The sequence below is a fragment of the Streptomyces sp. V1I1 genome (genome assembly GCF_030817355.1).
Lineage (GTDB): Bacteria > Actinomycetota > Actinomycetes > Streptomycetales > Streptomycetaceae > Streptomyces.
Genome location: NZ_JAUSZH010000001.1, coordinates 2,274,421 through 2,332,091, shown reverse-complemented (window position 1 = coordinate 2,332,091; position 57,671 = coordinate 2,274,421). Strand labels below are relative to the sequence as shown.

Below are 57,671 nucleotides of genomic sequence, written 5' to 3'. Positions count from 1 at the left end.
CCGGCCACATGTGGAAGAACATCTTCGACGCGGTCGGCAAGGAGTACCCCGAGGTCACCACCGACTATCTGCACGTCGACGCCGCGACGATCTTCTTCGTCACCCAGCCGGAGCGCTTCGACGTCATTGTCACCGACAACCTTTTCGGTGACATTCTCACCGACCTCGCCGCTGCCGTGACCGGCGGCATCGGCCTGGCCGCGTCCGGCAACATCAACCCGACGGGCACCTTCCCGTCGATGTTCGAACCCGTCCACGGCTCGGCGCCCGACATCGCGGGCACCGGCAAGGCGGACCCGACGGCGACCATCCTCTCCGTCGCCCTCCTGCTGCGGCACCTCGGCTTCGAGGCCGAGGCGGCACGTATCGAGGAGGCCGTCTCCGTCGACCTCGCGGGGCGTGACGGCGCCACCTTCCGTACGACGGACGAGATCGGCGACGCGCTCGCGGTACGAGTAGCGAGCTGACCCGTCGGATCGAGTACCACCACAGCCGCCGGGTCGCATCTGCACCCGGCGGCTTCTCTTGTGCGGCCTCCGGGTGTCACCATCAACCCTGGACCGTATTCACCCCGTTTCTGGCACAGTCCAGTCCGAGCGATAATCGGACGTGGGCCGTGGCATGCGGGAAAGCTCGGACGTCCTAGCAGCAGTAGCGGCGTGAGCGCGGTCCGTCACAAACAACCGGTGAAGGACACTGCACTCATGACGACGCCCACGATCGAGCTCAAGCCCTCCTCGCACCCGCTGTCCGACGCGGAGCGCGAGGCGATCCTGGCCAACCCCGGCTTCGGCCGCCACTTCACCGATCACATGGTGACGATCAAGTGGACGAAGGGGGTCGGCTGGCACGACGCTCAGCTCGTCCCGTACGCGCCGCTGTCGATCGACCCGGCCAATATGACGCTGCACTACGCGCAGGAGATCTTCGAGGGCCTCAAGGCGTACCGTCGCCCCGACGGCTCGATCGCGACCTTCCGCCCCGAGGCCAACGCCGAGCGCTTCCAGAGGTCGGCGCGCCGCCTGGCGATGCCGGAGCTGCCGGTCGAGACCTTCATCGCGGCGTGCGACGCGCTGGTCCAGCAGGACAACGCGTGGGTCCCGGCGCACGGCGGCGAGTCCTCGCTCTATCTGCGCCCCTTCATGATCGCGACCGAGGTCGGCCTGGGCGTGCGGCCCGCCAACGAGTACCTCTTCATCGTCATCGCCTCGCCCGCGGGCGCCTACTTCCCCGGCGGCGTCAAGCCGGTCTCCATCTGGCTGTCCGAGGACCGCGTGCGCGCCGTCCCCGGCGGCATGGGCTACGCCAAGACCGGCGGCAACTACGCCGCGTCCCTGCTCGCCCAGGCCGAGGCCGCCGAGAAGGGCTGCGACCAGGTCGCCTACCTCGACGCCGTGGAGCACAAGTGGGTCGAGGAACTGGGCGGCATGAACCTGTACTTCGTGTACGGGGACAAGATCGTCACCCCGGAGCTGACCGGCTCGCTGCTCGCGGGCATCACCCGTGACTCGCTGCTGACGCTTGCCCAGGACCTGGGTTACAAGTCCGAGGAGGGCCGGATCTCCATCGAGGACTGGAAGCGCGACACCGAGAACGGCACGCTCACCGAGGTCTTCGCCTGCGGTACGGCTGCGGTCATCACCCCGGTCGGCCTGGTCAAGTCCGCGGACGGCGAATGGAAGCAGTCCGGCGGTCAGCCGGGCGAGGTCACGCTGGAGCTGCGCAAGGCGCTGCTGGACATCCAGACGGGCAAGGCGGAGGACGTCCACGGCTGGACCCACCAGCTGGGCTGACGCGTGCCGTTCAAGGGCCCGCACCTCGCCTGCCGGGGGGCGGGCCCGTTGCCGCGCAGGGGTCAGGAGACAGCCACCTCAGGCTCCGGCTCCGGCGCACGCGCGCCGCGTGCGCCCAGCGCCGCGTACGCCGCCCCGCCCACCACCCCCGACAGGACGAAGCTGCAGTCCACCCCGCCCGTCAGCGCCAGCAACGGGCCCTCGTACAGCGGGGTGGAGACCGCGCACAGGCCGAGCGTCGCGCCGATCGCCCAGCTGACCGTGGCGCGCGCGTTCCAGCCCGCGCGGAACCAGTAAATGCCGCCGTGGGCACGGCGGTTGTAGACCTGCAGGGCCTCCGCGTCGTACGCGCCGCCGCACCGGGCGTGGGCGATCATCGTGATCACCGCCCAGGGCGTGCCGATCGCCGTGAGCAGCAGGACGAACGACGTCATCGCGGACTGCGCGTCCCAGGCGAAGTGGCCGAGGAAGACGAACACCGTCGCGACGGCCGCGACGACGAGGGTGGCCCGTGTACGGGTGGCACGCGGCAGGATCGCGTCCAGGTCGAGGCCCATCGAGTAGAGCATCAGGCCCGCGTTGCCGACCGAGCCCGCGGTGGCGGCGAGCAGCAGCGGGACCAGGTACCAGGCGGGCGACGCGGCCACCAGCGGGCCCGCGTAGTCGAGCGCGGCACGGGCCGCGACAGCCGTGTACGTGCCGAAGAGCTGCGGGAGCAGCAGTCCTGCGACCAGGCCCAGACTGGTCGCCCGCAGGACCCGCCGCGGGCTGTGCCGCAGCGGCGAGATGTAGCGCGTGTAGTCGCCGAGCAGCGTGATGAACGCGATCGGGCCGCTCAGCCCCGCGGCCACCGCGGACAGCACCCAGGTCGGCCAGAAGGCCCCCAGCAGATACGAGGTGCCGGGCTGCGCGGCCGTGGTGAGGTCGGGGGCGTACGCGACCAGGCCGAGCAGCAGCAGCGCAGTCATGCCGATCGCGAGGACCTTGCTCAGCTTGAGCAGCAGCCGGTAACCGTAGACAGCGCCGACGACCGTGCACGCGGCGAGCAGCGCGTAGACCAGAGTGTGCGCGAGCCCGCCCGTCGGCAACCCGGCGAGTCGCGCCAGCGTCCCGAGCATCACGTCCCCGCCGATCCACAGGGTCAGCGTGGTGTAGCCGAGCGAGAGCAGCAGGCCGACCACGGAGCCGACGAGCCGGCCGCGTACACCGAAGGCCGCGCCGCTGGACGTCGACAGATTGGTCGCGGTGCGCAGCGACACCAGGGCGAGCGGCGCAGTGACCGCGACACCGACGATCGTGCCCGCGACGATCGAGGTGACGGCCGGCCACAGGCCGAGTCCGAAGGAGACCGGCAGCCAGCCGAAGACGATGACGCCCAGGCAGAGGTTCGATCCCAGCAGGATCGAGATGAGATCGCGCGGAGTGCTGGTGCGCTCCGCCTCCGGGATCGTGTCGACTCCGCGCTGTTCTATCGGCATGAGGCCGCCCCTGACGCTCGACTGTTCTCGACTGTTTGAGTGGCGCTCAATGTGACTCAAGCAATGCTCATCCGTCAATGCTTCCCGTGAAAAGAGACTCATGGTTAGAGTGGCGTTCAAACAGGAGGTGTGGTGACGTGCGACTGACCCCGACCGAGCGTGACCGGCTGCTGCTCTTCGGCGCCGCCGAACTGGCGCGGGCGCGCCGGGCCCGCGGCTTGCGGCTCAATGTCCCCGAGGCCACCGCGCTCATCGCGGACACCGTCTGTGAGGCGGCCCGCGACGGCAGACGGCTCGCGGAGGCGATCGAGGCGGCGCGGAGTGTGCTGGGTCCGGACGACGTCCTGCCCGGTGTCGCGGACGTGGTCACGGAGGTGCATGTAGAGGCCGTCTTCGACGACGGGTCACGGCTCGCGATCGTCTCGGAGCCCATCGGCGGCGGCCCCGGCGCGCGGCTCGGCGACCGCGCGCCCGGCGCCGTCATCCCCGCGCCGCCGCACCCCGAGCCCGACCCCACGCTGCGGCTGACCGTGCGCAACACCGCCACCGTGCCGGTCAGCGTCACGTCCCACTTCCATTTCTTCGAGGCAAACCCCCGGCTCGACTTCGACCGGGCGGCCGCGTACGGCATGCGGCTGTGCGTCCCGGCCGGCTCCTCGACGCGCTTCGACCCGGGCGGCGAGGCCGAGGTCGGCCTCGTCCCCATCGGCGGCGACCGGATCGCGATCGGCTTCGCCGGTCTGGTCGACGGCCCGCTCGACGCGCCGGGCGCGAAGGAGGAGGCCCTGCGACGCGCGGCGGCCTGCGGCTACCTGGGAGTGGAGGGCCACTGATGGACCCGTACGAGTACGCGAGCGTGCACGGACCGCGCGCCGGGGACCGGGTCGTCCTCGGCGACTCAGGCCTGGTCGTGCGCGTCGAGTCGGACTCGCAGAAGCCGGGGGACGAATTCCTCGCCGGTTTCGGCAAGACCGCGCGCGACGGGCTGCACCTCAAGGCCGCGGCCGTCCGCGAGACCTGCGACGTCGTGATCAGCAATGTGCTGGTGATCGACCCCGTTCAGGGCATCCGCAAGGTCTCCGTCGGCATCCGCGAGGGCCGCATCTCTGCGATCGGGCGCGCCGGCAACCCGGACACTCTCGACGGCGTCGACGTCGTCGTCGGCACCGGCACGTCGATCGTCTCCGGCGAGGGCCTGATCGCCACCGCCGGAGCCGTCGACACCCATGTCCATCTGCTCTCGCCGCGGATCATGGAGGCCTCGCTGGCCTCCGGCGTCACCACCGTCATCGGCCAGGAGTTCGGCCCCGTGTGGGGCGTCGGCGTCAACTCGCCGTGGGCGCTGCGCCACGCATTCAACGCCTTCGACGCCTGGCCGGTCAACATCGGCTTCCTGGCGCGTGGTTCGTCCTCCGACGACGCTCCGCTGGTCGAGGCGCTCGCCGAAGGCGGCGCGTCCGGCTTCAAGGTCCACGAGGACATGGGCGCGCATACGCGTGCGCTGGACACGGCCCTGCGGGTCGCCGAGGAGTACGACGTCCAGGTCGCCCTGCACAGCGACGGGCTGAACGAGTGCCTGTCGGTCGAGGACACCCTTCGCGTGCTCGACGGCCGTACGATCCACGCCTTCCACATCGAGGGCTGCGGCGGCGGACACGTACCGAACGTGCTCAAGATGGCGGGCGTCCCGAATGTCATCGGCTCCTCCACCAACCCGACCCTCCCCTTCGGCAGGGACGCGGTCGCCGAGCACTACGGGATGATCGTCTCCGTACACGACCTCAAGACCGACCTGCCGGGCGACGCCGCGATGGCCCGCGACCGGATCAGGGCCGGGACGATGGGCGCGGAGGACGTGCTCCACGACCTCGGCGCGATCGGGATCACCTCGTCGGACGCGCAGGGGATGGGGCGCGCGGGCGAGACCGTGCGCCGCACCTTCGCGATGGCCGGGAAGATGAAGGCCGAGCTGGGCCCGATGGAGGGCGACGGCGCGTATGACGACAACACGCGCGTGCTGCGGTACATGGCGAAGCTGACGATCAACCCCGCGATCGCGCACGGGCTCGCGCACGAGATCGGTTCGATCGAGGTGGGCAAGCTGGCCGACATCGTGCTGTGGAAGCCGCAGTACTTCGGGGCGAAGCCGCAGCTCGTACTGAAGTCGGGCTTCCCGGCGTACGGAGTGACGGGCGACCCGAACGCCGCGACCGACACCTGCGAACCGCTGGTCCTGGGGCCGCAGTTCGGGGCGTACGGAGCAACGGCGGCGGACATCTCGGTCGCTTTTGTGGCCAAGGCCGCGACCGAACTGGGCTCCGACCTGATGCCGACGCGCCGCCGCCGGGTCGCCGTGCGCGGCACGCGCGGCATCGGCCCGGCGGATCTGCGGCTCAACTCGCGGATCGGTGATGTGGGGGTGGACGGCCGCACCGGTCTGGTCACCCTCGACGGCGATGCGCTGCGCTCCGAACCCGCGGACTCGATCTCCCTCAACCGCCTCTATTTCCTGTAATCGACTATTTTCCTGTAATCGACACAGCCTCTAGGAATCACTCATGACCTTCCGTATGCCGCCCGAGTGGGCCCCGCACGAGCGCACCTGGATGGCCTGGCCCGGCCCCAACATCACCTTCTCCGGCGACGACCTCGCCGAGTCCCGCCGGGCGTGGGCCTCCGTCGCCCATGCGGTACGCCGCTTCGAGCCGGTGACCATGGTCGTGGGCACGGGCCAGGCGGAGGAGGCCCGCGCGCTCCTCGGCCCCGACATCGACCTGGTCGAGCGCGAGCTGGACGACGCGTGGATGCGCGACATCGGCCCGACGTTCGTCACCGACGGCAGCCGACTGGCCGCCGTGGACTGGGTGTTCAACGGCTGGGGCGCCCAGGAGTGGGCCACCTGGGAGCACGACGCGAAGATCGCCCGCCAGGTCGCGGACCTCGCCGGCGTGCCGGTCCACAGCTCGCCCCTGGTCAACGAGGGCGGCGGCATCCACGTCGACGGCGAGGGGACGGTGCTGCTCACCGAGACGGTGCAGCTCGGCCCCGAGCGCAACCCCGGCTGGACGAAAGCCGAGGTCGAGGCGGAGGTCCACGCCAAGCTCGGCACGACGAAGGCGATCTGGCTTCGGCGCGGCCTGACGGCCGACTACCCGCCCCACGGCTTCGGCACCCTGGGTCATGTCGACATCGTGGCGGCCTTCGCCGGTCCGGGCGTCATAGTCGCCCACACCCAGCCCGACCCGGCCCACCCCGACCATGAGCTCTGCAAAGAGAACGTGGCGCTGCTGGGGACCCAGAAGGACGCCCGAGGCCGCCGTATCGAGGTCGTCGAGGTCCCGGCACCGACGGTGGTGCGCGACGAGGACGGGGAGTGGGCCGACTACTCGTACATCAACCACTACGTCTGCAACGGCGGCGTGGTGCTGTGCGCCTTCGACGACCCGCGCGACGAGATCGCGGCCGGCATCTTCCGCCGTCTCTACCCCGGCCGCACGGTCACGCTGGTCGACGCCCGGACGATCTTCGCCGGGGGAGGGGGCATCCACTGCATCACGCAGCAGCAGCCGAGGGTATGAAGACGGTTCGGTGCGGCCGCGGGCGGTACGGCATTCTGCTGCCGGACCGTATGGCCGAGTACGGCTGCGCGATCAGGTAGAACGTACGAGTGAACGTACTGCTCCGTGATCCGGAGGCTGCCGTATGACTCCCGCCCCGCGCCGCCGCAACACCGCGCCGCCCCGCGAGGAGCTGCTCGCCGCCGCCATGGCCACCATCGCCGAGCGAGGGCTCGACGGGCTGACCATGGCCGGGCTCGGGCGGGAGGTCGGGATGAGCAGTGGGCATCTCCTCTACTACTTCCGCACCAAGGACGAGCTCCTGCTCCAGACCCTCGAATGGAGCGAAGGCCGCCTCGGTGCCGAGCGCAGCGCCCTGCTTTCCCAGCAGGCGCCCGTCGCCGAGCGGCTCGGCGCGTACGTCGACCTGTACGTCCCCGACGGACCCCGCGACCCGCACTGGACCCTCTGGCTGGAGGTCTGGAACCGCTCGCAGAACGCAGACGCCGACGCCCGCGCCCGCCAGGCCGCGATCGAAGGCGCCTGGCACCGCGACCTGGTCGCGCTGCTCGCCGAGGGCATCTCCCGCGGCGAGTTCCGCTCCGTCGACCCCGACCGCTTCGCCGCCCGGCTGCGCGCGCTCCTCGACGGGTTCAGCGTCCATGTGGCGGTCGGGATACCCGGCACCGGACGGCCCCAAGTCCTCGGCCACGTACGGGAGTTCCTCGACGACACGCTGCTTCCGTGAACGCAACGAACGCAAGTACTCCCGATCGTTGCGCCCCGCTCCCTTGATCGCCTTCTGCCCCTCCGGCACGGTGGCCCCTCATGGGACGAGAGCACTGGAAAAAGATCTGGGTCGGCTCGGCCGGCAACATGGTCGAGTGGTTCGACTGGTTCGTGTACGCAACCTTCGCGGTGTACTTCGCGGACTCGTTCTTCCCCAAGGGAAATGAGACCGCGAACCTCATGAACACCATGGGGATCTTCGCGGTCGGCTTCTTCATGCGGCCGGTCGGCGGCTGGCTGCTCGGCCGGATCGGCGACCGCAAGGGCCGCAAGGCCGCGCTGACCATGACCGTCACCCTCATGTCGGCGTCCGCGATCCTCATCGCGATCGCGCCGACCTACGAGGTGGCGGGCTACGGCGGCGTCGCCGTCCTGCTGGTCGCCCGGCTGCTCCAGGGCCTGTCGGTCGGCGGCGAGTACGCCGCCAGCGCCACGTATCTCACCGAGGCGTCCGCACCCTCGAAGCGTGGCTTCGCCTCCAGCTTCCAGTACGTGTCGATGACCGCAGGCCAGCTCGTCGGCCTCGGCCTGCAGATCATCCTGCAGCGCAACATGTCCGAGGCGGCGCTGCACAGCTGGGGCTGGCGCATCCCCTTCGTCATCGGCGCGCTGGGCGCGGCCATCGTCTTCTATCTGCGCCGGAACATGCTCGAGACCGAGGTGTACGAGGACTCGGGTGCCGCGCGGGACGAGGACCGCGGCACGCTGAAGGCGCTGTGGGCGCACAAGCGCGAGGCGTTCCTGGTGATCGCCCTGACCATGGGCGGGACCGTCGCGTACTACACGTACACGACCTACCTCACCAAGTTCCTCTCCAAGAGCGCGGGCATGGAGAAGTCGACGGCCTCGCTGGTCAGCTTCTGCGCGCTGTTCGTCTTCATGTGCCTGCAGCCGCTGGCGGGCGCGCTCTCCGACCGGATCGGCCGCCGCCCGCTGCTGATCAGCTTCGCGGTCGGCTCGACCTTCCTGACCGTGCCGATCATGACGATGCTCAAACACGCGGGGTCCTTCTGGCCGGCCTTCGGTCTGGCGCTCCTCGCGCTGGTCGTCGTCACCGGCTACACGTCGATCAACGCGTGCGTGAAGGCGGAGCTGTTCCCGACGGGTATCCGGGCGCTGGGTGTGGCGTTTCCTTACGCGATCGCGAACGCGTTGTTCGGAGGCACGGCGGAGTATGTCGCGCTCTGGTTCAAGGACGCGGGCGTGGAGTCGGGCTACTACTGGTACGTGGCGGGGTGCGCGGCGGTGTCGCTGGTGGTGTACGTGACGATGCGCGAGACGCGCGACATCGACCTGAACCGGGTGAGTGCCCCCACCCCGCCCCTTCCCGTAACCGGGGCTCCGCCCCGGACCCCGGTCCTCAATCGCCGGACGGGCTGAAAACACTCGCCCGACGGGCTTGATTTCCGCCGGGGAAGGCTGGCGATTCGGCCCGCCGGAGGGGCTGAATTTCAGCCCCGCCGGCGTTTGAGGCGCGGGGGTCCGGGGCGGAGCCCCCAGGTACGGCCGGGCGCGGAGCCCCCAGGTCACCGGGCGCCCGCATCGTGAGACCCCCGCCCGCCCGCCGCAGGCATATGGCAGACTGCGACCGTGCTTACGTTCGCCACGATTATGGGCAGCAGGCGCGCCGGTCCGCAGTGATCGCCTCGTACCACCACATACGACGCGACCACCGTGCCTCAGACCCGCGCGCAGACCTCTCGCACCCGCGAGAGGTTTTTTCGTTTTACGGCCTCACCCCGGCCACGAACGAGTCGCGCGAAGATGGGGGCAAGTGGAGCCAGCATTTCCGGAGCCACGAATCCGACAGGAGTCAATTCAGCCATGACCACGGAGACCGACGACAGCTTTCATGTCTTCGACACGACGCTGCGCGACGGAGCCCAGCGCGAGGGCATCAACCTCACCGTCGCGGACAAGCTGACCATCGCCCGGCACCTGGACGACTTCGGCGTGGGGTTCATCGAGGGCGGCTGGCCCGGCGCCAATCCGCGGGACACGGAGTTCTTCTCCCGTGCCCAGCAGGAGATCACCTTCAAGCACGCCCAGCTCGTCGCCTTCGGCGCCACCCGCCGCCCTGGTGCCAAGGCCGCCGAAGACCCCCAGGTCAGAGCCCTCCTCGAATCGGGCGCCCCGGTGATCACGCTGGTCGCCAAATCGCACGACCGGCATGTGGAGCTGGCCCTGCGGACCACGCTCGACGAGAACCTGGAGATGGTCCGCGACACCGTCTCCTACCTGCGCGAACAGGGCCGCCGGGTGTTCGTGGACTGCGAGCACTTCTTCGACGGCTACCGCGCCAATCCGGAGTACGCCAAGTCCGTCGTGCGCACGGCGGCCGGCGCCGGCGCCGACGTCGTCGTGCTGTGCGACACCAACGGCGGGATGCTGCCCGCCCAGATCCAGGCCGTCGTCGCCACCGTCCTCGCCGACACCGGCGCGCGCCTGGGCATCCACGCCCAGGACGACACGGGCTGCGCCGTCGCCAACACCCTGGCCGCGGTCGACGCGGGCGCCACCCACGTCCAGTGCACCGCCAATGGCTACGGCGAGCGCGTCGGCAACGCCAACCTCTTCCCGGTCGTGGCCGCCCTGGAGCTCAAGTACGCCAAGAAGGTGCTCCCCGAGGGCGCGCTGGCCGACATGACCCGGATCTCGCACGCGATCGCCGAGGTCGTCAACCTGACGCCCTCCACCCACCAGCCCTACGTGGGTGTATCCGCCTTCGCCCACAAGGCCGGACTGCACGCCTCCGCCATCAAGGTCGACCCCGATCTGTACCAGCACATCGACCCCGAGCAGGTCGGCAACACCATGCGGATGCTCGTCTCCGACATGGCGGGCCGCGCCTCCATCGAGCTCAAGGGCAAGGAGCTCGGCATCGACCTCGGCGGCGACCGCGAGCTCGTCGGGCGGGTCGTCGAGCGGGTCAAGGAGCGCGAGCTCAAGGGCTACACGTACGAGGCCGCCGACGCCTCCTTCGAGCTGCTGCTGCGTGCCGAGGCCGAGGGTCGGCCCCGCCGTTACTTCCGTACGGAGTCCTGGCGGGCGATCGTCGAGGACCGCCCCGACGGCACCCACGCCAACGAAGCCACCGTGAAGCTGTGGGCCAAGGGCGAGCGCATCGTCGCCACCGCCGAGGGCAACGGCCCGGTCAACGCGCTCGACCGGGCGATGCGGGTCGGCCTGGAGAAGATCTACCCGCAGCTCGCCAAGCTGGAGCTGATCGACTACAAGGTCCGCATCCTCGAAGGCCGCCACGGCACCGAGTCCACCACTCGCGTGCTGATCACGACGGGCGACGGAAGCGGCGAATGGGCCACCGTCGGCGTCGCCGAAAATGTCATCGCCGCCTCCTGGCAGGCCCTGGAGGACGCTTACACCTACGGTCTGCTGCGCGCCGGCGTCGAACCGGCCGAGTAGCCGCCCACGCGGGTCAGGCCTGGAGCCGCCACTTCTGATTGGCGGCTCCGGTGCAGGACCAGATCTGTGCACGCGTGCCGTTCGCCGATGAGTTGTCCGAGACGTCCAGGCACTTGTCGGCCGGGACGTTCACCAGATCACCGGTGGACGACTCGTAGCGCCACTGCTGCGCGCCCGAGCCGTTGCACCCGTACAGCTGCACCTTCGCGCGTCGTGCCATGGGTTGGGCCCTCTCTGGCAGGGGGACGAGGCGTGAGTCACCTTCTCGGCCGTGAACGGCCGAGCTTGTGTGCTCGGTTGCGTTCACACCTTGTCGCGCTCCCGACTGTCCCCTACGGCAGGACGGTCACGGGTCGCATCTCCTCGCACACGGCTACGTCGGGGCGGGGACGGGCATGGTGACGAATGCCCACGCCGAGCGTGGACCACCCGCACCACGGGCTGCGCCGACAGCCCGAACGTGGCCTTGATATCGGCGTAGAGGAGTTTCTGCAGCCCGTTGCGGTCCTTCACCCCGGAGTCGAAGGCGACGGAGGAGACATATGTGGCGGCTCGGTTGCAGGCGCGCAGGGTCGCCTCCAGCGCCGCCGCCTGCTCGGGCGACGGCAGCAGCTTCACCTGCACCACCAGCTTCATGAGAGCCGACTCTAGAACCGGCCGTCACGCAAACACACGAGTCCCGTACATTCACACGCGATTCAGAGACTTCTAGAACAGGCGTTCGCCATGCCCGGCTCCACCGGGCGGCGGTGGCGGACGCTCCGCGCCCGCACAGATCGGGGATGCGGCGACGCTCCGCGTCGCAGGGGCGGGAGTCGATTCCTCCCCGGCGCAAACACCGGGGCCTCCTCGACGGAAACAGGTGAACTGCCGCTGGGTACGGCCGTCAATGGTTTGCGCATTCAGGATCTGAACGCACAACAGCCAAGATCCGCCCGGAAGTTGAGTTCGGACCCATCTCGGCGTGAAGTATTGACGACACTCTTCGCCAGGGGTTAACTCACCGCCCAGACCCCGGGACCGGTTCCGGGACCGGTTCCAGCACCCGCCCAAGAACTCGACCCGAAGGGCTCCGATGCGTGTCACGATCGCCGATGTCGCACGTGAGGCGGGTGTCAGCAAGACAACCGTGTCCCGCGTCCTGAACACCAAGGGCGAAGTGGACGTCACGACGGCCGCCCGCGTTCGTGAAGTGATCGCAAGTCTCGGCTATGTGCCCAGCAGCGGTGCCGTCGGCCTGGCCCGCGGTAGCAGCCGTACGGTCGGCATGCTCACGCCCCCGCTCAACTGGCCGTGGATGGGCGAAGTCCTCCAGGGAGTCGTCGACACCGTCGAGGCCGCCGGATACGGGCTGTTGCTCTTCACCTGCAACCGCGGCGCCGAGTCCGTGGAGCACTTCACCAGCCAGGTCTCGGCCCGCGCCTTCGACGGACTGCTCCTGGTCGAACCCGAGAACACCCTCGACACGATCACCGCCATGCACCGCAAGGGCCTCCCGGTCGTGTTGATCGACGACCGCGGTCACCACTCGGAGTTCCCGTCCGTCGCGACCACCAACCGCGAAGGCGGAGCCTCGGCCGCCCGCCATCTGATCGCCGCGGGCCGCACCCGCCCGCTCATCGTCACCGGCCGCCGCCACTTCGGCTGCGTACGCGACCGGTTGGCAGGCTTCCTCGACGTCCTGCCGACCGGCCTGATCGCCGAGGGGGACTTCACCGAGGCCTCCGGTCGGCTCGCGGTCGAGCGGGCACTCGCCACCGGCACGCCTTTCGACTCGGTCTTCGCGCACAACGACCTCAGCGCGGCGGGCGCGCTGCGGGCGCTGCGCGCGGCGGGCCGGACCGTGCCGGACGACATCGCCGTGGTCGGTTTCGACGACATACCCATGGCCCAGCACACCGAGCCGCCGCTGACCACCGTCCGCCAGCCGATGCGGGAGATGGGCGAGACGGCGGCGCGGATGCTCCTCGCACACCTGGGCGGCACTCCGGCCCCCGACGAGCCCGTCGTCCTGCCCACCGAACTGATCGTCCGGCAATCCGCACCCGCGTAGTGACCTCCGCAGTACCCGTCCGTACCGAAGGAGCCGCAATGCCACGCACCCGCCTGAGAACGAGAACAGGTACGGCGGTGCTCGCCGCCACCGCCGTACTCACCGGCCTGCTGGCCGCAGCCGCCCCCGGCGCGGCCGCCGACGACCCCGCGCCCGTCCTCGTGGACCGCTTCGAGGGTGAGATCCCCTTCGCGGGCCCCCCGGCCGAGGGCATCTTCACCTGGGGCAGCGACGCCGACGACCAGCCGAAACTGGAGCTCAAGGAGCGCGCCGACGCCCCCGAAGGCAGCAAGGTCCTCGAAGGCGCCTACGACATCAGCGGCTGGGGCGGGCTCACCCACGACTTCGACTTCGACAAGCCCGCCCACGACTGGACCGCGCACAAGGGCATCCGCTTCTGGTGGTACGGCCAGAACACCGCACCCCTCCCGCCCGGTTCCGGCAAGCGCATCAACTTCGAGCTCAAGGACGGCGGCGCCAACGGCGAAGCCTCCGAGCTGTGGACCACGTCCTTCACCGACGACTGGGAGGGCTGGCACCTCGTCGAGATCCCCTTCGCCGACTTCCAGTACCGCGCGGACTACCAGCCGGTCGGCGGCATCGACCAGGTCCTCGGCCTGAACGAGATGTGGGGCTACGCCCTCACCCTGCCGCCCGGCGCGCCCGGCAAGTTCGCGATGGACGGCGTCGAACTGTACGGAAAGGCCGACCCGGCACTGAAGGCGAAGGTCATCACCGACGCCGCCGTGTACCCGGTCGACGAGGGCGGCACGGCCCAGGTGAAGATCTCCGTTGCCACCACCGGCTCCGGCCCGGTCGACGAGCCCGTGACCGTCGCGTACACGACCGAGGGCGGCACCGCAGAGTCGGGCACGGACTACGAGCCCGTCTCCGGCACGGTCACCTTCCCGGCCGGTACGGCCTCCGGCACCTCCAAGACCGTCGCCGTCGCCACCAAGAAGGACCGCACGGCCGAGTCCGCAGAGACGATCCCGCTGGGGCTCACCGTCACCGGCGCGAAGCCCCCGGCCGAGCCCCCGCAGGTCGTCGTGGACGCCCACGGCCTGCCGTACCTCGACGCCAGGCTCCCGGTGAAGAAGCGCGTCGCCGACCTTCTCTCCCGGATGTCCCTCGCGGAGAAGGCCGGCCAGATGACCCAGGCCGAGCGCAACGCGCTCAAGTCCCAGGGTGACATCGCGAGTTACGACCTCGGCTCGCTGCTCTCCGGCGGCGGCTCGGTCCCCACGCCCAACGCCCCCGAGGCCTGGGCGAAGATGGTCGACGCGTACCAGCTGCGCGCCCTGGCAACCCGTTTCCAGATCCCGCTGATCTACGGCGTGGACGCCGTGCACGGCCACAACAACGTCATCGGGTCGACGATCATGCCGCACAACATCGGCATAGGGGCCACCCGTGACCCGTCCGTCGCTCAGAAGACCGGCGCCGTGACAGCAAAGGAAGTACGCGCCACCGGCATTCCGTGGGACTTCGCACCCTGCCTCTGCGTCACCCGCGACGAGCGCTGGGGCCGCTCCTACGAGGCCTTCGGCGAGGACCCGGCCCTGGTCACGGCCATGGAGACGGTGATCCGCGGCATGCAGGGCTCCCCGTCCGGCAAGGATCTCGACCGCAACGACAAGGTGCTGACCAGCGCCAAGCACTTCGTCGGCGACGGCGGCACGGAATTCGGCTCGTCCGCCACCGGCTCGTACACGATCGACCAGGGCATCACCAAGGTCACCCGGCAGGAGCTGGAGGCAGTACACCTCGCGCCCTTCGCCGAAGCCGTCAAGCGCGGCGCCGGCACGGTCATGCCCTCGTACTCCTCGCTGGACATCCTCGGCGACGCCGAGGGCCCGGTGAAGATGCACGCCAACGCGGCCATGATCAACGGTGTGCTGAAGGACCGCATGGGCTTCAAGGGCTTCGTGATCAGCGACTGGCAGGCCATCGACCAGATCCCCGGCGACTACCCGAGCGACGTCCGTACGTCGGTCAACGCCGGCCTCGACATGATCATGGTCCCGACGGCCTACCCGGACTTCCACAAGACGCTGCAGGACGAGGTGAAGGCGGGCCGCATCAGCGAGGCCCGGATCGACGACGCGGTCTCCCGGATCCTGACCCAGAAGTTCGCCCTGGGCCTCTTCGAGAAGCCGTACGCCGACACCTCCAACCTGTCGAGGATCGGCTCGGCCGAACACCGCGCGGTCGCCCGCGAGGCCGCCGCCAAGTCCCAGGTCCTGCTGAAGAACGACAGCGCGGTACTGCCGCTCGAGCCGTCCCAGAAGGTGTACGTAGCCGGGTCCAACGCCGACGACCTCGGCAACCAGGCAGGCGGCTGGACCATCAGCTGGCAGGGCTCCTCCGGAAAGATCACGACCGGCACGACCATCCTGGAGGGCATGAAGAAGGCCGCCCCCGACGCGGCCCTCACTTACTCCAAGGACGCGTCCGCGCCCACCGACGGCCATGACGTCGGCGTGGTCGTGGTCGGCGAGACCCCGTACGCCGAGGGCTTCGGCGACGTCGGCAACGGCAACGACCTCGAGCTGACCGCCGCCGACAAGGCAGCCGTCGACAAGGTCTGCGCCGCGATGAAGTGCGCGGTGCTGATCGTCTCCGGCCGCCCGCAGCTCATCGGCGACCGCCTCGGCGGCATCGACGCGCTCGTCGCCTCCTGGCTGCCGGGCACGGAGGGCGACGGTGTGGCCGACGTCCTCTACGGCAAGCGCGCCTTCACCGGCCAGCTCCCGGTCACCTGGCCGAAGTCCCAGGCACAGCTGCCGGTCAACGTCGGGGACAAGGCGTACGACCCGCAGTACCCGTACGGCTGGGGCCTGACCACGCTGACCAAGCCGCCGTCGGGCGGTGAGCTCAGCCTCAAGGCGATCGCCCTCGCGGCGAAGATCCTCGAATCGGCGGGCCGGGCGGACTCCCCGGAGGCCAGGGCGCTGGTCTCGCAGGCGCGGCTGATGGTCCAGGCGAAGATCGGCCAGCACGTGACGGAGGCGTCGGCGAAGCCGTTCGCGGAAGCGGATCAGCTGCTGCTGAGGGGGGAGCTTACGGGGGCGGTGGCGAGGCTGACGTCGGCGTATCGACTGGCCTGATCCCCGCCCCTTCCCGTAGCTGGGGGCAAGCCCCCAGACCCCGGTACGCCCTTCGGGCGTTGTCCTCAATCGCCGGACGGGCTTGATTTCCGCCGGTCGGCCTGAAATTCAGGCCGACCGGCAGGAACTTCTAGCCGACCCGGGCGAAATTCAAGCCCGTCCGGCAGGAACTTCTAGCTGGCCCGGGCGAAAATCTAGCCCCTCCGGCGTTTGAGGCGCGGGGTCCGGGGCGGAGCCCCGGGGGGACGCCGGACGGGCTGAACCTTCAGCCTCGCCGGCGATTGAGGCGCGGGGGTCTGGGGCTGAGCCCCGGTTCTTGAACCTCGCCGCTTGTCCGAATTCGCACCCATTCAGGTAGCGTCAAGGTATGAAGACCAGGCTGCTCACCGCACTGTCCGGTCTGCTGCTCGCCTTCTCGGCCACCGCCCTCGTCGCGGCCCCGGGAGCCCAAGCAGCCACCGGCCCCGAAACCGTGGCCGAAGCCCTGAAGCAGAGCCCCGTCTACGTCGATCCGCGCGCCGCCGACCAGCTCTCCAGCGCCGAAGCGGACTCCCTCGCGAAGAAGATCAAGGACGCGGACAAGCCGCTCTTCGTGGCCGTTCTGCCCGCCGGGACGGCGGAGTTCCCGCCGAACACGGTCCTGCAGAACCTCCGCGCCGAGACCGGCGTCACCGGCCTGTACGCGATCCGCCTCGGCGACGGCTTCAACGCGGGCGCCGACCGTAGCGTCATGACCAACCAGGCCGTGCAGAACCTGGTCACCGCGGTCAAGACGCCCCCGGGCGCCGACGCCGCCACCCAGCTGAACAACTTCGTCGACCAGGCACTGCCCCAGCTGCGCGGCAGCGCCCCCTCCTCCTGGGGCTCGGCCCCCGACGAAGGCGTGAACACCGCCGGCCTGATCGCGGTCGGCGCGGTCGCTGCCGCCGGCGGCGCGAGCGTGTACAGCGTGATCCGCCGCAACCGCCGCAAGCGGGAGGAGGCGGAGCGAGCCGCCCTCGACAAGCTGCGGGTGGTCGTCGACGAGGACATCACCGCGTTCGGCGAGGAGCTGGACCGGCTGGACTTCCACCCCTCGGAGAAGGGGGCGGACGACGCCATGCGCGCGGAATACGAGCGCGCACTCGACTCGTACGACAGGGCGAAATCGCTGATGGGGTCGGCCGAGCACCCCAGTGACGTACGCGCGGTCACGCAGGCCCTGGAGGACGGCCGGTACTCACTGGCGGCCCTGGACGCACGCCGTACGGGCCAACCCGTGCCGGAGCGCCGCCCGCCCTGCTTCTTCGACCCGCGCCACGGTCTTTCGGTCGCCGACATGACCTGGACCCCGCCGGGCGCCACGTCCCGCGAGGTCCCGGTCTGCGCCGCCGACAAGGCCCGGCTGGAGGACGGCGAGGACCCGATGGGCCGCATGGTCGAGACGGAATCCGGCCGCCGCCCGTACTGGGAGGCGGGTCCGGCGTACGGCCCCTGGGCGGGCGGCTACTTCGGCGGCGGACTGCTGCCGGGCCTGCTGGTGGGCACGCTGCTGGGCAACATGCTCGCCAGTCCGGCGTACGGGGCGGAGTACGGCGGCGGTGAGTTCAGCGGCGGCGACTACTCCGGCGCCGACTTCAACTCCTCCGACTTCGACGGAGGAGGGGGCTGGGGCGGCGGCGGAGACTTCGGCGGCGGTGGCGGCTTCGACGGAGGCGGCGGCTTCTGATGCAGACCAAGATGTGGAACGTCGAGATCGTCATCACTGAGAACGACCACTTGACGAAGGCTGAGGCCAGGTTGCGTGGCCAGAACTCGGAACTGATCGTCGGAGAGGGCACGGCACACCGCAATCGTGCCGACCAGAACGTCCCCCAGATCGGGGACGAGCTGGCCGTGGCCCGTGCCCTCAGCGAACTAACCCATCGACTGCTGCATGAAGCGGCATTGGAGATAGAGACCCACACCGGCGAGCGGGTCGACCACCTCCGCTCGTGAGCCTGTCGGCTTCAGGTCAGCGCTGGGCGACGAAGGCGGCCCAGGCATGCGGCGCGACGGTGAGGCCTGCTAGCCCTGCGTGCTTCTCTCGTTTGGTCGGCATGATCTGCAGCCCCAGGAAAGGGAGTTCAGCGCACTGCCGCAGGTGCCGGATCTGGTTTCGCAGTACGTTGTGGCCCCCGATGGGGCGGTGCAGGATGGCCTCCTCCAGCAGGAAATTGGCCATCGGCCGGGGTTTGCGCTCGAAGATCCTCTTCCGGTCGAGGCGGGCAGAGACCCCGGGCGTGCCACGTACGGCTACGACGTCATCGGGGACGGTCGTCTCGGGCAGGACTGCGAAGCACCTCATGACCGAGCGCCCGCCCCGGCCGCGATGGACGGCAGGGCGGGCGCGCTCAGGTGCCGCGCGTCCATCCGGATGTACGCTCCCAGGCTCGCACCGCCACATGCCCGGTGATGCAGAACGACAGGGCGGGGTTGCGGGCGTCGGCGTACTCGATGAGCCACTGTTCGCCCACCGCCGCCACGCGGTGCAGGGGCGATGGCGGCGGGAGCCGTAACGCGTCGGCCCCCTTCCAGGTGTCCCCGGGGCGGCGCAGAAACCGCCAGCCCTCCCTGCCGCCCACAGCTCGGTACAGTCGGCCGACACCTTCGGGGAGATCCTCGCTGGTCTGCGTCGCCAGAGCGTCCGCAGAGGAGCCGGCGTCGGCAACCAGATAGCGGGGCCCGGACTCGGCAGCGAGTTCTCTGCGGACGGTGGCCTGCTGGGGGCCGATGAGCAGCGCGACCAGTCCCGTGCACTCGTCGGCCCCACAACTGGCGGATTCCGCGAAAGCCGGGACGGGGGCGGCACTTCTGGCGACTGCTGCCTCGCCGACCCATCGCTCCGCGAGGTGCTTCCAGCGATGGGCAGGCAGTGTGCCCTCGTCACCAGGGATCTCCTCCCACCAGCCTGCACACAGCCGGGCCAGTGCGCCCAGGACCCCCGGGTCGGAGAAGCGGGCAGCAGGGCTCAGGCTGTCGCCGTCGGCCGGACTGCTCAGAAGGCCGGAGCCCACAACAGCCACGGGGCCGGTCTCCGTCGACGCGAGGACGAGGTCGGCTGCGGCGTGCGCCGGTGTCCGGTTGAAGGTCACCTTGCCGACTTTGGGGGGACCTCCTCTTGCCGCGCCCAGAACGTCGAGCACCTCCTTGGTCAGGCTCTCGATTTCCTCGCATGACCACAGCAGATCCACGTTCACGCCCCGGTCTCGCAGGCCGACAAGCAGATCCCGGGCGGCGATGGCCCCCTCACGGTCGAGTCGGCCCGCGACGATGAGGACGTTGCCGGACGACCTGGCGAGGACGTCGTCAACCAGCCGCAGACTCTCCGCGGTAGTCAGTGCGATGTCCTGACACGACACGGGTGCTTCCGCGTACGGCTTGGTACGGCCGGGCGCCGGGGTGTCGCCGGCTTCCCGACGCCCGTTGCGGGCGGCCGAGTTGCGCATCAGCTCGCTCAGCTCGCGCTGGAAGTCAGCATCGTTGGCGAGGTCGTCGTGCCGTTCCGCAACCTCCTCCAGGATCATTTTGGTGAGGTGCTGCCATCGGTGCGGCAGTCCGATGACCTCGGACTTGTCCAGGTCGACCCGGACCGGGAGGTAGTACAGGTCCGTGTTCACCCGGGCTACGGAGTCGATCCAGCGAATCCATTCCTGGCGCTGGTCGGAGCGGGGGAGCAGCCGCTCGGTTTCTCCGCCGTTGATCGCCGAGCGGATCATCCTGGGCCTGAGCGCCTCCGACCAGGCGAGTCGGTTCGTTGCCCGTCGCAGGGCCTGGCTGGTGATCAGTGACAGATCGCTGGACCGGGCGAGCTGGCCGGTCAGCCTCTCGCGGACAATGTTCGCGCGGCTCGTTCGGACCCGCAGATTGCTGGGCCTGCGCCCCGAGGAGATCGTCAGCCGGCCTTCCTCGGTGACGAGATAGTGCATCTCCTGCTCATGCTGCACCATGGCGACCCACCCCTCCTGGATGAGGGTGACGAGCCCTTCGGTCAGCAGGCGGTCATGGACCTTGAACACCCCGCGCAGATCACGGAAGGTGCGACCGGCAGGTCCCTGGGCGTCGTTGACCGCCCGCAGAAGCAGCTCCTCCAGCTTGCTGTAGGGGCGGCCATGGGCGAGTTCGTAGGTGACGTTGTACATGTTCAGTGGCAGCAGCACGCGAATCATGGGAGGGCATCGCTTCCTGGTCGGCAGGTGGTGCTCACGCAAGGCGGAACGGGGCGTCGAATCCGGTCAGGTCTGCCGGGATGCGAACGGCCCGGCCTTCGCCGAACCATGCCTCCAACTGGTCCACGGCGAAGGCGAGATGCTGGAGCTTCGTCTCCTCCTCCGGCTTCCGCGACACATGGCTCACCTGGTCGCGGAAGAAGTTCCACGAGCCGACCAGGACCAACAGGAGTTCGGCGCGGGAGATCAGGACGTTCATCCGGGGAGCCTCGACGAGGAAGCCCAAGCCCTTCCCCGCCACCTCGGTGTTGTTGCGGACCAGGCTCACCGCGATGATCTGTGACTGATTCCCCTGGAACGAGTCCACGGTGAAGAACCCGTCTCTGCGCGCGTCAGGCCCCTCCAGCCGGGAACGGCGCGGATCCGGCGCCAGCGTGAGCCCGGCCTCGCCCAGCGCCGTGCGCAGGTGAGGAGTGTTGAGCCTCCCGCGCAGGTAACCCACCTGCTGGGCATATGGAGACAGCACCGCGAGATTCAGCCGCCGATCGGGGGCCGCCCGCAGCGAGCGCAGGAACCTCTCCAAGGCGTGGGCCTCGGCCGGGTTGCGGTACTTGGGCACCGCGTTCTCTCCCGCCCGGGGATCGACTGCGGCTGCGGGGAGATCCAGCCACACCACCGCCTTGTCCTTGAGCTCTCCCGGTGCCGCGAGGCGATGCAGAATGTCCGCATGCGGCACCTTGGTGCTCTCGTCACGGGTGTAGTGCTTCAGCCTGCCCTTGTAGTAGACGCCCGAGACCAGTTCTCCGATGTCGGGATGCATGCGGTGCTGGCCGGTGAGCAGTCCCTCGTCGTGCTCGTGGAATGCGCAGAGACTGTGCAGCTGCTCGAAGAGCTTCAGCCACTTCTTGCAGTACTCGCCGAACTCCCTGCGCTGCTCCTCGGTCCTTACCCGCCAGGCATGGAGCAGCTCGGTGTCGAGCAGATTTCCGACACCCTCCAGTCCTTCGAGGGATGCGACGGTCGCGTCGAGTTCCGACACAGCCTTCTGGTAGTCCTCGATGCGGTACGGCGGAAGCTGCTTCGGGTCGCCGATCAACAGCCAGCGGTGGCCCAGGCAGAGAGGGAGGGCGAGTTCGAAGCCGTGGGCCTTGCCAGCCTCCTCGACGATCGCCCAGTCGTACGTGACCTCGTCGGCGAGGGCGGCCAGATCACCGTCACCCGTGGTGCTGTAGGTGATGCTGGCACTACGCTTGACCAGCTCCCTGAACTCCTTGGCGAGGGAGGCGTCTTTGGTGTTGAGATCCTTGAGCATGGCCCGGCAGATCTCCAGCCAGTCCGCCTGGACGCCCGAAGGTTCCAAGCGCCCGGCCGCTGCCTCCAGTTGCCTGATCGTGTTCTCGAGCAGTGACTTGGTCACCTGCTGCTCCGACCCGGGCTCGTCCTGCATCAAGTTGTCGGACTGATCGGAGTTGGCTCGCCGCAGCCGGATGGCCAGGGGTCTGCGCGCTTCGGGGATGTCCTTGAACGCCTCCTGCTCAACCTTGGCGCGCAGCACATCCACAGCGGGATGCGCCTGGGCCGTGATGAGGATCTGGGCGACCGGGTCCTCCTCCAGGATCTCGCGCAGCAGCCAGGCGACCATATGGGTCTTGCCGGTGCCGGGCGGACCCTGCAGTGCGTAGATGGGGCGGACGCCGAGAATCTTCTGGATCTGGCTGCGCTTGCTCGAGTCGACGATCTTGGAGGAGAGGGGGACCGGCAGCTCCACCGGTCCACTGTCCATGAGAACCTGCCCCGGCGCTGACAGGCTCTCCAAGAGATACGTGTGCTTGGCCAGCTTGCTGATGGCCTCCTTGCGACGCTTGATCAGCAGGACTTGACCGCCCAGGCCCTTGGTGCGCAGGACCCGGACGTCACCGATCTCGGGAGGGTCGATGATCTCTGTCTTGGGGCGCAGCGTGGCAGTGTGCCCTGGGATGTCGACTTCGGCGACCTCCCATTCCGGGACCGATAGCCTCAGTGCAATGCTCTCCGATTCCGGCGGGCACAATTGGATGAGGTTGCTCCCCGGCTTTCCGCTGTTCTTCTCCCGGAAGAGGAAGGCCGCCATTCCGCCGTCCTGCCTGAGCATGGCCAGCGGCTCATGGACACGGGGTATCTCCAGCACCTGGACGGAGGAGACCACTCCGTCGGACTCGGTGACGTCGATGACCTTGCAGCGGAACAGCTCCGCGTCACGGATCAGCATGTCGATCTGGTTGGTCATGCGCACGAACTCGGAGAAGCGCTCCTGGTCCTCGCGGCGCTCCCGCGCCTGATCGATTTTGGGGAGGAGGAACTCCCAGCTCGGTGCGGAGCTCAGCACATGGCCCTGCGCCTTGTAGTCCTTCGTACTGAAGAACCCGATCCGGCCCGCCGATACGTTCACCTGCCGCGATGCCTCCGCGGTGAAATAGTCCAGCGACCCCGTGCAGAACGCGTTCTGCCAGTTGGGGGTGGAACCGGCCAGGCTACGCGCGGAGCTGATGCTCAGGTGCAGGGATGTGCCGGACAGGACGTACTGGTCGCGATTGGGGACCGGCGCCAGGGTGGCCCCCTCGGCGAAGTCCTTGTACAGGAAGCTGTGCAACCGACTGACGTGGTCGGGGCGGTTCGGGTTGAAGGGATCCGCCGGCCCCAGTTTCATAGACTCGCGCAGGCCACGTTCCATGCAGGTGCGTACGAGACTGCGGTTGTGCGGGTCGATCACCACCATGTGCCGGGCTGTGGTGTCGCCGCCTGTCTGCGACTGGTGAAGGACGCGCACGATCTCCCGGACGGTGGTGGAGATCTCGGTGCCGTGCTTGGGACGGATGGCGGGTTCGTCGGAGATGAGCTGGCCGATGAAGTCGTGCTCGAGGGGCGTCAGCTTCCGCTTGGCCTTAGCCAGATGGTCGAGGACGAGGCGGTAGCGCGCCATGGGGTCCGTGGATGTACCCAGGTGCTCGATGGCGAGCATGCAGCGTGCCACAGCATGCCGAAGGCGAACCAGTCCGCGTCCGGGCCGAATGCGGTACTGCCACCCAGCGCTTCCGGAGCGGTCTCCCAGCCGACGCGGGAGGGCGGGGCTGATGCGGGGTGCCCGAGCCGGACACTCCATTCGAATCCGCCAAGGCGACAGGACTCCGGGCCGTCGCCGGGGTCGAGGAAGACCGACTCGGGGGAGACGCATCTGTGAACCACCTGCTGCTCATGGAGCAGGGCCAGCCCCTCGGCTATGCGGCCGAGCATCTGCCAGAGCTCTCTGCGCCCGGCGGGCCGACCGGACAGCCAGTCATGACTGCTGCGTTCGCCGAGCCGCGACGCCAGCGTGTGCAGCCCCTCCGTCTTGAACACCATCACGAAGCACCGGTGATCGTGATCGATGCCGACGTCCTGTAACTGGAGGAGGGAGTCTTCGGAACCGGGTGTGCTGCGTACTTGGTAAAGGGTTCGCAGCTCGGCGTCCCACAGGGCGCGCTGGACGTCGTCCGGTTTGGCCTCGTAGAAGGGCCACGCCTTGAGCAGATACGGTTTTACGAACTCTGAGGTGTCATTGGCCGCCCACAGCTGGCCCTCTCCGGCGGTGGAAATGACGGACCCGGCGATCTCGTACCGACCTTTGAGCAGGGAAACACCCGCTGTGAGAGTCATGCACCCTCCACCCTTTATGCACCATGAACCAAGGGATCTCGCACATTAACACCCATGTCGGTCAAGGGAGTTGGCTGTGGGAGAAGTGCTGGGCGCATCGGGAGCACGCCCCGGCGGGTGGGGAGCATGGGGGTGGCACATTCAGCCTGGTGGGGTTGGAGCGTCTGATGTGAGCTCGGGCTCGGAACCAAACGCACGCCGGCAGGGCCGGGCGGATCCCGGCCCCGCCGTGGCGGTCCATGCGGTGCGGATCAGGCCTGCGGGGCGGCCTTGATCGCGGAGATGTCGAAGTTCAGCCTGACCTTGTCGCTGACCATGACGCCGCCGGTCTCCAGCGCCGCGTTCCAGGTCAGGCCCCAGTCGGAGCGCAGGATCTCCGCGCTGCCCTCGAAGCCGACGCGCTCGTTGCCGTACACATCGGTGGCGGAGCCGTTGAACTCCAGGTCGATGGCGAGCGGACGCGTGACGTCCTTGATCGTCAGGTCGCCGGTGATGCGGTACGAGTCGCCACCGAGCTGCTCCGCGTGCGTCGAGCGGAACGTCATCAGCGGGTACTCCTCGGCCTCGAAGAAGTCGCCGGTGCGCAGGTGGGCGTCACGGTCCGCGATGCCCGTGTCGATGCTGGCGATCTTGACGTCGATCTCGGCGGTGGAGTGGTGGGGGTCGGTGCCGTTCAGCTTCAGGCTGCCCGAAAAGTCGCCGAATGAGCCGCGGACGTTGGTCACCATCGCGTGCCGGACGGTGAAACCGATGCTGCTGTGGGCGGGGTCGATGGTGTAGTCGCCGGTCAGCGCAGCGAGCGCGGGATCGACGTCGAGCGTGGCGGTGGGGGTGGTGGCGGTGTCGGTCTTGCGGTTGAAGAGACCCATGACGCACTCCTTGGGGGACGTAGTGGCGTGTTGTTTAAGCTTCAACTGAGTCGACCATAGACCTATTCCGTTTAAAGTTCAACATCTTCTCGAGAGGTTCACCCAGAGGTACGCGGCAGCCCTCTGGCGGACGCGCGTAGAACTCGGGCACCATCTCCTTGCTCCACCTGCACAGCCGTCCCGCCGGAATGCACCGGTCCCCACCGGAACGCACAGTCCTCAACGGTCATCAGCAGGAGGGATCCCCCGCCATGAAAGTCCGCTCCTTACTCAGCGCGCTCGCGCTCGTCCTGGGTGCGCTCTTCGCCCCTGGATTCGGCGTCATCAGCGGCGCGACCGAAGCGCACGCCGTCACCAAGATCAGCCACGCCACTGCGGCTTCGATGTTCCGCTCGTCCGGGATCACCTGGTCCTCGTCCGGCGGCTGCTCCGACCGCAACAACCCGTCGTGTACGTCCTTCGAGCAGCTCAACCTCGCCAGCGCGAAGGGAGCGCAGACCCTCAAGAGCGCGAGCGGCTGTGCGCTCAACATCACCGGAGGTACGGAGACCGGGCACGCGGGCGGCACGTACTCGCACTGGAACGGCTACAAGCTCGACTACAGCAAGTACACCTGCGTCGGGAACTACATCAAGAACACCTTCACCTACATTGGCGCGCGTCCGGGCGACGGTGCCCCGCAGTGGAGGTCCGGCTCCGGAAACATCTACGCGGACGAGGGCAACCACTGGGATGTGACGTACTACAACTGCGGCGGCTGCTGAGCCGGTGCGGACGTGCGGGTGCCCGGCCGGTTCCCCCATGCCGGCCGGGCACCCGTCCGCGTCACGAGCCGCCGAGGCCCAAGACCCGAGGCTCAAGACCCGAGGCTCAGGACCCGAGGCTCAGGACCCGACGGTCAGGACCCGACGGTCAGTGTGAAGCGCCGCGGGTTGCCGTCGTGCGCCGCGCCGGAGACGTCCGGCTGGCCGTCCGGGCGGACGTCGTCGTACGGGAAGGCGTATCCGATCGGGGTGTTCGCGTGCACGGCCCGGGAGAAGTGGTTCGTCGCCGAGTCGCGGTAGTAGTCGGCCGAGGTGGCCCCGTTCGGCTGATCGGGGTGGGTCAGCAGGGTCGTCCGGTTGAAGCCGGCGGCGAGCCTGGCCAGCAGGCCCTTCTTGTCGTCGGAGTCACCGGGGTTGTTGGCGAAGGGTCCGTGGTTGCAGGTGAAGATGTCCTTCGAGGTGGGCTTGGCGAAGGTGTGGCCGCCGGAGAAGGTCAGCACGTCGCCGTTCACCCGCCCCGTGCGTACGCCGCGGCCGCCCTGGAGGTCGATCCGCAGATCTGTGGAGCGGTACTTGTCCCACACCCGGTTGATGTAGTTGTCGAAGACGTTCCGGAAGGGCATCTCGTTGGGCCGGTCGAAGAAGGGCGCCATCAGGTTCTGCGGCGAGATGACTCGTAGCACCTGGCCGCCCGAGTCGCGGATGACCAGCTTGTCCCAGGGCTGGCTGTCGCGGCCCGCCTGGGCCACGAGATCGTCGGCGATCTTCTGGAGCGCGCCGTTCGGCAGTGTGGCGACCGTGTGGGTGGCGTCGCCGGTCAGCGTGAGGCCGATGGGCAGGGCGGTCACCAGGTCGACATAGCTGATGTTGGCGTAGAGCTGTGTCGGGTTGAAGGTGAACTCCGCGAAGGACCAGGTGCGGCCGTAGTTGGCGTCGGAGGGGGTCGCGAAGGCCGGTTCGACGAGGGCGGGACCCGGGTTCACGAAGAAGTCCAGCTTGCTGTCGCGTACGAAATAGACGCGGGCGCCGAACATCTGCGGCAGCGTCAGCATGATCGGGCCCGCGCCCGCCGCGCGCAGCGGGATGGCGCAGTCGACGGGGAGCGGGGTCTGGGGCGCGGAGGGGGACTCGGGGTAGTAGACGCCGCCACCCGGGCGGAGCAGCACCCAGCGTCCGGTGCCCTGCTCGTGGCCGGTGACATAGGCATTGACCTGGCCGGGCAACGACTTGTTCTCCAGGGCCAGTTCGCAGGTGGGGGGCGCGGCCTTGGCTCGCGGGCTGAGAGCGCTTCCCCAGGCGGGATAGGTGAGCGCGGTCGCGGCTGCGGCGGTGCCGGACAGGAACATTCTGCGGGAAATCACGGATGAACTCCTGTACTTGTGGGGGTGTCCACCACTCTTGCGACGGCAGGAGCAGTCGTCAAGAGGTGTGACTGAGAGCGCTCTCAGAATCTTCGCCGCTTCATAAGTTGTCGTTCATGGAGGGGACTTGGACTAACGCGCGGCGGTTGTTGGACTGCTGGCCTCAGGAGCGCACGACTTCGTTGACGGTGGCGAAAGCGACGGGCTAGTCAGTCCCCATGCCACGAAGACTCCGTGCGGCGTGCGCGCTTGCTGCCGCCTCATCCGCCGTGTTCGCCCTGACCGGGCCCGCGCTCCCGGCCGCCGCAGCCGAGGGCGAGGCCCCCGTCGTCATCGGCTCCGGTCAGCTATCCGTCGCCGTCGCCAAGGACTTCCCCAGAGTGGTGTCGTACACCGACCGAGCCAGTGGGGCCACACTCCTCGGGAGTACGAGCGCGGTCGCGGAGGTCACCCTCAACGGCAAGGCGTACGCGGTGCAGTTGAAGGACGTGCCCGCCGTCAAGGCGTCGAGCGCCGCGTACACCCTGACCTTCGGCGATCTGCCCGGCGTCGAGATCGACGCGACGCTCACCGTCTCCGGCCGGACCACTTCCTTCAAGGTCACCGCTGTCCGCGACACCGAGGCTTTCCGTGTCTCCACGATCGACATCCCCGGACACGACCTGGTGTCGGTCGGCAGCACGGACGCCGGAGCCGCGACAGCCTTCACCCGGCTCGACCCGGACTCGACGAAGACCGCCGACGTCTTCGCCCCGGTCACGCCCGCCACCGCGGCGGACGCGGCACCGGTCGGAGCCTCGTACGCCCTGGTCAATACGGGACAGCTGGCCGCGGCCGTCGAGTCCAACTCCAGCTACGACAAGCCGGCCGGCGCGACCGGCGGCGACGACGCCCGCTTCTGGCACCAGGCCCGCAAGGCCGCGGACGGCAGCACCCGCGTCGGCGTCTGGTCCGGGCAGTGGACCTACTGGGGGAGCGGCGCCCTTAAGCCGGAGAGCGGCAAGGACCTCCCCTGGGCGAAGGTGGTCGTCACGCCCGACGCCAACGGCGACCGGAAGGTCGACTGGCAGGACGGCGCGGTCGCCTTCCGCGCCATCGGAGTCAAGGCCCCGGGCAGTGAGCAGACGCCTGACCGGGTGATCACCCATATCCCGTTCAACTTCGCCAGCCAGACCACCCACCCCTTCCTGCGCACCCTCGACGACGTCAAGCGGATCTCGCTCGCCACGGACGGGCTCGGACAGCTCGCGGTGCTCAAGGGATACGGCTCCGAGGGCCACGACTCGGCGCACCCCGACTACGGCGGCAACTACAACAAGCGTGCCGGGGGGCTCAGCGACCTCAACACACTGCTGAAGGACGGCAGGAAGTGGGGCGCGACCTTCGGCGTGCACGTCAACGCCACCGAGTCGTACCCCGAGGCGAAGAACTTCCACGAGAGCCTCGTCGACAAGACCAAGCCCGGCTGGAACTGGCTCAACCAGAGCTACTACATCGACCAGCGCCGCGACATCAACAGCGGCGGTCTGGCCCGCAGATTCCAGCAGCTGAGGGACGAGACCGACCGCAATCTCTCCTTCCTGTACATCGATGTGTACTACACGCACGGCTGGATCGCCGACAAGACGATGCAGGCCGTGCAGGCACAGGGCTGGAACGTCGGCACCGAGTGGGCCGACAAGTTCGAGCGGGCCTCGCTCTGGTCGCACTGGGCCAACGACCTGGACTACGGAGGAGCCACCAACAAGGGCCTCAACTCCCGGATCATCCGGTTCATCCGCAACGGCGAGAAGGACGTCTGGAACAACCACCCGGTCCTCGGCCAGACCGCACTCGAAGACTTCGAGGGCTGGACCGGCGAGACTGACTGGAACGCCTTCTACGACAACGTCTGGCAGCGCGATCTGCCCGCCAAGTACCTCCAGCAGGAGCAGATCACCCGCTGGGACGGCAACGACGTGACCTTCACCGGCGGTGTGCGCGGCACGGTCGAGGGCGGCCGCCGCACCTTCTACGACCACGGCCGCAGGGTCCTGGACGGCGACCGCTATCTGCTCCCGTGGGACGGCGGCAGGAAGCTGTACCACTACAACAAGGCGGGCGGCCAGAGCAGTTGGGCCGTGACCGGCGCGTCGTACACCGTCTACAAGCTCACCGACAACGGACGCGTGAAGGCCGGGACCGTACGGCCGGTGGACGGCCGGATCACCCTGACCGCGGCCGCCGGACAGCCGTACGTCCTCTACCCGGACCGCGCGCCCGCCGCGCAGGACCCGAAGTGGGGCGCGGGCGGCCCGGTCGCCGACCCCGGCTTCAACGACGCCGGACTGGCCGCCTGGTCCAAGCGCGGCACGGTCGTCCGCGCCACCGACGACCACGGCCGCAACAGCGCCGCGCTCAGCGGTACGGGCACCGCGTCGCTCTCGCAGCGGATCTCGGGACTTGAGGCGGGCAAGCGGTACACCGCGTCCGCATGGGTCGAGGTCGAACCGGGGAAGTCGCGCCGTACGACGCTGTCCATCGGCGGGAAGTCGGTCGCCGTCGAGCGTTCGACGGCCAAGGACCAGGTGGCCGCGTCCGACTGGCACGGCAGCTACTTCCAGCGGGCGAAGGTGAACTTCACCGCGCCGGCGGGCGGTGTCGCGACGCTCAAGGCCGAGGCGGCGCGGGGCAGTTCGGCGACAGTAGGGATCGATGACGTACGGCTCGTCGCCAATGCGCCCGCGACCCGGTCCGGCGCGCTGGTGTACGAGGACTTCGAGGCCGTCGACCAGGGCTGGGGGCCCTTCCTCAAGGGCGACGCGGGCGGCGTCACCGACCCCCGCACGCATGTGAGCCAGCTGCACGCGCCGTACACCCAGGCCGGCTGGAACGGAAAGCGGATCGACGATGTGCTGGGCGGAATCGAGTCCCTCAAATCGCACGAGGAGAACGCCGGTCTCGTCTACCGCACCGCGCCCTGGACTGTCCCGATGCTGGACGGGCGCAGCTACCGGGTCGAATACGACTACCAGTCGAGCCACGCGGGCGCGTACGAGTGGGTCACCGGCTACGACGGCGGCGCCGGAGCCGTCGAGACCCGCCGTACACCGATGGGAGAGCAGCGGACGACCGGCCACTTCACCGAGACCGTGACGGCGGGCTGCGGCGGTACCTGGGCCGGGCTGCGCAAGCGCGGCGACGCCCCGGACGGCGCGGACTTCGTGCTCGACGGCTTCACCGTCACCGATCTGGGCCCGGCCACCGAGCAGGCGGCGTGCGGGACGCTGGCCGTCACGGCGGGCGAGACCCTGGAGCCGGGTCAGAAGAGCGAGGTCACGGCCGCCTTCACCAACAACGAGGCGACCGCGGTGAGCGGTGTCTCGGTCGGGCTCACGCTCCCGGAGGGCTGGACGGTGGAGCCGGCGGGCCCGGTGACCTTCGACTCGGTCGCGGCGGGTGCGCAGGCGACCGGTACATGGCAGGTGACGCCGCCGGTGGACGCCGCGTACCGGACGTACACGATCGGCGGGGCGGCTTCGTACGCGGTGGGCGGGGCCTCCCGGAAGCTCACGGCAGCGACCTTGGTACGCACCCTGCCGCCACCGCCCACCACTGACGCGTGGGCGAGCGACCTGGACTGGACGGCGTCCGAGAACGGCTGGGGACCGGTCGAGCGGGACCTGTCCAACGGCGAGACGGGCACGGGCGACGGCAGCCCGCTGAAGATCGGCCAAGTGGCCTACGAGAAGGGACTCGGCAGCCACGCCCCGGCGAAGATCCGCTACTACCTGGGCGGGAAGTGCACCTCCTTCACCGCCGGGGTGGGTGTGGACGACGTCCAGACGTCGCGCGGCAGCGTGCAGTTCAGCGTGCTGGCGGACGGCGCGGAGAAGGCGAAGTCGCCGGTGCTGAAGGCGACGGATGCCGTCTGGTCGCTCACGGCCGATGTCACGGGCGCCAAGTACGTCGACCTGGTCGTCGGTGACGGCGGCGACGGGAACGGCAACGACCACGCCGACTGGGGGAGTGCTCGCTTCCACTGCGGCAGTTGATGAACGGCGCTTGCCCCTCTGAACGGCGCTTGCCCCTCGTGCTGAAGGCACCGAGGGGCAAGCGCTTTCCCATTCGGTCTGTCATGCCCATTGAAGGCACGGCGAACGGCTGCTAGACCAACGGGCAACCGGTCTGCACCACTTCCGTTCCGGAGGCTTCCGTGCCCGTGCCGCTCACGCCCGCATGGTCCCGTCGCACCTTCCTCGCCGCTGCCGCGGGAGCAAGCGCTCTCACGCTGGGTTTGCCTTCCCAGGGACACGCCACCGAACAGGACGAGTACGAGACGCTGCGCCTGCGCTGGCTGGAGATCATCCTCGGGACCGGCTACGACCCGGCCGTGGAGCCCTACGCATCCCGCCTCGCCGAGACCGGCGAACTGGCCGCCCGATTCCGCGCGGCCATGGCTCCCACCGACACCTCCCTGTGGCCCGGCTACACCTTCAACCCGCCCTCCGGCATCACCCAGAGCTACAGCCGCCTGTGGACCATGACCCAGGCGTACGCGCAGCAGGGCACCGGCCTCACCGGCGACGCCGGGCTCCTCGCCGACATCATCCGCGGCCTCGACCACCTGGCCGCGAAGATCTACAACCCCTCCACCACCCGATACGGCAACTGGTGGGAGTGGCAGATAGGCAGCCCCCGTCTCCTCATGGACATCGTCGCCGTCCTTGAGGACAAGCTCACCCAGGACCGGCGCGACGCCGCCTTCGCCGCCGTCGACCACTTCATCCCCGACACGATGCTCGGCGACTACAGCGGCACGTCCACCGGCGCCAACCGCGTCGACCTCTGCCGTTCCGTCGCCCTGCGCGGCGTCCTCGGCAGGGCCCCGGAGAAGATCGCACTCGCCCGGGACGCCCTCTCGCCCGTCTTCCCGTACGTCACCAAGGGCGACGGCCTGTACGCCGACGGATCGTTCATCCAGCACACCTGGGTCGCCTACTCCGGCACATACGGACAGGTCATGCTCGACGGCCTCGGTCGCCTCTTCGCCCTGCTCGCGGGCGGAGCCTGGGCCGTCACCGACCCCAACCGCCAGATCATCCTGGACAGCGTCGAGCACGCGTACGCGCCCCTGATCTACAACGGGCTGATGATGGACAGCGTCAACGGCCGCGCCATCAGCCGGGGTTACCTCAAGAACGATGAGCGCAGGATCATGCGCAGCGACCACTTCCACGGGCAGGGCCTGATCGCCGCGATCGCGCTGCTCGCGGGCGGAGCCTCCGCCGCCGAGCGGGAGCGCTGGCACGCCAGGATCAAGGGCTGGATCGAGCGGGACACAGTGACTCCGGTCCTCACCGGCCGGCAGTTCGGCGTCGCCGACCTCTCCCGGCTGCACGCGGTCGCCGCCTCGCCCGTCCCGGCCGCGCCCGAACCGGTCGGCCACCAGCTCTTCGCCTCGATGGACCGGGCCGTGCACCGCCGGCCCGGCTGGGCCGCGAACATCTCCATGGCCTCGGAGCGGATCTCGTACTACGAGTGCGGCAACGGCGAGAATCCGCGCGGCTGGCACACCGGAGCCGGAATGCTCTACTGGTGGCCGGGCGAGGCCGCGGGCGGCCGGTCCGATCAGTACACAGACTGGTTCTGGCCGACCGTCGACTTCTACCGGCTGCCCGGAACGACCGTGTCGACCAAGCGACTTGCCGACCGGGCGGGCGGCGAATGGGGCGTGCCCAAGCCCGCGGCGAAGTGGGTGGGCGGGGCGAGTGACGGCGAGTTCGCGGCCGTGGGCCAGCATCTGCTCGGCCTCGGCTCCACCCTTGAGGCCCATAAGTCGTGGTTCTGCGTGGCCGACGAGGTCATTTGCCTCGGCGCGGGCATCACGAGCAACGACGGGGTGCCCGTCGAGACGATCGTCGACAACCGCAACCTCGGCGAGGGCGGCACCAACGCCTTGACCGTCGGTTCCCGCTGGGCACACCTCGAAGGCCACGGTGGCTGGATCTTCCCCGGCGGCACCGCCCGGCTGCGCACCCTGCGCGAGGACCGCACCGGCGCATGGAGCGACATCAACACCACCAGCTCCACCGAGCGCGTCACGCGCCGCTTCCAGACCCTCTGGCTCAACCACGGCACCGACCCGGTGGACGCCTCGTACGCGTATCTGCTGCTGCCGGGAGCGACCCGCCGCACCGTCACCGCGCGCGCCCGCGAAGCCCGTCGGGTGGAGATCCTCGCCAACAGCGACGCCTGCCAGGCGGTCGCTGTCCGCTCCCTGGGGCTGACCGCCGCGAACTTCTGGCAGCCCGGTACGGTGGGCCCGCTCACCGCGACCGCACCGGCGAGTGCCCTCGTTCGGAGTAACCGCCGCACAGCAACTCTTCATATCAGCGAGCCGCCGCGCACAGGGACCCCGCTGGAGATCACCTGGCACCACCCGGTGCACAAGGTGAACAGCAAGGATGCGTCCGTCGAGGTGCTCGCCACCGGCCGGTCGCTGCGGCTGCGAATCACCGGAGGCACCGCTGGAGCCAGCCACCACTGTGAGGTGGCTCTCAGGTGAACGCCTTGTTGAACTTCCACAAAGCTTGATGGCCGTGAGCTGGTACTAGGGCTGCAGTGCGCGACGGTTCTGTTCAAGGGCGACAGGAGAAACGTCCGGAGACTGTACGGAGTCAACGGCAGGGTTTTCTTGGTCGGATCCGTAGGGTCAATGCATGACCGTTTTGGACGAGACCACCGGCGAGCCGAACGACGCGCGCGGGCGTGTGGCCGAGCTGCACGCCCTTCGTGACGAGGCGCACCGCGGCCCCAGCGACCGTGCGACCCAGGCGCAGCACGCCAAGGGCAAGCTGACGGCCCGCGAGCGCATCGCGCTGCTGCTGGACGAGGGATCGTTCCATGAGGTCGAGCAACTGCGCCGGCACCGCGCGACCGGGTTCGGCCTGGAGGCCAAGAAGCCGTACACCGACGGTGTCATCACCGGCTGGGGCACGGTCGAGGGCCGCACGGTGTTCGTCTACGCGCACGACTTCCGGATCTTCGGCGGCGCGCTCGGCGAGGCGCACGCCACCAAGATCCACAAGATCATGGACATGGCCATCTCGGCCGGGGCTCCGCTGGTCTCGCTGAACGACGGCGCCGGCGCCCGTATCCAGGAGGGCGTCTCCGCGCTCGCCGGCTACGGCGGCATCTTCCAGCGCAACACCCGCGCCTCCGGCGTCATCCCGCAGATCAGCGTGATGCTCGGCCCGTGCGCGGGCGGCGCGGCGTACTCGCCGGCGCTCACCGACTTCGTGTTCATGGTCCGCGAGACCTCGCAGATGTTCATCACCGGACCTGACGTCGTCAAGGCCGTCACCGGTGAGGAGATCACCCAGAACGGCCTGGGCGGCGCGGACGTCCACGCCGAGACCTCGGGCGTCGCGCACTTCGCGTACGACGACGAGGAGACCTGCATCGCCGAGGTGCGCTACCTGCTGGCGATGCTCCCCTCCAACAACCGCGAGAACCCGCCGGTCGCCCACGCCGAGGACCCCGCGGACCGGCGCTCCGACGTCCTGCTGGACCTCGTGCCCGCCGACGGGAACCGCCCGTACGACATGCACAAGGTCATCGAGGAGCTCGTCGACGACGGCGACTACCTCGAGATCCACGAGCGCTGGGCCCGCAACATCATCTGCGCCCTGGCTCGGCTCGACGGCCAGGTGGTTGGCATCGTCGCCAACCAGCCGCAGTCCCTGGCCGGTGTCCTGGACATCGAAGCCTCCGAGAAGGCCGCACGTTTCGTGCAGATGTGCGACGCTTTCAATATCCCGATCATCACTCTTCTGGACGTACCCGGCTTCCTGCCCGGCGTCGACCAGGAGCACGGTGGAATCATCCGGCACGGTGCGAAGCTGCTGTACGCGTACTGCAACGCCACCGTGCCGAGGATCTCGCTGATCCTCCGCAAGGCGTACGGCGGTGCGTACATCGTCATGGACTCCCAGTCCATCGGTGCGGACCTCACCTACGCCTGGCCGACCAACGAGATTGCGGTGATGGGCGCCGAGGGTGCCGCCAATGTCATCTTCCGCAGGCAGATCGCCGAGGCCGAGGACCCCGAGGCCATGCGCACCCGCATGGTCAAGGAGTACAAGGCCGAGCTGATGCATCCGTACTACGCGGCGGAGCGCGGCCTGGTCGACGACGTCATCGACCCCGCCGAGACACGCGAGGTGCTGATCGCATCTCTCGCGATGCTCCGTACAAAGCACGCCGACCTGCCGTCCCGCAAGCACGGCAACCCCCCGCAGTGACCCTGCGAGACTGGAGCCCGAAAGCCATGAGCACTGCCGCCGAGTCGTCATCCTCCCTGCTGCGCGTAGAGAAGGGTCACGCCGACCCCGAGGAGCTGGCCGCGATCACCGCGGTGCTGCTTGCCCGCGCGGCGTCCCAGTCCGAGACCGACGCTGCCCACCGCGGCCGCTCCGCGGCGGGCTGGCGCCGCCTCGAGCGGCAGCGGGGCTTCCGCACGGCCCACAGCTGGCAGGGCTGAGGCTGCTGCCGCGTTACGCAGACCCCGGCGCCCGGTAGGCGGTTTCTAGGGATCGTCGCAACACGTGATCGGTTGTGTCAGGCGGCGAGCAGTTTATGCAGGCGCTCGGCTGGGGTTTCCCAGCCGAGCGTTTTGCGTGGGCGGCCGTTGAGTTCGGCGGCGACAGCGGCCAGTTGCTCGCGGGTGTGGACGGACAGGTCGGTTCCCTTGGGGAAGTACTGCCGCAGCAGGCCGTTTGTGTTCTCGTTCGAGCCGCGCTGCCAGGGACTGGCGGGGTCGCAGAAGTAGACCGGGATGTCGGTGGCGACGCTGAAGGCATGGTGGGCGGCCATCTCCGATCCCTGGTCCCAGGTCAGCGAGCGTGTCAGATGCGACGGCAGGGTCTTCACGGTCTCCACCAGCGCGTCGCGCATGTGCGCTGCGCTGCGGCCGTCAGGCAGGTGCACCAGCATCACGTAGCGGGTCGCCCGTTCGACGAGGGTGCCGATCGCTGAGCGGTTGTCCATCCCGATGATCAGGTCCCCTTCCCAGTGGCCGGGCACCGCCCGGTCCTCCGCCTCTGCCGGGCGTTCGCTGATCATGACCATCGGATGCGTGAAGCGCGGCTGACGACAGGCCGCCTGGCGCTGCGGGCGGCGGCGGGCGCGGCCCGAGCGAAGGGCCCGGGCCAGCTCGCGGCGCAGTTCTCCGCGGCCCTGAACGTACAGGGCCTGGTAGATCGTCTCGTGCACCACGTGCATCTCCGGCTGGTCGGGGAAGGTCCGGCGCAGACTCTCGCAGATCTGTTCCGGGCTCCACTTCAGGTCCAGGCCGTCCTGGATGAAGTCCCGCAGTGCGGTGTTCCGACCGATCTTGCCGGGCTTGGGGCGGGGCCGGCGGGCATCCGCGCGGGCCTGGGCGGCGTGTGGGCGGTAGTGCCACTGGCTGCCTCGGCCGGGACTGCGGTTGCGGTGGATCTCCCGGCTGACGGTGGACGGGCTGCGGCCCAGTTCGGCGGCGATCGCCCGGACGGTGGCCTTCTCCCGCAAGCGGTCGGCGATGTGGATGCGCTCGGTCTCGCTCAAGTACCGGGACGGTGCGGCAACGGGCGCCCGCTCGATGTGAGCGGGCGCCCGAAGCCTCTGCGGATCCGTCCGGCCATGACGCCACTCGCGACCGGTCCGCTCATGCACGCCGACAAGCCGGGATGCTTCTTTGTTGCTGTAGCCCTGTTGCACGAGCCGGAAGTATTCCGCCCGCTCACCACGGAGCTTCCTGGGCCCCTGCGGCTTGCGATCCCCACGGATCTCGAAGTCCATCGCATCCCCTGAGCTGAGGCGTTGCGACGACCGCTAGAACCCAAGGTACGGGCGCCGGGGTCTTTGCTGTCTTCTCCTGGGGCTCCGCCCCCGGCCCCGCGCCTCAAACGCCGACGAGGCTTGAGTTTCCGTCGGACGGGTCGACTGCCGGGGCTCCGCCCCGGGCCCCCGGTCCAATGACCAGTTGGCGGGGATCGGGCAGATGGTGGTGCCCGGCACCCCGCGCGACAGCCTGCGGATGTTCGGCCGCGAGGGCCACCCGACCCCGCTGGGACAGGCGTTCGCCGAGTACGGGCGCATCGCCAAGGCCCTGGGCCTGCTCGCTGTCGTCGATCCGGTCGACGACACCTACCGCCGCCCGATGCACAAGCAGCCCACCGTCCAGGAGTCCCGCCACAAGCTCGCTCGCGACATCTGCCACGGCAAGAAGCGTCTCCAGGCCCAGGTGCTCCAGTCCTCGGAGACCGAGTAGCCAGCAAGATCAATCTCACCGATAACCGCTGTACCGATGTTCCCCAAGGCCGTTCTGCAAGAACGGCTGGTGACCCCGCGAATAGGCCTCCCCAGCCCCGCCATGTCACCCGATCGGCGGCCATTCCGAGAAGGGTTCACGAGCGAATCGGCGTATACCATCCGAATGCGCTCGCCATCCTTCTCATGCCCTCGCCCGTAGCCGACCAAGAGACATCTGAATGTTCGAGTTATTTCTCACTGGCGACTCGGCTCCCCCATCCCGGGGGAGCTTGTGGAAGGCCGGAGATGATGCCTGAGGTACACGTTCAAAAACGAGGAGGAGTCTTGTCCAGGACGCACGGCAGGATCAGATGGAGGCTGTTTGCCGTTGTCATGGTGCCCAGCCTCGTCGCTAGCGCGGCGCTGTTCGTTGCCTTGGCCCAGGGCGCGCTTGCCGCATCGTTCCTTGTCTCCAACCAGCAATTCAAAGTAACTGCTGAGCGCACCGAAGGCATCGGGCTGATCCAGTACAGCGCCGTAGACCGGCGATACGACGGGAAGATCGTTCCCGTTACGGTCACGGGCCTGAAGCAGTCGAAGACCACGGGCTATTGCCAGTCCGTGGTCGCTCGGGACATCCCGCTGATCGGCACGTTCACGGTGAAGGTGACCGCAAAGCAGGTCACGGCTCGTGACACGTACACCGATACAGTCCAAAGCGACAGTGGCACTATCACGCTCAAGAACACAAACAATGGTATTGCCGCCGGGACCAGCAGAAAGGGACCGGGCATCAGGGAAGGGGATAAAACGGACCCCGCCCGTGCCGCGCAGGAGGCCGATTCGGTTTTGGTGACCAATTCCAAGCAAATCGTGCTGGCAACGAGCGCCAGAATTACCAGGACCAGCGGAAGCAGCCTGAGATTCTACAAGGGCGTTCACGAGTGCTTCTAGACACGCCGCGACCGATGAGAAGAAATCATTCCCCGCGCCCGCCCCTTCTCTTCACATGTCCGTAGGAAGCCTGGCCCCCGGGAGCTGTTCCATGAGCGTCGATTCTCCAAGGCGCAACGTCCATTACCTCAAGGGCCTCTGGCTACACTTCGGCGACTGGCGTGGGAGTCGGCCGTTCTGGGCCGGGCTGCTGACCATGCTGGGCGGGGTGCCGATCGTGTATCTGCCGTACGCGGACCTCGCGATCGGCCAACTCACCGTCCAGATGGCCACCACTGCCGGCTCCGGCTCACTGGTCATCGGCGTGCTCCTCGTGACGCTCGGCCTGACCATGTGGTTCCAGCCCATCGTGCGGGTGTTTGCGGGTGTCGCGGCGATCGTGCTTGCCCTGCTGTCGATTCCGATGTCCAACCTCGGCGGCTTCCTCGTCGGCCTCCTGCTGGCCCTCCTCGGCGCAGCTCTGTCCATCGCCTGGGCGCCCGGTGAGCCTGGGCATCCGTCAACTTGACTGGGAACCGCGAAACTTCAGCTCCTTCTTCGCCCCGGCGATGACTCGCAGCAGATGAGGATGATGCCCCCTACGCCCTGCGGGCGTGGGGGACCCCCAGCGGGCGTACGAGGGGGCTGGGGGCTTGCCCCCAGTTACGGGAAGGGGCGGGGTGGGGGAGAAAACAACAGCAGGACGCCCCCGCGCTCCAAGCAGGAGGCGAGGGCGTCCTCAACAGAGACACGCGGCCGTGGTACCGGCTACCGCAGGCGCGCCATCAGTGCGTGCTCGACCAGCGTGATCAGCGCGCTCTTGGCGTCCGCACGATGGCGGGCGTCGGTCGTGATGATCGGGGTGTCGGGGCCGATCTGCAGCGCCTCCCGCACCTCTTCCGGGTTGTACGGCTGGTGTCCGTCGAAACCGTTGAGAGCTATGACGAACGGCAGGCCGCTGTTCTCGAAGTAGTCGACCGCCGGGAAGCAGTCCGCGAGACGACGCGTGTCCACCAGCACCACCGCGCCGATCGCACCGCGGACCAGGTCGTCCCACATGAACCAGAAGCGGTCCTGTCCGGGCGTGCCGAACAGGTACAGGATCAGGTCCTGGTCCAGGGTGATACGGCCGAAGTCCATGGCGACGGTGGTCGTCGTCTTGTCCCCGGTGTGGGTCAGGTCGTCGATGCCTGCGGAGGCGCTCGTCATGACGGCTTCGGTACGCAGCGGGTTGATCTCCGAGACGGCGCCGACGAACGTGGTCTTGCCCACGCCGAAGCCGCCCGCCACCACGATCTTCGCGCTGGTGGTTGAGCGGGCTGCACCGCCGCTAGAGCTTGCGAAGTCCACTGAGCACCCTTTCGAGCAGTGTCACGGCTGGCTGGCCGCCGGCGGCCTCGTCGCCGCCTGGCTGGTGGATGGCGACAAGTCCGGCCTCCGCCAGGTCGGCGACAAGGATCCGGGCAACGCCGAGGGGGATGGTGAGAAGTGCCGAGATCTCGGCGACCGACTTGATCTCGATGCACAGCCGGCAGATCCGCTGGTGCTCGGGCAACTGCCCTTGCAGCCTTGACGGATCGGCCGTGGTGCTGACCAGTGCCTCGATGGCGAGCTGGTAGCGCGGCCGGGTCCGGCCGCCGGTCATGGCGTACGGGCGCACCAACGGGTTGTGCGTAGGCGCGGGCTCCGGCGCCCGCCGCTGCACCGGCTGGATCCGGGGCTGCGGCGGCTGGTCGTACGAGGGGTCGTACGGCGACTGCTGGTAGGGCTGCTGGGCGCCCTGTCTGCTTGGCGCGGAGGGAAAGTTGAAGCGGTTCTGGGAGTGATCACCCGGCGGTTGGTGAGCACCGTCATAGGGGCGTCCGCCCGGGGGTGTTGCCACGTTTCCTCCTCCGACTGCCGGTCGCCGGTCCATGTCCCTGTGGAGCCGCGCCACCGCACCCTATGGTGCGGTGGCGTGAAACGCACTGTCTGTTAGTTGAGAAGACTGCCCTGGAGCTCCGCACGGAGGTCCGGGGTCAACACGCTGCCTGCACGGTCCACCAGCAGAGCCATCTCGTAACCCACCAGGCCGATGTCGGCCTCCGGGTGTGCGAGCACGGCAAGCGAGGAACCATCGGAGATGGACATGAGGAAGAGGAAGCCCCGATCCATCTCCACCACTGTCTGGTTGACCGCGCCGCCTTCGAAGATCCGGGACGCCCCCGCGGTCAGCGAGGTCAGACCGGAGGCGACAGCCGCCAGCTGATCGGCTCGGTCCCGCGGGAAACCTTCGGACATCGCCAGCAGGAGTCCGTCGGCGGAGACCACCACGGTGTGGGACACCCCAGGGGTGTTGTCCACGAAGTTGGTGATCAACCAGTTCAGATTCTGCGCCGCCTGGCTCATCGGGCTCACACTAACGCTCCTGGTTGTAGGTACTGCCCGAGCCGAAGCCCGGTCCGTTCGTGTCCGTTCCCGCGCTGCGTCCCTGCTGGACGCCGCGCCGCAGGTTGCTCAACCTGCCACGTACGTCCTCCGGGGCGCGGGAGACCTGGGGGCCGCCCTGCGGCGTCTGCTCCGCGGTTCCCTCGACGAGATTGGCCTTGGGCACTCGCCGTGGAAGACCGGAGGGGGTGACCCCGCCCGCCTTCGGCTCGCGGAGCTTCTCCGCCCGCTGCCAGCGCTGGTCGTTGGTCGAGCGCCAGTCCTCGGAGCCGGCGCCGTTGCCGGCCGCCTCGGCCTGACCGCTCTGCGGAGCTTGCTGGGCCTGCTCGGCGGGCTGCTGCCACTGCTGCTGGGGCTGCGGCTGCTGGGTGCCGCCGCGCCGCGGCAGACCGGCGTCGGTCAGCGCGTGGCTGCTGCTCGGAGAGGGTCCCGGACGTTCGAAGCCTACGCGCTCCGGGGCGTTCGTGGGGGCGCCGGGGGCAGATTCCGAATCGGTCCGGTACTCCGGCTCGTACGCACTCTGGTACGTACCTTGTTCCGGCCACTCTGCCTGGTGGGACTGGGTGTCGAACTGTCCGTCGTACTGCGGCTCCGGCGTCTGCGAAGACTGGTAAGTGGCTTCCGCATATGCGGATTCCTGGTGCTCCTGGGGCCCTTGGTATCCGCCCTGCGGCTGGTAGCCGTCGTACGCCTGCGGCTGCTCCTGGGCGTAGTCCTGCGCGTACTCCTGGCCGTACTCGGAGGCGTACTGCTGCTGCTCCTGCGGGTACTGCGTCTCGTCCCCGTAGAGCGGCCGCTCGCCGCCCTGAGCCTGCGCCTCCAGCGCCGCACGGCGCTCCTCGCGCATCAGCGAGCGGCCCACCGGGTCGAGCTTCGGAGAGTCCTCGTAGCGGGAGTCGTCGAAGCCGAGCTCCGCGGCGGTGCGCATCGGGGCACTCTGAATCGGGGCGGGCTCGAAGACCTGCTGCTCCGGAATGATCTGGGAGACCGTGAAGTCGTCCTCGGGCAGCGGCTGGCCACCGCCACCATGTGTGATGGCGTCGGGCAGCATGACCAGCGAGGTGGTGCCGGCCTGCTCGCCGGAGGGGCGCAGCTGGACGCGGATGCCGTGCCGGTCGGCAAGGCGGCCGACCACGAACAGGCCCATGCGCTGCGAGACGGCGGCGTCCACCGTCGGCGGGTTGGCCAGCTTGTGGTTGATGTCCGCGAAGTCCTCGGCGGTCAGGCCGATGCCCTTGTCGTGGATCTCGATCATCACGCGGCCGTCGGGCAGACGGGTCGCGGTGACGCGCACCTTGGTCTGCGGCGAGGAGAACGTGGTGGCGTTCTCCAGCAGCTCGGCCAGCAGGTGCACAAGGTCCGTCACGGCCTGGCCGTGGATGTCCGTCTCCGGGACGCCGGTCAGCTCGATGCGCTCGTAAGACTCCACCTCGGAGGAGGCGGCACGCAGCACGTCGACCAGCGGCACCGGCTGGTTCCAGCGGCGGCCCGGCTCCTCACCGGCGAGGACCAGGAGGTTCTCGCCGTTGCGGCGCATACGGGTCGCCAGGTGGTCCAGCTTGAAGAGGTTCTCCAGCTGGTCCGGGTCGGCCTCGTTGTTCTCCAGGTCGGTGATCAGGGTCAGCTGGCCCTCGATCAGCGACTGGTTGCGGCGCGACAGGTTGGTGAAGATCGCGTTGACGTTGCCACGGAGCATGGCCTGCTCGGCGGCGAGCCGCACGGCCTCGCGGTGGACCTGGTCGAAGGCGCGGGCGACTTCGCCGATCTCGTCCTGGCTGTCGATCGGGATCGGCTGCACGCGGGTGTCGACGCGGCCCGGCTCCGTACGCGAGAGCTGGTCGACCAGCATCGGCAGACGCTGCTCGGCGATGCCGAAGGCGGCGGTGCGCAGCTGGCGCATCGAGCGGCTCATCTGGCGGGCCATGAGGCCGGCCAGGATGAAGGCGGTGAGCAGGGCGATGACGACGATGCCGCCGTTGGTGATGGCGTCGGTCTTGGCGTCGTCGGAGATCGCCGCGGCCTCGGTCACGGCCTTGTCGACGAGTTCGTTCTCGATCTCGGTGTAGCCGTCGAACTTGGCGGTGGACGCGCCCATCCAGGTCTCGGGCGTGACGTCGAGCTTCTTCAGCTCCTTGGGGCTCAGCCCCTCGCCGATCTTGCCGGCCATGCCGGCCAGGACCTGGCCGCTCTTGTCCCGCGGAGGGTTGAGGCCCAGGGCCTTGAGCTGCTTCTCGCCCGCGGCGGCCTTGCCCGCCATGATCTGCTTCAGCTTGTCCGTGTCGGCCTGGGTGCCGCCGGAGACGTACTCGCCGATCGCGATCTGCTCGAGGTAGTTGTACGAGTTGAACGCCACGGTCTGCTGGGCGCGGACGGTGTCGTCCGCGCTGGGGCGGACCAGCAGGTGCATGCCGATGGAGCGCTGGAGCGACGCGGCGGCCTTGGCCAGCTGGACCGCGTAAACCGTACGGCCGTAGCTGGTGATGTTGCCGGTGCCGAGGCCGAGCTCGTTGGAGAACTCCATCAGCGAGTGCTGGACCTTGACGTAGCCCTCTTCGGTCTTCACCGGGTCGAGGGCCTTGGTGTACGCGGCCAGGCGGAGCTTGGCGAGGGTCGGCTCCTCCGCGCGGAAGAGGCTCAGACGGCGATCCAGACCCTGCTTGTCGGGCATGTCCTGGATGGCCAGGTCGAACTTCTTCTTCGCGGCGTCCGTGGTCTCGTACGCCTTGGTGACGGGGGGCTTCTGGCGGTCTGCCTCGCTGGTGGCGGTGAGCAGCGTCGCGGCCGTGAGGTCACGTTCGTTGAGCAGCGCCTGGCCGTACTCCGAGGCGGCGCGCACGATCAGCGCCGTCTTCTCGGCGTCCTGCGCCTCGTCCCAGGTGTCGATGGAGGACTTGACCTGGAAGCCGCCCATCACCAGACCGACGAGCACGGGGATGAGGAGGATCGCGTTCAGACGGGTGGGCACCCGCCAGTTGCGCGGGGACAGCCGGCTGGAGCTTCCAGGAGCCGGGGACGGACCGGGCGCATCCGCAGGCGACGCCGCTGTGCGCGGCGGCGGGGTGAAGTTGCCCCGCGCCTGCTGCTCTGCGGAGCTCGTCATGCTTCGCCTCACTCGACCAACAACCTCTCGGCGTCGGCACCTACGCTGTGCCGTGTTTCGTTCAGAGCTCTACTACTAGGGAGTTCGCCAGATTTCAGCACGTCGAGCGGCCCCCTTCCAAACAGTTGGAATCAGCCATTCCGAGTGGTGCAGGCCTCAGATAAAACGGGGCATAAGGAGCGAGCCCCGTCAAATGGTGAGGCTAATGTGAGCGCAGTGGTACCACTCGTATGCACCGGGTGTCCGAGGCCGGGTAATTCTCTGTCGAAACGTTATGAACACGGAGGCGGACCGTGTCAATCGACACAGCCCGCCCCCTCACAACTACGACAACTGCCGTACGTCGGCGTCCACTTGAGCGTCCATTCGACCGTCTACTTGAGCCGTGCCATCAGTGCGTGCTCGACCAGTGTGATCAGCGCGCTCTTGGCGTCCGCGCGATGGCGGGCGTCGGTGGTGATGATCGGAGCGTCCGGACCGATCTGGAGAGCTTCGCGCACCTCCTCCGGGTTGTACGGCTGGTGTCCCTCGAAGCCGTTCAGGGCGACGACAAAGGGCAGGCCGCTGTTCTCGAAGTAGTCGACCGCCGGGAAGCAGTCCGCGAGACGACGCGTGTCCACCAGCACCACCGCGCCGATCGCACCGCGGACCAGGTCGTCCCACATGAACCAGAAGCGGTCCTGTCCGGGCGTGCCGAACAGGTACAGGATCAGGTCCTGGTCCAGGGTGATACGGCCGAAGTCCATGGCGACGGTGGTCGTCGTCTTGTCCCCGGTGTGGGTCAGGTCGTCGATGCCTGCGGAGGCGCTCGTCATGACGGCTTCGGTACGCAGCGGGTTGATCTCCGAGACGGCGCCGACGAACGTGGTCTTGCCCACGCCGAAGCCGCCCGCCACCACGATCTTCGCGCTGGTGGTTGAGCGGGCTGCACCGCCGCTAGATCTTGCGAAGTCCACTGAGCACCCTTTCGAGCAGTGTCACATCCGGCGTGCCGCCGGCCTCTCCGTTGCCCGGCTGATGGATCGCCACCATGCCCGCCTCCGCCAGGTCGGCCACGAGGATCCGGGCCACCCCCAGGGGCATCGACAGCAGCGCCGAGACCTCGGCCACGGACTTGACCTCACGGCACAGGTGGCAGATCCGCTGGTGCTCGGGGAGCAGTGTCCCGAGGTGCGCCGGGTCGGCCGTGGTGCTGACCAGCGCCTCTATGGCGAGCTGGTAGCGCGGCCGGGTCCGGCCTCCGGTCATGGCGTACGGACGGACCAGCGGCTGATCGCCCTCAAATCCGTACGACGCGTCGACTGAGGCGCCGTACGGATCGTGAGAGGCGGGTGGCGGGGTCATGAATCCTCCGGGCGTGACAGCAAGTGGTCGGCGTGCCGTCTGAGTGGGCCGGTGGGGGGCCTGTGGGCGACCTGACGGTGACTGTGCGGTGGCGTATGGCTGAAGCACCTGTGTGGGGTGGGCAGGTTCAGTGCAACAGGCTTCCCTGGAGCTCGGCGCGCAGGTCCGGAGTGAGGACACTGCCCGCCCGGTCCACCAGGAGAGCCATCTCGTAGCCCACGAGGCCGATGTCGCAATCGGGGTGTGCGAGCACGGCCAGCGAGGAACCGTCGGAGACGGACATGAGGAAGAGGAAGCCGCGCTCCATCTCGACAACGGTCTGGCTGACCGGGCCGCCTTCGAAGATCCGGGACGCCCCCGCGGTCAGCGAGGTCAGCCCGGACGCCACAGCCGCCAGTTGGTCGGCGCGGTCGCGGGGGAATCCTTCGGACATTGCCAGCAGAAGACCGTCGGCGGAGACCACCACCGTGTGGGACACCCCAGGGGTGTTGTCCACGAAGTTGGTGATCAACCAGTTCAGATTCTGCGCCGCCTGGCTCATCGGGCTCAACTAACGCTCCTGCTGGTGAGTGGGGCCGAGGTTGAAGCTGCCGGTCGTCGAGCTGTTCTGCTGACGGCCCTGCTGAATGCCCCGACGGAGATTGGTCAGTCGGCCGCGTACGTCGTCAGGCGCACGCGAAACCTGCGGACCGGCCTGGTTGTTCTGCTCCTGTGCGGTGCCCGGCACAAGGTTGGCGCGCGGGACCCGGCGGGGCAGACCAGAGGTGGTGACACCGCCGGCCGCGGGCTTCCTGACCCGCTCCGCCTGGCGTACCAACTCGTCATTGGGCGAGGTGCGCCAGGCGGCAACACTCGCATTGGGCGCGTTGCCCGGGGTCACCGGGGTCTGCGCCGGGGAGCGCTGCGGCATCGGTGGAACGGGACGGTCCGCCGGCTGCTGCGGCTGCTGCTGTGCCGGCTGACCGCCCTGCTGACCGTTCTGAGTGCCGTGGAACCAGTTCGTCTCGAGCGTGTCGTACAGCGGCGTACGGCCGTCGCCGGGGCCGGCCGGCGGCAGCGCCTCGGGCTGCGGCTGCGGGGGCAGCGCTCCCCCATGGCCTCCGGCATGGGAGGTGCCCCCAGCGGGGCGCGGCGCGGCGAAGCCGGAGTTGTCCCGGCCGCCGCGCTGGCGCGGTGCCGGAGGATTGAAATCGGGACGAGCGAACTGAGCTGTGGACGCCGGGTCCTGTGAGCCGTTCAGGTCCTGGCGGGCGTACTGGCCCGTGGACGAGGGGTCAGGCGTGCCGTACACATCGCCGCGTACGAACTGTCCTGTGGAGCCCGAAGCGGCTCCGGTGTTGGCGCCCCGCGGCGGCGGCGCGTTGAAATCGGGCCGTGCGAACTCCTCCGTCGATCCGGGACCGCGGGTGGAGGCGCTGTGCTCGTGGCCACGCGGCGCGTCCGTCGGACGCTGCGGGGCCGACGGCTGCTCGCTGCCCCAACTGGCCGCCTGCGGACGCTGCGGGCGCTGCGGCTCCTCGCGGCGGGGGTTGCCGCCGGGGAGCTCGGCGCGCGGGCCGCCGGAGGGCGGCAGCTGCCGGCCTCGGTCACCCGCGGCCGGAGCACCCTGCTGGAAGCCGTTCTGGCGTGCTTCGTTACGGGCGGGAGCGTTCTGCGCCCCGCGGCCCGCACTCGAGCCGAAGGCGCCGGCGAGACCGCCGCCCTGACCGCCCTGCTGACCCTGACCCGGGCGCGCAGCCTCGTCACGGGGCGGCAGCGCGGCACGCGGAGCCGAGCCCGCGCCGACCTGGCCGCGCGGCGCACCGGCACCGAGCCGGCCGCCCGCGGGAGCACCGCCGAGACCGGGACGGCTACCGCCGCCGGCGCCGCCGGCCCCACCGCCCGGACGGCCGCCGAGGCTCGCCGGACCGCCCTGCGCCGGGGGAACGGCGCCCTGGCCGCCCGCACCGGGCATGGCCGGGGCCTTCTTGCCGCCGTGGGCGACATCGACGGGGAGCATGACCAGCGCGGTCGTGCCACCGGAGTCGGAGGGGCGCAGCTGGATGCGGATGCCGTGCCGCAGGGACAGTCGGCCGACCACGAACAGACCCATGCGGCGCGAGACCGAGACGTCCACGGTGGGCGGCGACGCCAGCCGCTCGTTGATCGCGGCGAGGTCCTCGGGGGAGAGGCCGATGCCGGTGTCGTGGATCTCGACCAGGACGCGGCCGTCGGGCAGCGCGTGACCGGTGACGCGGACCTTGGTCTGCGGCGAGGAGAACGAGGTCGCGTTCTCGAGCAGCTCGGCCAGGAGGTGCACAAGGTCGTTGACGACGCGGCCCGCGACCTCGGTCGCGGGGACCGCGGCCAGTTCGATGCGCTCGTACTGTTCCACCTCGGAGGCGGCGGCACGGAGCACGTCGACCAGCGGGACCGGCCGGGTCCACCGGCGGCCCGGCTCCTCGCCCGCGAGGACGAGGAGGTTTTCGCCGTTCCGGCGCATACGGGTCGCGAGGTGGTCCAGCTTGAAGAGGGAGGACAGCTGGTCCGGGTCGGCCTCGCGGGACTCCAGCTCGGAGATGAGCGAGAGCTGACGCTGGATAAGGCCCTGGCTGCGGCGCGAGAGGTTGGTGAACATCGCGTTGACGTTGCCTCGCAGCAGCGCCTGCTCGGCGGCCAGTCGGACCGCCTCGCGGTGCACGTCGTCGAAGGCCGCGGCCACCTGGCCGATCTCGTCCCTGGAGTGCACACCGACGGACTCGACGGAGGTGTCGACGTCCTGCGGGTCGGCCTCGGAGAGCTGCTTGACCAGCTCGGGCAGCCGGTCCTGGGCGACCCTGGTCGCGGTGTCCTGCAGCCGGCGCAGCGAGCGGATCATGGAGCGGGCCACGACGAAGGCGCCGACGAGCGAGACGCCGAGGACGACGAGGATCAGCGCACCGTTGATGATCGCGTCGCGCTGGGACTGATCGCGCAGCTCACGGGCCTTGCCCTCCATCTGGCCGAGCAGCGTGGCCTCGATGGTCTTCATGGCGTTGATGCGGACCGAGTAGTCGTCGGTCCAGTCCAGGTGCGAGCGCTTGTCCAGGCCGGCCAGACCGTTCTTGTTGTCCAGCGCGCGCTTGGCGTACAGCTCGGACGCGGTAATCGTCGGGTTGCCGTTCTCCATCGGCTCGGTCAGCTCGTCGGCGTTGCCGCCGGAGGACTCGTAGACCGACTTGAAGGCCTTGAGCTGGGTTTCGCCGTTGTCGCGGGCGGCCTTGCCGTAGAGCCGGTCGTTCTCGGCGAGGCCAGGACCGGCCGAGTCGGCGCCGCCCGGCAGCGCGGCGGCGATGATCGCGCGCTGGATGGAGGCGTACTCCTTGGCGGCGGAGAAGGCCGCCAGGGCGCGCGTCCGCTTGATCATCTCCGGGTTGCTGGTCGCCTGCGCCATGTCCTGGGAGAGGCTCAGCAGCGATTCGATCAGCCGGCTGTAGCCCTCCACCGTCAGGGAGTTGCCCTGGGTGTAGGCGGTCTCACGGATGCCGTTGAGCTGGTTGACCTGGACGGCGATCTGGTTCGCATTGGCGCGGATGCTCTCCAGCGCGTCGTCCTCGTCCGTGTTGGGGATGTCACGGGTGGCTTCGAGGAACGACTTCCTGGCCCGGTCGGTCGCGGCTCGCGGTCCGGCGATCTTGAAGTCGGCGACCGGGGTGTTGTTGACCAGCGGACCCGCCGACAGGTCCCGCTCCGACTGGAGCGCCTGCGCCAGCTCGGTCGCCTGCTTGGTCATCTTGGTGAGCAGCTGCATGTGATCCAGCTGCCGCATGTCGTCCATGGACTCGTTGATACGGAGTCCGCCCAGCGTCGTCGCGGCGACGACCGGCAGGGTCAGCAGGGAGACCAGACGCGTGCTGATGCGCCAGTTGCGCAGTGCTATTCGCGAACCGGTTTCCGTGGGCCCCTTCGGCTTCAGCGGGGCCTTGGGCCCGTCGCCGCCGGGTGCCGCCGCGCCGGGGCGTGCGGCACGTTCGCCGCTGTCGCCGGGCGCTGCCGGTCCCTGGTTCTGGGTGTGCCGGGGCGAGGATCCGCGGTCGGTCCCGCCGCGCGGCTCCTGTTCCGCCGCAGCGCTGCCATCCCTCTTGAAACGTCCCTGCACTAGCGTCGCAACCTCTGGACCAGGCGTCCCTCCGCTTGCACGGCGGGACGGTGTCGGCGTCGTGGGGCGAAGAACGCGCCCCAGTGGTGGTCGTGAGTGACCGGCGCTGCTCCCCCTTCCCCGCCGCACTCGGCGCTGCGTTGCGCCCCTTGCGCGCCGGCCTGAAACCGCGGCGGTGCGTGGAATTCCAGCACAGTGCCGGATCTCCAACAAGAGCCGTGTACCGGGCTGTGACCTGGATGACACGGTGTGAGCGTTGTGTCACAAGGAGTAGAAAGAGTTCGCGGAGGAAACGGACTTTTGCTTACGAGTCACTTAGGGGTGAGGGGTGTCCCAGTCGCCATGATCAGGAGCGGAATGCTCCCTTCAGTTACGTAATGTCCGTTTCCCTGTGGGTAGTTGACTGTCTGGAATGACCGAATTGACGGTCAACTCGTGAGGAAACTCACATGGAGATCGCTGTCTCTCGGTGGCCTTCCCGGGGAATTGGATGTTTAGCCTGACGCTTTACAGGGATGGGAAATCCGTCAACCGGTGCTCACCTGGGTGCCCGTACTCCGACAGGGTCTGAAACAACAGATGAAGACGACGACGATGTTCCGCAACATAGCCAACCCCCGGCGCACCACCCTCGCGCACCTCAAGGACGCCGAGGAGTTGCAGACGCCGGAGCAGCTGGAGCACACGGTCGATCTTCCCACTCAGACGGCCAACCCCCGCCGCACCATCCTCGTGGACGCCCCCCTTTCCTGAGGCTCGCTTCTCCCCCTGCCTTCGGCGGGGGGACCCCCACGGGGCGCTCAAGCTCTGCCGACGGTCGACCGTGCTCGATCCCTCGTTCCTCGGGACCTCCGCGCGCGCTCCCTTTCGGCAGCCACGCGCCCCTTCGGCTCACTCGCCTGGGGATGTGCCCGGCCGCGTTAGCCTGGAGCGTCACACTCCAGTCAGCGTAAGTAGAGGGGCACCCGCATCCCGTGCGCATCGCCAGGTTCTCCATCGACGGCAATGTCGCCTTCGGCGCGGTCGAGGGCGAAGGCACCGGTGACTCAGCCGGTCTCGTCCTCGACATCATCAAGGGCATCCCGTTCGCGGACTTCGAGCTCTCCGGCACGAAGGTCCCGCTGAGCAAGGTCCGGCTGCTGCCGCCCGTGCTTCCCAACAAGGTCGTGGCCTTCGGCCGCAACTACGCGGAGCACGCGGCGGAGCTCGGCCACGAGGTCCCCGACGCGCCGTTCGCGTTCTTCAAGCCGTCCACCTCGGTGGTCGGCCCCGGCGACCCGATCGCGTACCCCTCCTTCTCGAACGAACTGCACCACGAGGCCGAACTGGCCGTGGTCATCGGCCGGATGTGCCGCGAGGTCCCGCGCGAGCGCGTCAAGGACGTCATCCTCGGCTACACCTGCGCCAATGACGTCACCGCGCGCGACGTGCAAAAGCGCGAGAAGCAATGGGCCAGGGCAAAGGGCTTCGACAGCTCCTGCCCGCTCGGCCCCTGGGTGGAGACCGACCTCGACCCGAGCGACCTGGCCATCCAGTGCACGGTCAACGGCGAACAGCGCCAGCTCGGCCGTACGAGCCAGATGATCCACTCCATCGAGGACCTGATCGTCAACATCACCGAGGCCATGACGCTGCTCCCCGGCGACGTGATCCTCACCGGCACCCCCGCCGGGGTCGGCCCTCTCAACGTCGGCGACGAGGTCGCCGTCACCATTCAAGGCATCGGCACTCTCACCAACAAGGTGATCAAGCGTGGCTAACGCGAACGTCCGCGTACGTTTCTGTCCCTCGCCGACCGGCAACCCGCATGTGGGTCTGGTCCGCACCGCCCTGTTCAACTGGGCCTTCGCCCGGCACAACGGCGGCACCATGGTCTTCCGCATCGAGGACACCGACGCGGCCCGCGACTCCGAGGAGTCGTACAACCAGCTGCTCGACTCGATGCGCTGGCTCGGCCTGGACTGGGACGAGGGCCCCGAGGCCGGCGGCCCGCACGCCCCCTACCGCCAGTCGCAGCGGATGGACATCTACAAGGACGTCGCCGAGAAGCTGATGGCCGGCGGTTACGCGTACGAGTGCTTCTGCACCGCCGTCGAGCTGGAGGCCCGCCGGGACGCCGCCCGCCTGGCCGGCAAGCCGTCCGGCTACGACGGCACCTGCCGCAACCTCTCCGCCGAGCGCATCGCGCGGTACAAGGCCGAAGGCCGGCCGGCCATCGTCCGCTTCAAGATGCCCGACGAGCCGATCACCTTCACGGACCTGGTCCGCGGCGAGCTCACCTTCACCCCGGACAACGTCCCGGACTACGGCATCGTCCGCGCCAACGGCGCCCCGCTCTACACGCTGGTCAACCCGGTCGACGACGCGCTGATGGAGATCACGCACGTCCTGCGCGGTGAGGACCTGCTGTCCTCCACCCCGCGCCAGATCGCGCTCTACAAGGCGCTGATCGAGCTGGGTATCGCCAAACAGACGCCTGCCTTCGGGCATCTGCCGTACGTCATGGGCGAGGGCAACAAGAAGCTGTCCAAGCGCGACCCGCAGGCGTCCCTCAACGTCTACCGCGAGCGCGGCTTCCTCCCCGAGGGCCTGCTCAACTACCTCTCGCTGCTCGGCTGGTCCTTCTCCGCCGACCAGGACGTCTTCTCGGTCGCGGAGCTGGTCGAGAGGTTCGACATCGCGGACGTCAACGCCAACCCGGCCCGCTTCGACCTGAAGAAGGCGGAGGCGATCAACGCCGACCACATCCGTCGGCTGGATGTGAAGGACTTCATCGAGGCGTGCCGCCCCTGGCTGCATGCCCCGCACGCCAACTGGGCCCCGGAGAAGTTCGACGAGGCGGCCTGGCAGGCGATCGCCCCGCACGCCCAGACCCGGCTGACCGTCCTCTCGGACATCACCGCCAACGTCGACTTCCTCTTCCTGGACGCCCCGGTCGAGGACGAGGCGTCCTGGGCGAAGGCGATGAAGGAGGGCTCGGACGCCCTGCTCCGTACGGCCCGCGAGAAGCTGGCCGACGCGGACTGGTCCAGCCCGGAGTCGCTCAAGAACGCGGTCCTCGCGGCGGGCGAGGAGCACGGCCTGAAGCTCGGCAAGGCCCAGGCCCCGGTCCGCGTCGCGGTCACCGGCCGCACGGTGGGTCTGCCGCTCTTCGAGTCGCTGGAGATCCTGGGCAAGGAGCGGACGCTGTCGCGGATCGACGCGGCGCTGGCGAAGCCGGCCGCCTAAACTCGGATCATGACGATCCGAGCCGTGCTCTGGGACATCGACGACACGATCTTCGACTACACCAGCGCCGACCGCGTCGGCATGCGAGAGCATCTGCAGATCGAGGGCATGCCCGACGGATACGAATCCGTGGGGCAGGCCCTCGACTCATGGCGGGAGATGACCGAACTCCACTGGGCCCGCTTCGCCAGCGGTGAGACCGACTTCCAGGGGCAGCGCCGGGACCGCGTGCGCAGCTTTCTCGGTACGCCGCTCAGCGACGCCGACGCGGATGCCTGGTTCGACCGGCACGTCGCCCACTACGAGGCCGCCTGGTCGCTCTTCCCGGACACCGTGCCCGTGCTGGACCTGCTCGCGGACGACTACCGCCATGCCGTCCTGTCCAACTCCAGCATCCACAACCAGGACCGCAAGCTGCGCGTTCTCGGTGTACGGGACCGGTTCGAGGCCGTCGTGTGCGCCGTCGAACTGGGCATGTCCAAGCCCGAACCCGGCGCCTTCCACGCTGCCTGCGACGAGCTCGCGCTCGCGCCGCACGAGGTCGCCTATGTAGGGGACCATCCCGACATCGACGCCCAGGGCGCCGTCGCCGCCGGACTGGCCGGGATCTGGCTGGACCGCACCGGTCTTGGAGGCCGGCCCGAGCTCACCCGGATCACCGGACTCGACCAGCTCCCTGGCCTGCTGCGCGGCGATACCCGTTTTGGAGCGCCGGACACCTTCGGGTAATGTTCTTCCTGCGCCGCCCGAGAGGACCAAGAGGTCCGGCCGGGGAGCGCGAGCCAAACAAACCCCCTCCAGGGGGTTGAGTTTTGGTGGGCTATGGTGTAATTGGCAGCACGACTGATTCTGGTTCAGTTAGTCTAGGTTCGAGTCCTGGTAGCCCAGCTCGCAGAAATGATCTTCTGCAAAGCCCCCGTTGTGTAGCGGCCTAGCACGCTGCCCTCTCAAGGCAGTAGCGCCGGTTCGAATCCGGTCGGGGGTACAGATCCATCCCGTTGATCATCAGGGTCGCACCCGATGATCATGCGGTGACATCACCTGGCTCCCGCCGGGTGGGATCGCTAGGGCCCCCGTTGTGTAGCGGCCTAGCACGCCGCCCTCTCAAGGCGGTAGCGCCGGTTCGAATCCGGTCGGGGGTACTGGTCTAAACCACCATGGCCTATGGTGTAATTGGCAACACTACGGTTTCTGGTACCGTCATTCTAGGTTCGAGTCCTGGTAGGCCAGCTCGCGGAGCTTATCCGCAAGGCCCCCGTTGTGTAGCGGCCTAGCACGCCGCCCTCTCAAGGCGGTAGCGCCGGTTCGAATCCGGTCGGGGGTACGCATCTAAGAGGCCCTCCGCGCATGCGGAGGGCCTCTTCGCGTCTGCCTCGTATCCTTCTCCGTCCCCCTCCTTCCTCCAGCGCTCGCAGCGGCGGATACTCCGCGCATGGAGGCTGCCGACGCGGAACCACTCGTACGCACAGCCGAGTTACGCATCACCCGCATCCGCCGGCCGCCGGGACTGAGGATCGAGGGCGTGGTGGACGTCCACACGCACCGTCATCTGCGTGGCGCGCTCGAGGTCATCGCGTCCGTCGAAGGCGATCTCCAACTCGAGCTCTCCAGGCTGGAGTTCCTCGATCTCGGCGGACTGCGCATGCTGATCGGCTTCGCCCGGACGCGAAACTCGGGCCACCACGTGGAGTTGACCGGCCTCGCCCCGCATCTGCGGAATGTGATCGCGCTGGTCGGCTGGGACGAGACACCCGGTCTGTGGCTTGGAGACCACCGTGTCAACTGACCCGTCCCACAACGGATTTGTTCACCACGCCTGCCTGTACGGCGACGACGAGGAATTCCTGGCGATGGCCGTGCCGTTCGCCGAGGAGGGGCTGGCCGCGGGGGAGCCGGTGCTCGCCGTGACCACGCCCGCCAACATCCAACTCCTGCGGGACGCGCTGGGGGAGTGGGCCCTGGCTCTCGACACCGCCGACACCGCCTGCTTCGGCCGCCGGCCGGTGGGCCGGGTCGCCGCGTTCCTGCGGTACTCGAACCGGTACGGGGAGCCGGGCCGCCCGGTGCGGATGATCGCCGAGCCGGTGTGGGCGGGGAAGTGCCCACGTCAGATCGCCGAGTGGAAGCGGATGGAGTCCGGACTCAATGTGCTGCTGGCGCACACACGGGCCCGGCTGATCTGCACGTACGACACCAGGACCGTGCCCGACCACGTCGTGGAGGCCGCCTGGGCCACCCACCCGCGTCATGTGGTGGGGGACCTGGTGCTGCCCTGCGGGACGTACACGGACCCCGAGATCTACGCGTCGGCCGGGCAGGGCCCCCTCCCGCCGCCGCCCGCGAGCGCCGCGCTCCTCGAACCGCCGGCCTCCCTCGCGGCAGTACGGCGCTTCGCGCGGCTGCGGGCCGAAGCGGCGGGCCTGGCCGGGCAGCGGGTGGCGCTGGCCGAGACGCTGGCCAATGAGGCGCTGACCTGGCTGCTGGAGCTCGGTGCGACAGATGCGGAGCTACGCGTCTGGGAGGAGCCGGGCGCCGTGGTGTGGGACATGCTGGCACTGGACCGCGAGGCGCCCCTGCCAGGGCCCTACGCGGGCTTCGTACCGCCGGGGCCGGACGCGGGGCAGCACGACGGGCTCTGGCTGCTGCGGAGCCTTTGCGAGGCGGTGGAGCTGCGCGGCGAGGACGGCGGCGGGCTGCGCCTGCGGCTGCGCTGCGCGGGGCCACGCACCCTTCGGTGGCCCTGAAAGCCGCCGAGGCCCCATCTTGCCGAGGCCCCATCCTTCCGAAAAGCGCGTCCGGCCGGCCGCTGCGGCGTGGAAGCGGCCGGCCGGTACGTGAACAGCGTGGATCAGCCGGAGCGGCGCAGCGCCTCGCTCAGGCGGGCCGCGGCGTCGATGACCGCCTGCGCGTGCATCCGGCCCGGGTGGCGGGTCAGACGCTCGATCGGCCCGGATACCGAGACGGCGGCGACCACGCGGTTCGAGGGGCCACGCACGGGGGCGGAGACGGACGCCACGCCCGGCTCGCGCTCGCCGATCGACTGGGCCCAGCCCCGGCGCCGTACGCCGGACAGGGCCGTCGCCGTGAAACGGGCGCCCTGCAGTCCGCGGTGCAGCCGCTCCGGCTCCTCCCAGGCCATCAGGATCTGGGCCGAAGAGCCGGCCTTCATGGTGAGCGTGGAGCCGACCGGCACGGTGTCCCGCAGTCCGGACAGCCGCTCGGCCGCGGCCACGCAGATGCGCATGTCTCCCTGCCGGCGGTAGAGCTGCGCGCTCTCGCCGGTGACATCGCGCAGATGCGTGAGCACGGGCCCGGCCGTGGCCAGCAGCCGGTCCTCGCCCGCCGCGGCGGCGAGCTCCGCCAGCCGCGGGCCCAGGATGAACCGGCCCTGCATGTCCCTCGCCACCATCCGGTGGTGTTCCAGTGCCACGGCAAGGCGGTGTGCCGTGGGTCGTGCAAGCCCTGTCGCCGCGACCAGCCCGGCGAGGGTGGCCGGACCGGACTCCAGTGCGCTCAGTACCAGAGCTGCCTTGTCGAGAACGCCGACGCCGCTAGAGTTGTCCATGCAACGATATTCACGTCTCACACTGTGAAACGCAAGTTCAATTTTTCCGAGAACCCGCCACCCTGGAGTTGCGACCCGCGGACCAACGGGCTCGCGACAAGATCTCTAGTTGTGTCGGCGGACCAGCCGGCCGGAGGGAAAGCGATGGGTAGGACACTCGCGGAGAAGGTCTGGGACGACCATGTCGTCCGGCGCGCCGAGGGCGAGCCCGACCTCCTCTTCATCGATCTGCACCTGCTGCACGAGGTGACCAGCCCCCAGGCCTTTGACGGGCTGCGCCTCAACGGCCGCCAGGTGCGCAGGCTCGACCTCACCATCGCGACCGAGGATCACAACACCCCGACCCTCGACATCGACAAGCCCATCGCCGACCCGGTTTCCCGCGTCCAGTTGGAGACGCTGCGCAAGAACTGTGCCGACTTCGGCGTACGTCTGCATCCGCTGGGCGACGTCGAACAGGGCGTCGTCCACGTCGTGGGCCCGCAGCTGGGTCTGACCCAGCCCGGCACCACCGTGGTCTGCGGCGATTCGCACACCTCCACCCACGGCGCTTTCGGCGCGCTTGCGTTCGGCATCGGCACCTCCCAGGTGGAGCATGTGCTGGCCACCCAGACGCTGCCGCTGGCCCGCCCCAAGACCATGGCCATCACGGTCGAGGGCGAACTGCCCGACAGTGTCACCGCCAAGGACCTGATCCTGGCCATCATCGCGAAGATCGGCACCGGCGGCGGCCAGGGTTACATCCTGGAATACCGCGGCTCCGCCATCGAGAAGCTCTCGATGGAGGCCCGGATGACCATCTGCAACATGTCGATCGAGGCGGGCGCCCGGGCCGGCATGATCGCCCCCGACGAGACCACTTTCGACTATCTGCGGGGCCGCGACCACGCCCCCAAGGACGCCGAGTGGGACGCCGCCGTCGACTACTGGAAGACCCTGCGCACGGACGACGACGCCGTCTTCGACGCCGAGGTGTTCATCGACGCCGCCGAACTGGCGCCGTTCGTCACCTGGGGCACCAACCCCGGCCAGGGCGCGCCCCTGTCGGCGAACGTCCCCGACCCGGCTTCGTACGAGGACGCTTCGGAGCGGCACGCCGCCGAAAGGGCCCTGGAATACATGGGGTTGAGCGCTGGCCAGCCGCTGCGCGACATCAAGGTCGACACCGTCTTCGTAGGCTCCTGCACCAACGGCCGTATCGAGGACCTGCGCAACGCGGCCGCCATTGTGGAAGGCCGCAAAGTCGCCGACGGCGTACGGATGCTGGTGGTCCCCGGCTCCGTACGGGTCGCGCTGCAGGCCGTCGAGGAAGGCCTGGACAAGGTCTTCACCGCTGCCGGCGCCGAATGGCGGCACGCGGGCTGCTCGATGTGTCTGGGCATGAACCCCGACCAACTGGCTCCCGGCGAGCGCTCCGCGTCCACCTCCAACCGCAACTTCGAGGGCAGGCAGGGCAAGGGCGGACGCACCCATCTGGTCTCGCCCCAGGTCGCCGCCGCCACCGCGGTACTGGGCCATCTGGCCTCGCCCGCCGACCTGTCCGAAGCCCCCGCGACCGCCGGAGTCTGAGCAACCATGGAAGCTTTCACCACGCACACCGGCCGGGCTGTTCCGCTGCGCCGCAGC

At 68.9% G+C, this 57,671-nt stretch carries 45 protein-coding genes, 5 tRNA genes and 2 pseudogenes (2 of these 52 only partly in view); 33 read left to right on the top strand and 19 right to left on the bottom strand.

The genetic code is table 11. The features are described from left to right. Positions 1 to 467 carry the final stretch of a 3-isopropylmalate dehydrogenase gene (locus QFZ67_RS11095; RefSeq protein WP_307660917.1) on the top strand. 577 nt of this gene lie to the left of the window's left edge, so only the last 467 of its 1,044 coding nucleotides appear in the window; its start codon lies off the left edge, out of view; its stop codon occupies positions 465 to 467. A gap of 237 nt (positions 468 to 704) precedes the next feature. Next, the gene (locus QFZ67_RS11090; protein ID WP_307660916.1) at positions 705 to 1,793 is read left to right on the top strand and encodes a branched-chain amino acid aminotransferase; all 1,089 of its coding nucleotides are present in this window, start codon (positions 705 to 707) and stop codon (positions 1,791 to 1,793) included. A 62-nt stretch (positions 1,794 to 1,855) separates the two neighbouring features. On the opposite strand, the gene QFZ67_RS11085 is transcribed toward QFZ67_RS11090, so the two are convergent. Further along, the gene (locus QFZ67_RS11085; protein ID WP_307660915.1) at positions 1,856 to 3,271 is read right to left on the bottom strand and encodes a cytosine permease; all 1,416 of its coding nucleotides are present in this window, start codon (positions 3,269 to 3,271) and stop codon (positions 1,856 to 1,858) included. Between the two features lie 137 nt (positions 3,272 to 3,408). Between QFZ67_RS11085 and ureA the strand changes: the two genes are divergently transcribed. The 6 genes from ureA to cimA all read left to right on the top strand — a co-directional run bounded on the left by ureA (position 3,409) and on the right by cimA (position 11,040). After that, complete coding sequence (gene ureA / locus QFZ67_RS11080) at positions 3,409 to 4,104, top strand: urease subunit gamma (RefSeq protein ID WP_307660914.1); 696 nt, start codon at positions 3,409 to 3,411, stop codon at positions 4,102 to 4,104. Then, positions 4,104 to 5,786 (top strand): urease subunit alpha, encoded by a 1,683-nt coding sequence (locus tag QFZ67_RS11075; RefSeq protein WP_307660913.1) that lies wholly within the window; start codon positions 4,104 to 4,106, stop codon positions 5,784 to 5,786. Before ureA ends, QFZ67_RS11075 begins: the two co-directional genes overlap by 1 nt. Positions 5,787 to 5,829: 43 nt before the next feature. Then, a complete protein-coding gene (locus QFZ67_RS11070) occupies positions 5,830 to 6,849 on the top strand; it encodes an agmatine/peptidylarginine deiminase (protein WP_307660912.1) in 1,020 nt (339 codons plus the stop codon). Between the two features lie 124 nt (positions 6,850 to 6,973). Continuing rightward, on the top strand, positions 6,974 to 7,576 hold the full coding sequence (locus tag QFZ67_RS11065) for a TetR/AcrR family transcriptional regulator (protein WP_307660911.1): 603 nt from the start codon (positions 6,974 to 6,976) through the stop codon (positions 7,574 to 7,576). Between the two features lie 80 nt (positions 7,577 to 7,656). Beyond that, complete coding sequence (locus QFZ67_RS11060; protein ID WP_307660910.1) at positions 7,657 to 8,997, top strand: MFS transporter; 1,341 nt, start codon at positions 7,657 to 7,659, stop codon at positions 8,995 to 8,997. A 444-nt stretch (positions 8,998 to 9,441) separates the two neighbouring features. Beyond that, positions 9,442 to 11,040: a citramalate synthase gene (gene cimA, locus QFZ67_RS11055; protein ID WP_307660909.1), complete on the top strand. Its 1,599-nt coding sequence runs from the start codon at positions 9,442 to 9,444 to the stop codon at positions 11,038 to 11,040. 13 nt (positions 11,041 to 11,053) lie between these two features. Here cimA and QFZ67_RS11050 read toward each other — a convergent pair. After that, positions 11,054 to 11,248, bottom strand: a pseudogene (locus QFZ67_RS11050) (ricin-type beta-trefoil lectin domain protein); the annotation flags it as partial. A gap of 95 nt (positions 11,249 to 11,343) precedes the next feature. Next, complete coding sequence (locus tag QFZ67_RS11045) at positions 11,344 to 11,676, bottom strand: hypothetical protein (RefSeq protein ID WP_307660908.1); 333 nt, start codon at positions 11,674 to 11,676, stop codon at positions 11,344 to 11,346. A 439-nt stretch (positions 11,677 to 12,115) separates the two neighbouring features. On the opposite strand from QFZ67_RS11045, the gene QFZ67_RS11040 reads away from it, so the two are divergent. From QFZ67_RS11040 to QFZ67_RS11025, 4 genes are all read left to right on the top strand, one after another. Then, positions 12,116 to 13,093: a LacI family DNA-binding transcriptional regulator gene (locus QFZ67_RS11040; protein WP_307660907.1), complete on the top strand. Its 978-nt coding sequence runs from the start codon at positions 12,116 to 12,118 to the stop codon at positions 13,091 to 13,093. A gap of 38 nt (positions 13,094 to 13,131) precedes the next feature. Then, a complete protein-coding gene (locus tag QFZ67_RS11035) occupies positions 13,132 to 16,203 on the top strand; it encodes a glycoside hydrolase family 3 N-terminal domain-containing protein (protein WP_307660906.1) in 3,072 nt (1,023 codons plus the stop codon). Positions 16,204 to 16,570: 367 nt separating this feature from the next. Then, the gene (locus QFZ67_RS11030; protein WP_307660905.1) at positions 16,571 to 17,911 is read left to right on the top strand and encodes a hypothetical protein; all 1,341 of its coding nucleotides are present in this window, start codon (positions 16,571 to 16,573) and stop codon (positions 17,909 to 17,911) included. After that, positions 17,911 to 18,180, top strand: coding sequence for a DUF1876 domain-containing protein (locus QFZ67_RS11025; RefSeq protein WP_307660904.1), 270 nt, complete (start codon positions 17,911 to 17,913; stop codon positions 18,178 to 18,180). The genes QFZ67_RS11030 and QFZ67_RS11025 overlap by 1 nt, the downstream gene beginning before the upstream one ends. A gap of 16 nt (positions 18,181 to 18,196) precedes the next feature. Here QFZ67_RS11025 and QFZ67_RS11020 read toward each other — a convergent pair whose 3' ends face one another. The 5 genes from QFZ67_RS11020 to QFZ67_RS11000 form a co-directional block, all read right to left on the bottom strand. Beyond that, complete coding sequence (locus tag QFZ67_RS11020; RefSeq protein ID WP_307660903.1) at positions 18,197 to 18,529, bottom strand: Scr1 family TA system antitoxin-like transcriptional regulator; 333 nt, start codon at positions 18,527 to 18,529, stop codon at positions 18,197 to 18,199. Positions 18,530 to 18,575: 46 nt separating this feature from the next. Further along, a complete protein-coding gene (locus tag QFZ67_RS11015) occupies positions 18,576 to 20,381 on the bottom strand; it encodes a hypothetical protein (protein WP_307660902.1) in 1,806 nt (601 codons plus the stop codon). Positions 20,382 to 20,424: 43 nt separating this feature from the next. Further along, the gene (locus QFZ67_RS11010) at positions 20,425 to 23,349 is read right to left on the bottom strand and encodes a DEAD/DEAH box helicase (RefSeq protein ID WP_307660901.1); all 2,925 of its coding nucleotides are present in this window, start codon (positions 23,347 to 23,349) and stop codon (positions 20,425 to 20,427) included. Next, positions 23,295 to 24,062, bottom strand: coding sequence for a protein kinase (locus tag QFZ67_RS11005; RefSeq protein WP_307660900.1), 768 nt, complete (start codon positions 24,060 to 24,062; stop codon positions 23,295 to 23,297). The genes QFZ67_RS11010 and QFZ67_RS11005 overlap by 55 nt, the downstream gene beginning before the upstream one ends. A 251-nt stretch (positions 24,063 to 24,313) precedes the next feature. Continuing rightward, on the bottom strand, positions 24,314 to 24,931 hold the full coding sequence (locus tag QFZ67_RS11000) for a YceI family protein (RefSeq protein WP_307660899.1): 618 nt from the start codon (positions 24,929 to 24,931) through the stop codon (positions 24,314 to 24,316). A 251-nt stretch (positions 24,932 to 25,182) separates the two neighbouring features. Here QFZ67_RS11000 and QFZ67_RS10995 point away from each other — a divergent pair, with 251 nt between their 5' ends. Then, a complete protein-coding gene (locus QFZ67_RS10995; protein ID WP_307660898.1) occupies positions 25,183 to 25,695 on the top strand; it encodes a hypothetical protein in 513 nt (170 codons plus the stop codon). A 134-nt stretch (positions 25,696 to 25,829) separates the two neighbouring features. On the opposite strand, the gene QFZ67_RS10990 is transcribed toward QFZ67_RS10995, so the two are convergent. Beyond that, a complete protein-coding gene (locus QFZ67_RS10990; protein WP_307665801.1) occupies positions 25,830 to 27,041 on the bottom strand; it encodes a glycoside hydrolase family 64 protein in 1,212 nt (403 codons plus the stop codon). Between the two features lie 233 nt (positions 27,042 to 27,274). Here QFZ67_RS10990 and QFZ67_RS10985 point away from each other — a divergent pair, with 233 nt between their 5' ends. From QFZ67_RS10985 to QFZ67_RS10970, 4 genes are all read left to right on the top strand, one after another. Beyond that, positions 27,275 to 31,090 carry an endo-alpha-N-acetylgalactosaminidase family protein gene (locus tag QFZ67_RS10985; protein ID WP_307660897.1) on the top strand — a complete coding sequence of 1,272 codons (3,816 nt, stop codon included), beginning with the start codon at positions 27,275 to 27,277 and terminating at the stop codon, positions 31,088 to 31,090. Between the two features lie 161 nt (positions 31,091 to 31,251). Beyond that, positions 31,252 to 33,603, top strand: a complete 2,352-nt coding sequence (locus QFZ67_RS10980; RefSeq protein ID WP_373429982.1) for a polysaccharide lyase 8 family protein — start codon at positions 31,252 to 31,254, stop codon at positions 33,601 to 33,603. 154 nt (positions 33,604 to 33,757) lie between these two features. Beyond that, on the top strand, positions 33,758 to 35,341 hold the full coding sequence (locus QFZ67_RS10975; protein ID WP_307660896.1) for an acyl-CoA carboxylase subunit beta: 1,584 nt from the start codon (positions 33,758 to 33,760) through the stop codon (positions 35,339 to 35,341). A 26-nt stretch (positions 35,342 to 35,367) separates the two neighbouring features. Beyond that, complete coding sequence (locus QFZ67_RS10970; protein ID WP_307660895.1) at positions 35,368 to 35,580, top strand: acyl-CoA carboxylase subunit epsilon; 213 nt, start codon at positions 35,368 to 35,370, stop codon at positions 35,578 to 35,580. A gap of 77 nt (positions 35,581 to 35,657) precedes the next feature. On the opposite strand, the gene QFZ67_RS10965 is transcribed toward QFZ67_RS10970, so the two are convergent. Beyond that, positions 35,658 to 36,878, bottom strand: coding sequence for an IS30 family transposase (locus QFZ67_RS10965; RefSeq protein ID WP_307659261.1), 1,221 nt, complete (start codon positions 36,876 to 36,878; stop codon positions 35,658 to 35,660). Between the two features lie 208 nt (positions 36,879 to 37,086). Here QFZ67_RS10965 and QFZ67_RS10960 point away from each other — a divergent pair. From QFZ67_RS10960 to QFZ67_RS10950, 3 genes and pseudogenes are all read left to right on the top strand, one after another. After that, a pseudogene (locus QFZ67_RS10960) lies at positions 37,087 to 37,308 on the top strand (Tn3 family transposase); the annotation flags it as partial. 416 nt (positions 37,309 to 37,724) lie between these two features. Further along, entirely contained in the window at positions 37,725 to 38,285 is a 561-nt protein-coding gene (locus QFZ67_RS10955; protein WP_307660894.1) for a DUF6230 family protein, read from the top strand. A gap of 91 nt (positions 38,286 to 38,376) precedes the next feature. After that, positions 38,377 to 38,793 carry a DUF6114 domain-containing protein gene (locus QFZ67_RS10950; protein ID WP_373429980.1) on the top strand — a complete coding sequence of 139 codons (417 nt, stop codon included), beginning with the start codon at positions 38,377 to 38,379 and terminating at the stop codon, positions 38,791 to 38,793. 239 nt (positions 38,794 to 39,032) lie between these two features. Here QFZ67_RS10950 and QFZ67_RS10945 read toward each other — a convergent pair whose 3' ends face one another. The 8 genes from QFZ67_RS10945 to QFZ67_RS10910 all read right to left on the bottom strand — a co-directional run bounded on the left by QFZ67_RS10945 (position 39,033) and on the right by QFZ67_RS10910 (position 49,252). Then, positions 39,033 to 39,614: an ATP/GTP-binding protein gene (locus QFZ67_RS10945; RefSeq protein WP_050791473.1), complete on the bottom strand. Its 582-nt coding sequence runs from the start codon at positions 39,612 to 39,614 to the stop codon at positions 39,033 to 39,035. After that, entirely contained in the window at positions 39,595 to 40,146 is a 552-nt protein-coding gene (locus tag QFZ67_RS10940) for a DUF742 domain-containing protein (protein ID WP_307660893.1), read from the bottom strand. Before QFZ67_RS10940 ends, QFZ67_RS10945 begins: the two co-directional genes overlap by 20 nt. Positions 40,147 to 40,238: 92 nt before the next feature. Continuing rightward, positions 40,239 to 40,652 (bottom strand): roadblock/LC7 domain-containing protein, encoded by a 414-nt coding sequence (locus QFZ67_RS10935; RefSeq protein WP_307665799.1) that lies wholly within the window; start codon positions 40,650 to 40,652, stop codon positions 40,239 to 40,241. Between the two features lie 10 nt (positions 40,653 to 40,662). Then, on the bottom strand, positions 40,663 to 43,803 hold the full coding sequence (locus QFZ67_RS10930; RefSeq protein WP_373429979.1) for a nitrate- and nitrite sensing domain-containing protein: 3,141 nt from the start codon (positions 43,801 to 43,803) through the stop codon (positions 40,663 to 40,665). Positions 43,804 to 44,165: 362 nt separating this feature from the next. After that, positions 44,166 to 44,747 carry an ATP/GTP-binding protein gene (locus QFZ67_RS10925; RefSeq protein ID WP_307660891.1) on the bottom strand — a complete coding sequence of 194 codons (582 nt, stop codon included), beginning with the start codon at positions 44,745 to 44,747 and terminating at the stop codon, positions 44,166 to 44,168. After that, complete coding sequence (locus QFZ67_RS10920; RefSeq protein WP_307660890.1) at positions 44,728 to 45,135, bottom strand: DUF742 domain-containing protein; 408 nt, start codon at positions 45,133 to 45,135, stop codon at positions 44,728 to 44,730. Before QFZ67_RS10920 ends, QFZ67_RS10925 begins: the two co-directional genes overlap by 20 nt. A 127-nt stretch (positions 45,136 to 45,262) precedes the next feature. Further along, positions 45,263 to 45,676, bottom strand: a complete 414-nt coding sequence (locus QFZ67_RS10915; protein WP_005311457.1) for a roadblock/LC7 domain-containing protein — start codon at positions 45,674 to 45,676, stop codon at positions 45,263 to 45,265. Positions 45,677 to 45,685: 9 nt separating this feature from the next. Further along, entirely contained in the window at positions 45,686 to 49,252 is a 3,567-nt protein-coding gene (locus tag QFZ67_RS10910) for a nitrate- and nitrite sensing domain-containing protein (protein ID WP_307660889.1), read from the bottom strand. 579 nt (positions 49,253 to 49,831) lie between these two features. Between QFZ67_RS10910 and QFZ67_RS10905 the strand changes: the two genes are divergently transcribed. The 11 genes from QFZ67_RS10905 (at position 49,832) to QFZ67_RS10855 (ending at position 55,224) form a co-directional block, all read left to right on the top strand. Next, on the top strand, positions 49,832 to 50,005 hold the full coding sequence (locus tag QFZ67_RS10905) for a hypothetical protein (RefSeq protein WP_307660888.1): 174 nt from the start codon (positions 49,832 to 49,834) through the stop codon (positions 50,003 to 50,005). Between the two features lie 221 nt (positions 50,006 to 50,226). Next, entirely contained in the window at positions 50,227 to 51,012 is a 786-nt protein-coding gene (locus QFZ67_RS10900) for a fumarylacetoacetate hydrolase family protein (RefSeq protein WP_307660887.1), read from the top strand. Beyond that, positions 51,005 to 52,480 (top strand): glutamate--tRNA ligase, encoded by a 1,476-nt coding sequence (gene gltX / locus QFZ67_RS10895; protein ID WP_307660886.1) that lies wholly within the window; start codon positions 51,005 to 51,007, stop codon positions 52,478 to 52,480. The genes QFZ67_RS10900 and gltX overlap by 8 nt, the downstream gene beginning before the upstream one ends. A 9-nt stretch (positions 52,481 to 52,489) precedes the next feature. After that, positions 52,490 to 53,209, top strand: coding sequence for an HAD family hydrolase (locus tag QFZ67_RS10890; protein ID WP_307660885.1), 720 nt, complete (start codon positions 52,490 to 52,492; stop codon positions 53,207 to 53,209). An 87-nt stretch (positions 53,210 to 53,296) separates the two neighbouring features. Continuing rightward, a tRNA-Gln gene (locus QFZ67_RS10885) sits at positions 53,297 to 53,368 on the top strand. Between the two features lie 24 nt (positions 53,369 to 53,392). Next, positions 53,393 to 53,465 (top strand) — tRNA-Glu (locus QFZ67_RS10880). 84 nt (positions 53,466 to 53,549) lie between these two features. Next, a tRNA-Glu gene (locus tag QFZ67_RS10875) sits at positions 53,550 to 53,622 on the top strand. 16 nt (positions 53,623 to 53,638) lie between these two features. Beyond that, positions 53,639 to 53,710, top strand: a tRNA-Gln gene (locus QFZ67_RS10870). A 21-nt stretch (positions 53,711 to 53,731) separates the two neighbouring features. Further along, positions 53,732 to 53,804: transfer RNA gene (locus QFZ67_RS10865), tRNA-Glu, on the top strand. Between the two features lie 108 nt (positions 53,805 to 53,912). Then, positions 53,913 to 54,266: an STAS domain-containing protein gene (locus QFZ67_RS10860; RefSeq protein WP_307660884.1), complete on the top strand. Its 354-nt coding sequence runs from the start codon at positions 53,913 to 53,915 to the stop codon at positions 54,264 to 54,266. Next, positions 54,256 to 55,224, top strand: coding sequence for an MEDS domain-containing protein (locus QFZ67_RS10855; protein ID WP_307660883.1), 969 nt, complete (start codon positions 54,256 to 54,258; stop codon positions 55,222 to 55,224). Before QFZ67_RS10860 ends, QFZ67_RS10855 begins: the two co-directional genes overlap by 11 nt. 104 nt (positions 55,225 to 55,328) lie before the next feature. Here QFZ67_RS10855 and ndgR read toward each other — a convergent pair whose 3' ends face one another. Further along, a complete protein-coding gene (gene ndgR / locus QFZ67_RS10850; RefSeq protein WP_026278050.1) occupies positions 55,329 to 56,045 on the bottom strand; it encodes an IclR family transcriptional regulator NdgR in 717 nt (238 codons plus the stop codon). Positions 56,046 to 56,189: 144 nt separating this feature from the next. Here ndgR and leuC point away from each other — a divergent pair, with 144 nt between their 5' ends. Both leuC and leuD read left to right on the top strand, forming a co-directional pair. After that, complete coding sequence (gene leuC / locus QFZ67_RS10845) at positions 56,190 to 57,614, top strand: 3-isopropylmalate dehydratase large subunit (RefSeq protein ID WP_307660882.1); 1,425 nt, start codon at positions 56,190 to 56,192, stop codon at positions 57,612 to 57,614. Positions 57,615 to 57,620: 6 nt separating this feature from the next. Beyond that, on the top strand, positions 57,621 to 57,671 hold the 5' end (the start) of the coding sequence (gene leuD / locus QFZ67_RS10840) for a 3-isopropylmalate dehydratase small subunit (protein WP_307660881.1). Its footprint extends 543 nt past the window's final position; 51 of the gene's 594 nt are visible here — the first part of the coding sequence; its start codon is at positions 57,621 to 57,623; its stop codon lies beyond the right edge, outside the window.

What these genes read in the sequence shown, in the direction of transcription:
- QFZ67_RS11010 (WP_307660901.1), bottom strand. Translation starts at nt 23,349, where the DNA reads ATGGCGCGCTACCGCCTCGTCCTCGACCATCTGGCTAAGGCCAAGCGG.
- QFZ67_RS11075 (WP_307660913.1), top strand. Translation starts at nt 4,104, where the DNA reads ATGGACCCGTACGAGTACGCGAGCGTGCACGGACCGCGCGCCGGGGAC.
- QFZ67_RS10990 (WP_307665801.1), bottom strand. Translation starts at nt 27,041, where the DNA reads ATGTTCCTGTCCGGCACCGCCGCAGCCGCGACCGCGCTCACCTATCCC.
- QFZ67_RS11040 (WP_307660907.1), top strand. Translation starts at nt 12,116, where the DNA reads ATGCGTGTCACGATCGCCGATGTCGCACGTGAGGCGGGTGTCAGCAAG.
- QFZ67_RS11020 (WP_307660903.1), bottom strand. Translation starts at nt 18,529, where the DNA reads ATGAGGTGCTTCGCAGTCCTGCCCGAGACGACCGTCCCCGATGACGTC.
- QFZ67_RS10905 (WP_307660888.1), top strand. Translation starts at nt 49,832, where the DNA reads ATGAAGACGACGACGATGTTCCGCAACATAGCCAACCCCCGGCGCACC.
- cimA (WP_307660909.1), top strand. Translation starts at nt 9,442, where the DNA reads ATGACCACGGAGACCGACGACAGCTTTCATGTCTTCGACACGACGCTG.
- QFZ67_RS11045 (WP_307660908.1), bottom strand. Translation starts at nt 11,676, where the DNA reads ATGAAGCTGGTGGTGCAGGTGAAGCTGCTGCCGTCGCCCGAGCAGGCG.
- QFZ67_RS10970 (WP_307660895.1), top strand. Translation starts at nt 35,368, where the DNA reads ATGAGCACTGCCGCCGAGTCGTCATCCTCCCTGCTGCGCGTAGAGAAG.
- ndgR (WP_026278050.1), bottom strand. Translation starts at nt 56,045, where the DNA reads ATGGACAACTCTAGCGGCGTCGGCGTTCTCGACAAGGCAGCTCTGGTA.
- QFZ67_RS10965 (WP_307659261.1), bottom strand. Translation starts at nt 36,878, where the DNA reads ATGGACTTCGAGATCCGTGGGGATCGCAAGCCGCAGGGGCCCAGGAAG.
- QFZ67_RS11035 (WP_307660906.1), top strand. Translation starts at nt 13,132, where the DNA reads ATGCCACGCACCCGCCTGAGAACGAGAACAGGTACGGCGGTGCTCGCC.
- QFZ67_RS11090 (WP_307660916.1), top strand. Translation starts at nt 705, where the DNA reads ATGACGACGCCCACGATCGAGCTCAAGCCCTCCTCGCACCCGCTGTCC.
- QFZ67_RS10995 (WP_307660898.1), top strand. Translation starts at nt 25,183, where the DNA reads ATGAAAGTCCGCTCCTTACTCAGCGCGCTCGCGCTCGTCCTGGGTGCG.
- QFZ67_RS10860 (WP_307660884.1), top strand. Translation starts at nt 53,913, where the DNA reads ATGGAGGCTGCCGACGCGGAACCACTCGTACGCACAGCCGAGTTACGC.
- QFZ67_RS10985 (WP_307660897.1), top strand. Translation starts at nt 27,275, where the DNA reads ATGCCACGAAGACTCCGTGCGGCGTGCGCGCTTGCTGCCGCCTCATCC.
- QFZ67_RS10915 (WP_005311457.1), bottom strand. Translation starts at nt 45,676, where the DNA reads ATGAGCCAGGCGGCGCAGAATCTGAACTGGTTGATCACCAACTTCGTG.
- leuC (WP_307660882.1), top strand. Translation starts at nt 56,190, where the DNA reads ATGGGTAGGACACTCGCGGAGAAGGTCTGGGACGACCATGTCGTCCGG.
- QFZ67_RS10950 (WP_373429980.1), top strand. Translation starts at nt 38,377, where the DNA reads ATGAGCGTCGATTCTCCAAGGCGCAACGTCCATTACCTCAAGGGCCTC.
- QFZ67_RS10975 (WP_307660896.1), top strand. Translation starts at nt 33,758, where the DNA reads ATGACCGTTTTGGACGAGACCACCGGCGAGCCGAACGACGCGCGCGGG.
- QFZ67_RS11060 (WP_307660910.1), top strand. Translation starts at nt 7,657, where the DNA reads ATGGGACGAGAGCACTGGAAAAAGATCTGGGTCGGCTCGGCCGGCAAC.
- QFZ67_RS11065 (WP_307660911.1), top strand. Translation starts at nt 6,974, where the DNA reads ATGACTCCCGCCCCGCGCCGCCGCAACACCGCGCCGCCCCGCGAGGAG.
- QFZ67_RS10890 (WP_307660885.1), top strand. Translation starts at nt 52,490, where the DNA reads ATGACGATCCGAGCCGTGCTCTGGGACATCGACGACACGATCTTCGAC.
- QFZ67_RS10935 (WP_307665799.1), bottom strand. Translation starts at nt 40,652, where the DNA reads ATGAGCCAGGCGGCGCAGAATCTGAACTGGTTGATCACCAACTTCGTG.
- QFZ67_RS11030 (WP_307660905.1), top strand. Translation starts at nt 16,571, where the DNA reads ATGAAGACCAGGCTGCTCACCGCACTGTCCGGTCTGCTGCTCGCCTTC.
- QFZ67_RS11070 (WP_307660912.1), top strand. Translation starts at nt 5,830, where the DNA reads ATGACCTTCCGTATGCCGCCCGAGTGGGCCCCGCACGAGCGCACCTGG.
- QFZ67_RS11085 (WP_307660915.1), bottom strand. Translation starts at nt 3,271, where the DNA reads ATGCCGATAGAACAGCGCGGAGTCGACACGATCCCGGAGGCGGAGCGC.
- QFZ67_RS11005 (WP_307660900.1), bottom strand. Translation starts at nt 24,062, where the DNA reads ATGACTCTCACAGCGGGTGTTTCCCTGCTCAAAGGTCGGTACGAGATC.
- QFZ67_RS11000 (WP_307660899.1), bottom strand. Translation starts at nt 24,931, where the DNA reads ATGGGTCTCTTCAACCGCAAGACCGACACCGCCACCACCCCCACCGCC.
- QFZ67_RS10920 (WP_307660890.1), bottom strand. Translation starts at nt 45,135, where the DNA reads ATGACCCCGCCACCCGCCTCTCACGATCCGTACGGCGCCTCAGTCGAC.
- QFZ67_RS11025 (WP_307660904.1), top strand. Translation starts at nt 17,911, where the DNA reads ATGCAGACCAAGATGTGGAACGTCGAGATCGTCATCACTGAGAACGAC.
- QFZ67_RS10955 (WP_307660894.1), top strand. Translation starts at nt 37,725, where the DNA reads ATGGTGCCCAGCCTCGTCGCTAGCGCGGCGCTGTTCGTTGCCTTGGCC.